The organism is Polaromonas sp., assembly GCF_010365105.1.
Classification (GTDB): domain Bacteria; phylum Pseudomonadota; class Gammaproteobacteria; order Burkholderiales; family Burkholderiaceae_C; genus Polaromonas.
Genome location: NZ_JAAFGZ010000004.1, coordinates 1 through 55,146 on the forward strand (window position 1 = coordinate 1; position 55,146 = coordinate 55,146).

The window sequence follows — 55,146 nt, forward strand, 5'->3', positions numbered from 1 at the left end:
GCCGGCAATGCTGCCCGGGCTGCTGCGGGCACTGGTAAGCACCAAGCCGTTGCCATTGAAGGTGTTGCGAGTCTGAGGTAAGTCGCTAATCAGGCAAATCAGCCTCCGGCGCAATTCTAGCGGGCGCAAGCAGCTATTTATTTCATAGCGCGCAAGACCTGAATCCGCAAAAAACATCATCCCGCTCAGGCAAATAAAAATTGCGGTATTTCGGATATTTCATTCGCGCTCGGGTCGCAAACGAGCCGCCGCGCAACACCTTGTGCGTGCCGAACCAGGGCTCGGAATAGGTTTGGTACGGATCAGTCGCAAAACCCGGGTAAGGCCGGAACGTCGTGCCCATCCACTCCCACACCCCGCCCCAGCGAAACCCCCGCCGCGAGGCGGTGTGCGCGGCCACTTCCCATTCCACCTCGGCGGGCAGGCGGCGGCCGGCCCAGCGGCACCAGGCGTCGGCCTCCCACCAGGTCATGTGCATGGCGGGCTGGGTGCCCTGCATGCGCATGGGCTGGCCAAACCGCGTCTGGATGACCGCGCCGCTGCCGATGCCGATCTGCTCGACATAACGCGGCCCCCGGCGGCCCTCGCCGGCTGCTTGCGCCTGCAGCCATTGCCAGCCGTCCGGATGCCACAGCTCTTGCCGGTCGTAGCCGCCATCGGCGACAAACTCGACGTACTGCGCCCAGGTGACGGGCTGGGCGTCGATTTCAAACTCGGGCACGCTGATGGCATGCACCACTTTTTCGTTGTCAAACGCAAAGCCCGAACCGGCGCTTGAAGCGCTGCCCATCTGCCAGGTGGTGGCCGGAATCAGCATCGGCTCGCGCAACGCCATCGGTGGCGGCGTAAAGGCCAACTGCAAGGGCTTGTCCAAGGACAAGCCAATGGTCTGCGCCATGATGGTCAGCGCTTCGCAGTGCATGTCTTCATGAAACAGGCACAGGCGGTAAAAGTACAAGGCGTCATCGTCGCTGTCGGCTTTTTCAAGCAGTTCCAGCGTGCTTTCCAGCGTGTTCAACATATAAGCCCGGCAATTGGCCATGTCCGGCACATCCAGCGTCCAGCGCGAGTCATGCGGCACCTGGTCCGAATCCCACCAGCGGTCTGCGTTGGGCTCGATGGAGGCTTGGCGGGCCTGCGCCGGGTCGCAACGCGTGCCCCGCGCCCGCTGCAGGTTGCGGCCAATCCAGCGCTCCTGGAACCAGGCCACATGGCCCAGCTCCCACAGCGGCGGATTGAGCGTGGCGAGCAGGGGCACGGCAAATCCGGTGTCCTCCAGCGCGTTCTGGTACTGGCCAAAAAGGTGCAGCGTATGATTGCGCGCGTCCATAAGCGCGAGCGACAGGAGTTCCCGGTCCGCCTTGCGCATGAGGGGTGAATCGATCAACTCGGGTGATGTATTGGGTATGGAATCTAAAGCCAAAACAGTGGTCCTGGTAAGCCCGGCGATGGCCGAATCCAACAACGGCAACTGGCACACCGCGCAGCGCTGGGCAAATTTCTTGTCGAGTTATTGTGACATTGCGCTGTTGCCGCATTGGCCATCGCCTTTGCCTTCACCATCGCCGCAGCGCACACCGCAAGCGATGGTGGCGCTGCACGCCCGTCGCTCGGCAGCCTCGATCCGGGCTTGGGCTGAAGCCTGGCCGGGCAAACCCCTGATCGTGGTGCTCACCGGCACCGACCTGTACCGCGACATCCAGAATGATGCTGAAGCGCAGCAGTCGCTGGCGCTGGCCACGCACCTGGTGGTGCTGCAGGACGCCGGACTGGCGGCGCTGCCCGAGGCATGGTGTGGCAAAACGCAGGTGATTTACCAGTCAGCCCCGGCGTTGAAGCCTGCTGACAAATCCACGCGCCGCTTTGGCGCGCTCATGGTCGGCCACTTGCGTGAAGAAAAAGACCCGCTGACCTTCATGCGGGCTGCAACGCGCGACTTTGACGCAGGCATTCATTTTGAGCAAATCGGTATGGCGCTGGAACCGCGTTTTGCCGAAGCAGCCCGCGCTACGGAACAACACACCGCGCGCTACCACAGGCTCGGCGGCTTGAGCCGCGCGGTCACCCGTCAGCGCATCAAGCGCGCGCACATCCTGGTGAACTGCTCGCTGATGGAGGGCGGCGCGCAGGTCATTCTGGAAGCCGTGCAGTCGGGCACGCCGGTGCTGGCGTCGCGTATCAGCGGCAACATCGGCATGCTCGGCGAAACCTACGCGGGCTACTTTTCGCCCGGCGATGACGTGCAACTGGCGGCGCTGGTGCGGCGCTGCGCAGCGGAGCCGGATTTTCTGGCACTGCTGCAAAGCCAGTGCAACGCGCGGGCGCACCTGTTTTCGCCGCAGGAAGAAAAGCGCCTTGTCATAAACTTGCTGGCTTCTGTGCTGGGCGGCTTTGACAGCCTGCGCGACCGTCCTTCCCTGTCTTTTTCGCCTTTGAAAGCATCCTGATGACCACATCCGACATACCGAAAATTCCCGCTGCACCCCGTCTGACAAGCTTGTCGCACGGTGGCGGCTGCGGCTGCAAGATTGCGCCCGGCGTGCTGAGTGAAATCCTGAAAAACTCCAGCAACATGCCGGGCCTGAACCTGCCGCCCGAACTGCTGGTGGGCATTGAAACCGCCGACGATGCAGCGGTTTACAAGCTCAACGACGAGCAGGCGTTGATTGCCACCACCGACTTTTTCATGCCCATCGTCGATGACCCATACGATTTTGGTCGCATCGCCGCCACCAACGCCATCAGCGACGTGTACGCCATGGGCGGCACGCCCATCATGGCGCTGGGCATCGTCGGCATGCCGATCAACGTGCTGCCGCTGGAAACCATCGGCGCCATTCTGCGCGGCGGCCAGGACGTGTGCCGCGACGCCGGCATTCCGATTGCCGGCGGCCACACGATTGACTCGGTCGAGCCGATTTACGGGCTGGTGGTGATGGGGTTGATCCACCCGTCGCGCGTCAAGAAAAACTCCGGCGCGCAATTGGGCGATGTGCTGATCCTGGGCAAGCCGCTGGGCGTCGGCATCCTGTCGGCGGCGCTGAAGAAGGAAGCATTGAGCGCCGAAGGCTACGCGCAGATGGTTGCCGTCACCACGCAGCTGAACAAGCCTGGCATTGAGTTGTCAAAGATGGACGCGGTGCATGCTCTGACCGACGTGACCGGCTTTGGCCTGCTCGGCCACGGGCTCGAACTCGCGCGCGGCGCCGGGCTCAGGATGCAGATTCAGCTCGACGAGGTTCCGCTGCTGCCCGGCGTCCTCGAATTCGCGGAGCAAGGCATGGTGACAGGCGCATCAGGCCGCAACTGGGACAGCTACGGCGCAGAAGTTTCGTTGCCGGCCGATATCAGCGTGGCCCGAAAAGCCCTGCTGAGCGACCCGCAGACCAGCGGCGGCCTGCTGGTTGCCTGCGCGCCCGAAGCAGCCGATGCGGTGCTGGCCTGCTTTCAACGCCACGGCTTTGAAGGCGCGCGCCGGATGGGCACGATGGTCGAGGGCGCTGGCGTCGAAGTCGTCTGACGCCAGCGCCCTGAACCCGGCCCATGTAACACGGGCCGGCCAGCGCCAGGCCCGCCAAAGCGGAATCACCCTGGCTGACAAAACTTGCCGCCTGGCCGGCCTCCATCACTGCCCTCAATGAACCGGTCACCTATTTTTTTGATACCTGCGCAGCTCGCTTTTCAAATTACCGCGCAATGACATGAACCTCTGTCATCTCCGCATCCTCTGTCATTTCGGCCCCGGATCAAGTCCGGGGTTTCAGCACCCGGGACCCATGCCTTTTTACCAGCGGGGTCATGGATTGCGGATTCCCGGATCGAGTCCGCAGGCTCAGACCGCAATGAAAAAGAGGAAGTGAAAAGTTTCCAACGACCAGAGCAGTTAAATTTTTGTATCAAACAGGTTTCTTGCGCATACTGCATATGCGCTGACAGCTATCAATTAGCTAGCAAATTCAGCAGCCACGAAAAATGCGGCTGCTTTTGCGGGCGATGATGGCCGGTCAAGCGGCATCCCTTCCAAATTTCAGCGTACTCTGCGCGATAAAAACAGCCGCAAGGGATAACTCTCTTCGCCAGCGCTAAAACAGTTCTTTAGAATCCCTCCGTTACACAAAACTGCATCGGCCAGGCTCACACTGCCTGGCCCGATCGTTTGATGTGACGTCGTTCTTTAACCCGGAGACAAAAATTGCGCGCTTTACTCAAAATTTCGAAGGCCGTGGATGGTCTGAACACCGTGGTGGGGAAAATCACGATGTGGCTGATCCTGGCGACCACGCTTATCAGCGCGGGCAATGCCATCGTTCGAAAAATCTTCGACTCCAGCTCAAACTCGCTGCTTGAAATCCAGTGGTATCTGTTTGCCGGGGTCTTTTTGTTGGGCGCCGGCTACGGTTTGCTGAAAAATTCTCACGTTCGCATCGATTTTCTTTCATCGCGCTTTAGCGACCGAACGCGCAACTGGATTGACGTTTTGGGCATCCTGGTGGTCCTGTTCCCGTTTTGCATTGTCATCATCAACCTCAGCTGGCCGCTGTTCACGCAGGCGCTGGCATCAGGCGAGATGTCGCAAAATGCCGGCGGCCTGATCCGCTGGCCGGTGTACAGCCTGGTGCCGCTGGGCTTTGGCCTGCTGATGCTGCAAGGCCTGTCCGAGCTGATCAAGCGTGTGGCTTTTCTGACAGGCAACGGGCCGGACGTGATGTCCGGCGAGGACGCCAAGTCCGACGAACAAAAACACATCGAAGAGCTGGAGGCCGTTGCCGCCCGCAAACTGGCCGGAGAATCCTGAAATGCAGACCACCTTTTTGGCACAACAGTTTGTGCCGCTCATGTTCGGGGGGCTTTTCCTCGTCCTGCTGACCGGTTTTCCGGTGGCTTTTGCGCTGGCCGCCGCCGGCCTGGGGTTTGGCTTTATCGGCATTGAAGCGGGCATTTTTCCGTCCTCGCTGTTCCAGGCGCTGCCGCTGCGTATCTTCGGCATCATGCAAAACGACACGCTGCTGGCGATTCCGTTTTTTACCTTCATGGGCATCATCCTGGAACGCTCCGGCATGGCCGAAGACCTGCTTGAAACCGTCGGGCAGGTGTTTGGCCCGCTGCGCGGCGGGCTGGCGATTGCGGTGATCCTGGTCGGCGCGCTGCTGGCGGCCACCACCGGCGTGGTGGCGGCTGCGGTGATCTCGATGGGCCTGATTTCGCTGCCCATCATGTTGCGCTACGGCTACAGCCGGGTGATTGCCACTGGCGCCATCACCGCGTCGGGCACGCTGGCGCAGGCGATTCCGCCATCGCTGGTGCTGATCGTGCTGGCCGACCAGCTGGGCCGTTCGGTCGGCGACATGTATTCGGGCGCATTGGTGCCCGGCCTGCTGCTGGTGGGCCTGTACATCCTGTTCATCGTCGTGGTGGCACTCTTCAAGCCGGCCATGGTGCCGGCGCTGCCGCCTGAGGCGCGCATCTACCGCGAGCCCAACGGCAGTTCGGGCCATCGTTCGCTGCTGGTGCTGGTGCTGATCTGCACAGCCGTCGGCTTTGGCTGGGCGCAGGTGCACAACCGGCTGCTCACCGTCTGGCTGGACCGCAGCATGCCGGCACCGGGCGATGAAATCGTCATCCTGTCGATGACGCTGGCTTCGCTGACCGGACTGGCGCTGGCCATCATCAACAAAGTGACCCGCATGGGTCTGCTGTCGCGGCTGGCCGAGCAGGTGACGTTTGTGCTGATGCCGCCGCTGATCCTGATCTTTCTGGTGCTGGGCACGATCTTTCTGGGCGTGGCCACGCCTACTGAAGGCGGCGCCATGGGCGCGCTGGGCGCGTTGATTTTGGGCCTGGGCAAGGGGCGCTTGTCGTGGTCGCTGCTCAAGCAGGCGCTTGACAACACGGCCAAGCTGGCGTCGTTCGTGCTGTTCATCCTGATTGGCTCGACGGTGTTCAGCTTCGTGTTCAATGCCGCAGACGGTCACATCTGGGTCGAACACCTGTTTGACAGCATTCCGGGCGGCGGCTGGGGCTTTTTGATCGTCGTGAACATTCTGGTGTTCATTTTGGGCATGTTCATCGACTTCTTTGAAATTGCCTTCATCGTGATTCCGCTGCTGGCGCCGGTGGCTGAAAAAATCCTTCCGGGCCTGGTTCCGGGCATGACGCCCGACGCGGCCATGATCTGGTTTGGCGTCATCATCGCCATGAACCTGCAGACCTCGTTCCTGACGCCTCCGTTCGGCTTTGCGCTGTTTTACCTGCGCAGCGTGGCGGCCAAAAAGGACTACAAGGACCGCGTGACGGGCGAGAACATCAAGGCCGTGACCACCAACGAGATTTACAAGGGCTCCATCGCCTTCATCTTCCTGCAACTGATCATGGTGGCCTCCGTCATGATCTACCCGTCGCTGGTGACTGGCGGCATCGTCAAGGAAAAAGGCCTGAGCAATGCTGAAGTCATGGAACTGCTGCGCATGCCGGAATCCGAGCCCGTGCCTGCCGAGCCCGAGATGCCTGGCAGCGAGGCGGCACCGGCAGAAAACGATGCCGCTGCGCCAGCCGCCGAGGAAACAGACCCGATGAAGGCGATGCAGGAGGCGCTTGAAAAGAGCGCCAAGCCGACCCGGTGATTTCCCTGACGAACCCGGGCGAGCGGCGCTATTGAAACTGCACCGCGTATTCACCCACCCATAAAAAAAGGCCCGAGGGCCTTTTTTTATGGGTGCTGCCCGCAGGCTTGCTGCGGACGGGGGTTTCAGCGTGCTGCGCTTAGAGCTTCTGGCGCTGCATGAAGCTGTCAAAGCTCGATTCGGCAAAGCGGAACCACAGGACCTGGTCACGCTGGAAATTGCGGTAGTCCGCGTAGATTTTCTTCCAGTCGGCGTTGGACGTGTTCAGCCCGTCATAAACCTCCATCGAAGCCTTGAAGGATGCGTCCATGATGGACTGCGGAAACGCGACGACTTTGGTCTTGGCGCTGACCAGCTGCTTCAGGGCACCGGGGTTGCGGGCATCGTAACGGGCCTGCGTCACCACATGCGCTTCGTGCGAAGCGGCGCGAACGATGGCCTGGTTTTCTTTCGACAACCCCTCAAAAGCCTTGTTGTTGATGTAGAACTCCAGGTTCAGGCTGCCCTCCCACCAGCCGGGGTAGTAGTAGAACGGCGCGACCTTGTTGAAGCCGAGCTTCAGGTCGTCGTAGGGTCCGATCCACTCGGCGGCATCAATGGTTCCCTTTTCCAGCGCCTGGTAGATTTCGCCGCCGGGAATGTTCTGCGGAACACCACCCATGCGCTCGATGACCTTGCCGGCAAAGCCGCCGACGCGGAACTTCAGCCCCTTGATGTCGGCTGGCGTCTTGAGCTCCTTGCGGAACCAGCCCCCCATTTGCGCGCCGGTGTTGCCGCCGAGCAGGTTGACGATGTTGTACTTGGCGTAAAACTCGCGCATCAGCTTGCTGCCGTTACCGTCCACCATCCAGGCCGTGAGCTGGCGGGAATTCATGCCAAACGGAATGGCGCCACCGATGGCAAAGGCTTCGTTCTTGCCAAAGAAATAGTAGGGCGCAGTGTGCGCCATCTCGACCGTGCCGTTCTGCACGCCGTCCACCACACCGAATGCCGGCATCAGTTCACCGGCAGGATGCACCGAAATTTCAAACTTGCCGCCGGACATTTCCTTGACGGCTTTGGAAAACACCTCGGCAGATCCGTAAATGGTGTCCAGCGACTTGGGAAAGCTCGAAGCCAGGCGCCAGCGAATCGCCGCCTGGGCGTGAACCGCCGGGGCAATTCCGGCAGCGAGCACGCCAGCGATGCCAGCGTTTTTGATGAGGGAACGACGATCCATGAATGTCTCCTTGAAAACTTGTTGGGTTTAGAACAGGTGTTCGATTCAAGAAACATGATTGGCCGCAAAGATGCGAGTCAATCATGTTGGGGACTGCTGGCTGCGCAGCGCTTAGAGCTTGACCGACGCCATGTAGTTGCTGAAGGCCGATTCCGAGAAACGCGCCCACAGCAACTGGTCGCGCTGGAATGCGCGCATGTCGGCGTGAATCTTCTTGAACTCGGGCGACTTGGCCTCGTGTTCGGCGAACACTTCCATCGACGCCTTGTAACCGGCATCCATGATGGCTTTGGGGAAGGCCTTGAGCTGCGTCTTGGCACCAACCAGCTTTTTCAGGGCAATCGGGTTGACCGCGTCGTACTTGGCCGTCATGTCGCGTGCGGCAACGGACGTGGCTGCATCGACGATGGCCTGGAACTCGGGGCTCAGCGCCGCATACGCCTTGGTGTTGATGAAGAATTCCAGCTCGGCGCCGCCTTCCCACCAGCCGGGGTAGTAATAAAACGGCGCGACCTTGTTGAAGCCGAGCTTTTCATCGTCGTAGGGACCGACAAACTCCACCGCATCGAGCGTGCCTTTTTCAAGTGCCTGGTAAACCTCGCCAGCCGGCATGTTCTGCGGCACGACGCCGAGCTTTTGCATGGCCTCGCCAAACAGTCCGCCACCCAGGCGCATCTTCAGGCCCTTCAGGTCGGCAACGGTCTTGATTTCCTTGCGGTACCAGCCGCCCATCTGGGTGCCGGTGTTGCCGGCGCTGCGGCTCTTGATGTTGTACTGGGCGTAAAACGCATCCATCAGCTTGCGGCCGTTGCCATGCTCCATCCAGGCATCCATCTGGCGGGCCGTCAGGCCGAAAGGCACGGCGCAGCCAAAAGCAAAAATCGCATCCTTGCCCGTGAAATAGTAAGGCGCGGTTTGCGCCATTTCGACAGTCCCGTTCTGCAGGGCATCGACCACGCCAAAGGCGGGCATCAATTCGCCGGCCGCATGCACCGACACTTCGAATTTGCCGCCGGACAGGGCCTTGACGGTTTTAGAAAACATTTCAGCGCTGCCAAAAATGGTATCGAGCGATTTGGGAAAGCTCGAAGCCAGGCGCCAGCGGACATTGGCCTGGGCATGAACCGCAGGCGCAATGCCGGCAGCCAGCACACCGGCAATGCCAGCGTTTTTGATGAGTGATCGACGATCCATGAATACTCTCTTTTTGAAAGGTTGACGATTGCTTGTTTCGTATTTGCCTGTCGGTCAGCACCCAAGATTTCTTGCGGCAATGCCCTTGACAGTCACGATGGTCGCAGGTAGCGGCCTGTCTGACATTTTGTCAGTTTTTGTACGGCTTTCGCCCCGTTGTTACCCGTAGAAAAGCGTAAAAAAGGGGATGCCACAGCAAGCCGGCGTTCGCCAGCCTTCCGCCGCCAATTGCCAGGGCAAAAAAATCTGGTCAGGCAACCGACTTGAGCACCACCTTGGCCAGCTGATCGTGCACCTTGATGCCGTCGAAACGCTTGCGGATGGAGGCCTCGATGCCATCGGCATCCAGGCCCTGCAAGGCCAGCAGATGGGCTGGGTCGCCGTGCTCGATGAACTCGTCGGCCAGGCCCAGTTGCAACAGTGGCCTGAGGACGCCCGCCGCCTGCAATGCCTCACCGACTGCGCTGCCCGCACCGCCCATGATGGCGCCCTCTTCCACCGATACCAGGGCTTCATGGCTGGCGGCGATCTTCAGCAGCAGTTCAGTGTCCAGCGGCTTGGCCCAGCGCATGTTGACCACGGTCGCGTCCAGCTTTTCAGCCGCTTGCAGCGCCGGGTAGAGCAGCGTGCCGAAGGCCAGGATGGCAATGCCCTTGCCTTCGCGGCGAATCTCGCCCTTGCCAAACGGCAGCGATTTCAGACCGGCCTCGGGCTCGACACCGGCGCCGGCGCCGCGCGGATAGCGTACGGCGACCGGATGGTTCTGCTCGAACGCGGTGGTCAGCAGCTTGCGGCATTCGTTTTCATCGGCCGGGCAGGCCATGCTCATGTTGGGTATGCAGCGCACAAAAGGAATATCGTAGGCACCCGCATGGGTCGCGCCGTCGGCACCGACCAGTCCGGCACGGTCCAGCGCGAACACCACCGGCAGGTTTTGCAGCGCCACGTCATGAATCATCTGGTCATAGGCGCGTTGCAGGAAGGTCGAGTAAATCGCCACCACCGGCTTCAGGCCCTCGCACGCCATGCCGGCTGCAAAGGTCACCGCATGCTGCTCGGCAATGCCGACATCGTGGTAGCGCTTGGGAAAGCGGCGGTGAAACTCCACCATGCCCGAACCCTCGCGCATCGCCGGCGTGATGCCGACCAGGCGCGGGTCATGCTCGGCCATGTCGCACAGCCAGCGGCCAAACACCTGCGTGAAGGTCTGCTTGGCGGGCGTGCTGGATTTCTGCAGGCCCATGGACGGATCGAACTTGCCGGGGCCGTGGTAGGCAATAGGGTCGGCTTCGGCCAGTTTGTAGCCCTGGCCTTTTTTCGTCACGACATGCAGGAACTGCGGCCCTGCGCCGGTCGCCAGCAGATGCTTGATATTTTCCAGCGTGGGAATCAGCGACTCCAGGTCATGGCCGTCAATCGGGCCGATGTAGTTGAAGCCAAAGTTCTCGAACAGAGTGCCGGGCACGACCATGCCCTTGGCATGGGTTTCGAGCCGGCGCGCAAGCTCTAACAGCGGCGGCGCCACCTGCAGCACCTTCTTTCCCACGTGCCGGGCCGAGGCGTAAAAGCGCCCGCTCATCAGTTGCGCCAGGTGGCGGTTCAGCGCGCCCACCGGCGGGCTGATGCTCATGTCGTTGTCGTTGAGCACCACGAGCAGCCGGCTGTCGTCATGCACGCCGGCGTTGTTCATGGCCTCAAACGCCATGCCGGCGCTCATCGAGCCGTCGCCGATGATGGCCACGGCATTGCGGTCCTCGCCTTTGAACTGCGAGGCCAGCGCCATGCCGAGCGCCGCCGAGATCGAAGTCGACGAATGCGCGGTGCCGAAGGTGTCGAACTCGCTCTCGCCCCTGCGCGGAAAGCCCGACAGCCCGCCGAACTGGCGCAAGCTGGCCATGCGTTCGCGCCGGCCGGTCAGTATCTTGTGCGGATAAGTCTGGTGGCCCACGTCCCAGACCAGCCGGTCATCGGGCGTGTTGAAGACATAGTGCAGGGCGACCGTCAACTCGACCGTGCCCAGGTTGGAGCTTAGATGCCCACCGGTTTTGGAAACGCTGTCGAGCACATAGGCGCGCAGTTCATCGGCCAGCGTCTTGAGTTGCGCGCGCGGGAGCCTGCGCAGGTCAGCCGGACTGTTGATGGTTTCAAGCAATGAGTACATCGTGGTGTATTTCCGTTATGGCGGGGCCGGGCCGTGACTAGTGCTGCCGGTTGACCAGCATGTCGGCCAGCGCCCGCAAGGCATGGGTATTTTCAAGCTGGCTGGACTGAAGGCTGTCGAGGGCTTTCGCCAGCAATTCTTGCGCATAGCACCGTGAAGCCTCCAGCCCCATCAGCGAGACGAAGGTCGGTTTGTCCTGGGCGGCATCCTTGCCGGCCGTCTTGCCCAGCGTGGCCACGTCGGCTGTCACGTCCAGAATATCGTCAACGACCTGGAACGCCAGGCCGATAGCGGCGCCGTAGTCACGCAAGGCATCCAGTGCCGCCGGGGATGCACTGCCGCAGGCGGCGCCCATCATCACGCTGGCTTGCAGCAGTGCGCCGGTTTTGAGGCGGTGCATCTCGTGCAGTTGCGCGGAGGTCAGCGGCAGACCGACGCTGGCCAGGTCAATGGCCTGCCCGCCCGCCATACCCTGGTAGCCGGCGGCCTGGGCCAGCAGGCGGCACAGACGCGCCTGCGCTCTGGCATCGACTGACGCATCGTCGGGTGTCAGCAACTCGAACGCCAGCGCCTGCAGTGCATCACCGGCCAGCAGCGCCCGCGCCTCGCCAAACTGCACATGCACCGTGGGCTTGCCACGGCGCAGCACGTCGTTGTCCATGCACGGCATGTCGTCATGCACCAGCGAATAGGCATGGATCAACTCGACCGCGCAGGACGGGCGCAAGGCCACCGACGCATCGCCGTTGACCGCGTCGCAGGCGGCCATGACCAGCAGCGGACGCAGCCGCTTGCCGCCGTCAAGAACGGCATAGCGCATGGCATCGCCGAGCCCGGCCGGCGCTGGCGCATCGCTCGGGCTGGCCACCCAGCGGGACAGGGCACGTTCAATGACCGCGAGTTGCACGGCGCTCCAGGCGCCCAGGTCAAACAGGGAAGTGTGTTCAGGAGCGTTCAATTCAGTGGTCTTTTGCGCTGGGGCGGTGACGCCGTTGATGACAGGGAACATGGGAATGTTTTCAGTACAGGCCAGCACTGTCATAAGTCCACCCGCAACGCTGCGGACAAGTGCGAAGCGTGGGCTTGATGCATTGAACCCGAAAAATGATTTAGGCCTGCGTCCAGGGCTTGAGTTCGGTGCCTTCCAGCACCTTGATCTGGGTTTCAACCGCTTCAAGCCGGTCCCGGCAAAACTTGAGCAATTGCGCGCCGCGCTGGTAGCCCGTGAGCAACTGGTCCAGGGGCAGCTGACCGGACTCCAGCCGGGCGACCAATGCTTCAAGTTCCTGCAGTGCGGCCTCGTAGGTGGCAGGCAATGCCGGCAGGGGCGTGGCGCTGGCGTCAGGGTCCGGGACACGCGGTGATGCAGTAGGGGAAACGGAGCTTTTGGCCATGTGAATAGGGTTGTGGAGGCTGATTTTAAAGGTTTGCCGTGATTCTGGATGTAGGCACTGGCAAAGTCGGGCAGTCAGGCATTATCCCGCTGGCTGCCGAGGGACACTTGCAGGCATGGCGCGCGGGTACACTTGATAACCATTCTTGATACCGGAACTGGTCACCCCATGGCAAGTTCGCCCTATTTTTTGTCTGCAGGCTCCTCCCCGCCTGCTGGTTTACCTGGCTTTTACACCGTCGCCTCGCCCGGCTTCGGCGGCCTGTTGAGAGAAACCGATGCCCGATAAAAGCCTCCGGCTGTTGCAAGCCACCAGCCAGCTTCCCATTTCCAGCTATTTCGATGCCGGGCTTTACCAGCGCGAACAGCAAAAACTGTTTGCGCGCGGACCGCGCTACCTGGGTCACGAACTGGCCGTGCCCAACCTTGGAGACTACTACACGCTGCCGCACGAAGGTGATGGCCGTGCGCTGGTGCGCAATGCCTCGGGAATCGAACTGATTTCCAACGTCTGCCGGCATCGCCAGTCCACCATGCTGCAGGGACGCGGCAACACCGGCAGCAACATCGTCTGCCCACTGCACCGCTGGACCTACAACACCTCGGGCGAGTTGATCGGCGCGCCGCATTTCGAGGTCGATCCGTGCCTGAACCTGAACCGCTACAAGACGACGACATGGAACGGCCTGGTGTTTGAAGACAACGGCCGCGACATTGCAGCGGAGATGGCGCCCATGGGCCACATGGCCGACCTTGATTTTTCCGGCTACCAGCTCGACAAGGTGCATATCCACGAATGCAACTACAACTGGAAGACCTTCATAGAGGTCTATCTGGAGGACTACCATGTCGGCCCCTTCCATCCCGGACTGGGCGGCTTCGTCACCACGGACGACCTGCGCTGGGAGCTGGCACCAAGCTATTCGGTGCAGACCGTGGGCGTGTCCGACAAGCTCGGCAAGCCCGGCACCGATGTGTACAAGCTCTGGCACGACGTGGTGCTGCAGTACCGCAACGGCCAGCCGCCCAAGTACGGCGCGATCTGGCTGACCTGCTACCCGCACATCATGGTCGAGTGGTATCCGCATACGCTGGTGGTCAGCACGCTGCACCCGCAGGGGCCGGACAAGACGCTGAACGTGGTGGAATTTTTCTATCCCGAAGAAATATGCGCTTTCGAGCGCGAGTTCATTGAAGCCCAGCAGGCGGCCTACATGGAAACCTGCGTCGAGGACGACGAACTCGCGCTGCGCATGGACGCCGGCCGCAAGGCGCTTATGCTGCGCGGCGACAACGAGTTTGGCCCCTACCAGAGCCCGATGGAAGACGGCATGCAGCACTTTCACGAGTGGTATCGCCGTGAAATGGGCGCCAGCAAAACCACCCAGATGATCTGAGGGCGTGGCGCCCGCCCCCATACTGCTATTTATTAAATAGCAGCTTATGCAAGCCGGGCATGCGCAAAAGCCATTTTTAAACCATAAAACCCGGAAATCAAGCGATGCAAGCCGTCTGGATGGTCCTGTCCGCATTCCTGATCGCCTCCATGGGCGTGTGCGTCAAGTTCGCGTCCGCGCACTTCACCAGCGCCGAACTGGTGTTTTACCGGGGCGTGGTGAGTATTGTCTTCATGGCGCTGTATGCGCGTGTCCACGGCACGTCCCTGCGCACGGCCTACCCGGCCATGCATGCCTGGCGCAGCGTGATCGGCGTGATGTCGCTGTCGGCCTGGTTTTATGCGATTGCCCACTTGCCCCTGGCCACTGCCATGACGCTGAACTACATGAGCAGCGTGTGGATTGCCGCTTTCCTGGTGGGCGGCGCGCTGATGCTGGGCAAGCCGGGCAAGAAGGGACCGAAACAGGGTCCGCTGGTGCTCGCCATCCTGGCCAGCTTTGGCGGCGTGGTCATGCTGCTGCGTCCCGCCATGGACCAGAACCAAAGCTTTGCCGGCCTGATCGGGCTGCTGTCGGGGCTGGGTGCGGCCTTTGCCTACATGCAGGTGATGGCGATTTCACGCATGGGCGAGCCTGAAATACGCACCGTGTTTTATTTCGGTGTCGGCACGGCGGTCGCGGGTGCTCTGGGCATCGCGTTGACCGGCACCTCGGCCTGGAGTTGGCAACAGGCCCTCTGGCTGCCGCCCATCGGCATCCTGGCATCGCTTGGCCAACTGGCCATGACCAAGGCCTATTCGATGTCGAAAAACCATGGCAGCACGCTGATGGTCGCCAACCTGCAATATTCGGGAATTGTGTTCGCCGCACTCTACAGCCTGGTCCTTTTTGGTGACAATATCCCCCTGACGGGCTGGGCCGGCATGGCGCTCATCATCGTCAGCGCTATATCCGCCACCATGCTGCGGGCCCGCGCGGCGCCCAATGCGCCGGCTGAAGAACATTGAGTTTGCTACCCAAGGAACCCTGATGACGAACTACACCACCCTGATCTCGGCCGAACAACTGCAGGCCTTGACAAAAAGCGGCCAGCCACTGCGCATCTTCGACTGCAGTTTTGAATTGATGCAGCCGCACGCGGGCATGCAGAGCTACCTGAAGTTGCATATTCCCGGCGCCATCTACGCGGACCTGGAAACCGCCCTCACGGCCCGCCACGGCGTGCCCGGCGCGCATGGTCTGATCACGGCAACAGGCGCCGATGCGCCAGCCTCGGGCGGCCGTCATCCGCTGCCCAACCGTGAAAAGTTTGCCACCTGGCTATCCAGCGTCGGCATGGGCAATGAGATGCAGGCGGTGGTCTATGACCGCAACCAGGCCAATTACTGCGGTCGCCTGTGGTGGATGCTCAAATGGGCCGGCCATGAAAACGTCGCCGTGCTCGATGGCGGGCTGCAGGCCTGGCAAGCAGCAGGCGGCCCGGTCAACAGCGGCGAAGAACCCGCCCATTTCCAGACCAGCTTTCTGGCCGGACCCGAGCGCGCCCGGCTGGTGGATGCGCAAACGGTTGCCGACCAGTTGGGACGCCCTGCCCAGACCCTGATCGATGCGCGGGCCACGCCGCGCTTCAAAGGCGAGGTCGAGCCGCTCGACCCGGTCGCCGGCCATATCCCGGGCGCGCTCAACCGCCCCTTCGGATTGAACCTGATGCCCGACGGCACCTTCAAGCCTGCCGAGCAGCTGAAAGCTGAATTCACCGCCTTGCTGGGGCAGCGTGACCCCGCCACCGTGGTTCACCATTGCGGCAGCGGCGTCAGCGCCCTGCCCAACCTGATTGCCATGGAAGTGGCTGGCCTGGGACGCAGCGCACTGTATGCCGGCAGCTGGAGCGACTGGTGCAAAGACCCCGACCGGCCCGTCGCGCAGGGCTGAAAGGCCACGGCAGCGCATTCACCGCGAAAAAGCCCCCTGCGCAACATGTGCAGAGGGCTTTTTGGAGTGTGCAAGGCGAGGTTTTTTAATCGCTTCAACCACCGCTGCTGGCGGCGCTGGCTGGCGGCATGGCAGAACCGCTGCCCATCGACCCTGAGCCCGTGCTTCCCGATGTGCCGGATGAACCTATCGAACCGCTAGAGGGGCTGGTGGAAGAAGACCCCGGCGTCGTGGTGGTCGAATTGTCTGCTGCCTTGTTGCAGCCAGCCAGTGCCAGTGCAGCGGCCAAGGCAAGCGCCGCAGCGGTTGCGGTTTTCAGTGTTGATGCGTGCATATCAGTTTTCCTTTGAAAGAGGGAGCGGCTGACCGTCAGCCAAAGGTCAATTTAGCTGCCCGCCTTCTGCATGGCGCATGAGACGCCGACCTCATGAAATGTAGGAATTTTTCGCGTTGCTCCCCTGGTTTGGGACGAGTCATCGAAAAGGATGAAGAAATCCCCAACCTTTTACTTCCTCCTGTCCTACATGAATGGTCGAGTTAATAATGAAAAAATTGCTAAAAATATCGGTAAGAATAAAAATGTGACAAGCCAAGGCGGCGTGTCAATTTCATCCATGAAGCGCTTGCATGGATTGCAGGATTTCAAGGCGTACCCCTTTTAAGGAGATATTGAAATGGCAACGAGCAAACAAGACAGCAAAACCGCTGGCAAGCCGAGTGGAAAACCCGAACGTGGCTTTGCCGCCATGAACCCTGAACGTCAGCGTGAAATTGCCAGGGAAGGCGGCAGGGCTGCGCACCTGAGCGGAAACGCCCATGAGTTCACGTCGGAGGAAGCGCGCGCGGCGGGTCGCAAAGGTGGCCAGGCCAGCAGCAAGAGCCGCTGAGGGCGCTGTCTCATCGGGCACAAAGGGCGTTTGAAGCGCCCTTTTTCTTTATCTTTTGCCAGGTACTTAGTTGATCAGCCAGGCGTGACGCGCCAGGCGTTGCGGTTTGTGCGGATTGTCTTTCCAGGCTCCGGAATTCGGACCCTGCTCTTTCCAGCCCCTGGAGCCGTTATCCGGACGCTCCAAGTGGTTCCTGGAAGGCTTCAGTTCGCGTTCCCTGTCGGGCTTGTGGGCTTTCATGATGGCTTCCTTGCGTGACGGGCAACTCTCTGGCGGTGAAAACAGCGCAGCGACAGCGACCCTGTCTTGAATTGACTCTAAGCAACCCAGCCCATCAGCTTTGTAGGAAGTTCTTGCTATTGCCGTAAGGAAAATCTTAGCCACATCGTCAAGCAAGCATGGCAAGCGCAAAAATTGCAAAGCGTTCAATCAACAGGGGTTCATTCCCGGCTGCAACCAAGGAGGGGTCCATGCTGCCAGGAGACAAATCAAGATGCACCTCCAAGCAAAAACGCCAGGCAGATGATATCGAGGAAGCCCATGAGAAAAAGCGTGTGCCCGAAGGCAAGGCGGTCCGGCGCGCCTGGCGACTGTGAACAAGACCAATGCAGGCGCGAAGAAATCCGGCCCACAGGTATGACCCAGGAAAGTTATTGTTGACCGCCTCCCGGTATGGGCCTGGCGGCAAACTTCGTCAGCCTAAGCAATCATCGGCATCGGCGTTGGCTGGACTTCACCCGGTTCGGGTGGTGTTGACAAGGGCTGGACGGGTTCGGGCGGGGGTACGTTGGGATTGGTTGCCATGTGTGACTTTCATTTCGCCTGGGTGGATGGATGGGGCTGGCTGGGCGGCTCGCTCAGTTCGGGACGTTGCGGCAGGTCACGGATCATGGCTTCGCCGACTGCGTCCCGGCCGTCTGAAGGCAGGTCTGGCTCCAGCACCATGGGAGGCTCCTCGCCGCCCGGCTTGGAACCGGGTGCCGAAGGCGCCGTGCCTGCACTGGCTTGCTGATCAACTCCCATAGCCGCGTGGCTGGCTGCGTCTGGACTGGCAGAGGCAGCAACATCGTCTGTCTTTTTTGCGCCCTGGGAATCTGCAGAAACCGTCATTTCAAAACCCTCCCAACAGCAAAGGAACATCGTGGCTGGCAACGGTGGCCGCTGCCATCAGCGAAACAAATACAGCCGCGCCAAAAGCCATGTAACCGGCAAACCGGGAATGGAGCTTTCCGGACTGGCGCGCCCGGACGCTTGCGGCTCTTTGCAAATCCCGGGGGGTTCTGGCATTCACGGATTTTGTGCATTCTGCTGCCGAGACTGCAGAAGGTCCGACTGGAATTGAAATGGATGGAATCTTGTTCATGGGGGACCTGCCTTCCTGGCGGAGGTTGATTTATTCACTGCCTTGATCTTCCAACAGGCCAGGCTGGCGGTTTATAGGTCGCCAAGCCCTGACGCTGTAAGCGTTCGGCTGACAACCCGGAAATCCCCAACCGGCACAGCCTCACGCGTTCAGCAATGCCCGGCGCGCCACGCAGTTGGCGGTCATTTCTTCTGCGGCGCCAAAGTGTGCTGCGGCGCAAACCGTGCCCAAAAGCACAGCATGCAGCAAGGCCAAGGCTGACATTGCAACCGCCATTGAAATTGTGGATAAAAAATGGCCTTTGCGCATACAGCACAGGGTTTTATTGCTATGAAAATCATAGTCTCAAGAAATCTCTGATTGCTTTTGGGCAGTGCTACCATTCCTGAAACTGGTTTCAAAACCTAGTCAAAACCTGCCTGCTTTTTACCCTTCCCCTGCCCATGCCTTTTTCAAACAAACAGCCTTCCCCGGCGCGCGCCACGATTGCAGATGTTGCCCGGGAAGCCGGCGTTTCCAAAGCCACGGTGTCGCGCTTTCTGAACCACCGTGAAACCCTGCTCACGCCGGACATTGCCGCGCGCGTCGAGGTGGCGGTCGCCGCGCTGGCCTACAGCCCCAGCCCGATGGCGCGGGCGCTCAAACGCGGCCGTTCGCGGCTGATCGGCCTGGTCGTGGCGGACGTGACCAACCCTTTTTCGGTGGCCGTGCTGCGCGGCGCCGAAAAAGCCTGCCAGGAAGCCGGCTACCTGCTGATGCTGTTCAACCTCGGCAATGACAGCCGCTGCGAGGGCAAAGCCATTGAAGCGCTCTCGGCCTATCAGGTCGAAGGTTTCATCCTCAACACCCTGGGCGGCGACGCTGGTGCCGCAGCAGATGCCGCCCGCCACGGCAAGCCCGTGGTGCTGGTGGACCGGCGCCACCACAACATGCAGGCCGACTTTGTCTCCCTCGACAATGCGGGCGCCGTGCAACTGGGCGCGCGCCATCTGGTCGAGGCCGGCTACCGCGAACTGTTGTTCATCTCGGAGCCGGTCAAGAATGTGAGTTCCCGCATGGAGCGCGATGTAGCGTTTCGCAGTTTCATCGGCAACACTGCGCCGGAGGTGCCCGGTCTCCAGGGCCGCACCTTTGAAAGCACGGAGGACGACGGCGATGCGCTGGACAACGCGCTGCGCGACCAGCGCCAGCGTGCCGGCGGGCGTTTGGCGGGCGTCATTTCAAGCAATGCCGTGGTCACGTTGCGGGTGGTGGCCAGCCTGGCGCGTATGGGCTGGCAACTGGGCACCGACCTGGGGCTGGTGGGTTTTGACGACACCGAATGGTCGCCCTACATCGGCCCCGGCCTGACCACCATTGCCCAGCCCACCGACGAACTGGGTCGCCTGGCGGCCCACTGCCTGATGGAACGGCTGCAGGGCCTGGACCTGCCGCCGCGCCAGATCCTGCTGTCTGGCCGCCTTCTGCCGCGCGGCTCGTCGGTTCCGTCGGTATCGGTGGCACCCGTAATTATTTCAGCAAACTAGGGTTTTTACGGAGTTACAGACCCGGTACGCCTGCTTTTATAATTCAATGAAACCGGTTTCAGGATGATCAAAAATTAACACCTTGTCATGTTTTCAGAAAAACTTACCTTTTCCGCCGTACTCAAAGACTTGACGTTCTTTGCGACGCCAGCGCTCCACCCATGAACTACACCTTCCAGTTCGGCGACGTTTTTGCAGCCTGGCCGCTGCTGCTCAAGGGCACCTGGAACACCATCGAGTTGTCGCTGCTGGCGATGCTGCTCGGGCTGGTGGTCGCCATCATCTGCGCCTGGGGCAAGACCGCCGGACCCAAGCCGTTGCGCTTCGTGATCAACGCCTACATCGAGCTGATCCGCAACACGCCCTTTCTGGTGCAGCTGTTCTTTTTCTTTTTCGCCCTGCCCGCGTTGGGCCTGCGCTGGTCGGCCTACACCGCTGCGCTGACGGCGCTGGTCATCAACCTGGGCGCCTACGCGACCGAAATCATCCGTGCCGGCATCGAGTCGATTCCCAAGGGACAGATCGAAGCCGGCCTGGCGCTGAACTTGAAGCGCCACGAGATTTTTCGTTTCGTTATTTTGAAGCCGGCGCTCAAGGCGATCTACCCGGCGCTGACCAGCCAGTTCATTTTGCTGATGCTGAGCTCGGCGGTGGTGTCGGCTATTTCTGCCGACGACCTGACCTCGGTCGCGGCCAACCTGCAGTCGCAAACCTTTCGCAGTTTCGAGATCTACATCGTCGTAGCTAGCATCTACCTGCTGCTGGCGCTGTCGTTCTCGGCGCTGTTCCGCGTGATCTACAAGATCAGCCTCAACTACCCGGATCGTCGGTGATGCGTACTTTCGGATTTCCTGAATTCCTGTTCATCCTCCAGGCGGCGCAGTGGACGGTGGCGCTGTCGCTGATCGCCTTCATCGGCGGCGCCATCGGCGGCCTGCTGGTGGCCCTGGGACGCACGTCTGAAAACCGGCTGGCGCAGTTCCTGTCGGGCGGCTTCATCCAGATATTCCAGGGCACGCCGCTGCTGCTGCAGCTATTCCTGGTGTTTTTTGGCGCGCCGGTGCTGGGCCTTGACATCAACCCCTGGGTTGCGGCCGGCGTGGCGCTGATATTGAACAGCAGCGCCTTCCTGGGTGAAATCTGGCGCGGCTGCATTCAGGCGATTCCTGCCGGCCAGGTAGAGGCGGCGCACGCGCTGAGCCTGTCCTACGTTTCGCGCATGCGCTTTGTCATCCTGCCGCAGGCGGCTCGGATTGCGCTGGCGCCCACGGTCGGTTACCTGGTGCAGATCATCAAGGGCACGTCGCTGGCGGCGATCATCGGCTTCACCGAAATCACCCGCGCCGGCCAGATCATCAACAACGCCACCTTCCAGCCGCTGATCGTGTTCAGCGTGGTGGCGGCGATTTATTTCGGGCTGTGCTGGCCGCTGTCGCTGCTGGCCGCGCACATGGAACGCCGGCAGGCCGCCGCGCTGGCACGCTGATTCCAGCCTCACTTTCGACTTGTTTTTCAACATCAACCGGAGACTCATCATGATCAAGCATCTGCAACGCCGCGTATTTACCAGCACCGCGCTGGCCCTTGGCCTGGCCGCCACCCTGGGCGCCTGGGCACCCGCCGCCAGCGCGCAAAGCGTGGCCGACATCAAGAAAAAAGGCGAGCTGACAGTCGGCATGCTGGTGGACTTTCCGCCCTACGGCACCATGAACAGCAGCAACCAGCCCGACGGCTACGACGCCGACGTGGCGCGCCTGATGGCCAAGGACCTGGGCGTCAAGCTCAACCTGGTGCCGGTGACCGGCCCGAACCGCATCCCGTTTTTGCTCACCAACAAGGTCGATCTGCTGGTCGCCTCGCTGGCCGTGACGCCCGAGCGCGCCAAGCAGGTGCAGTTTTCCAAACCCTATGCGGCCGCCAGCATCGTGCTGTACGGCGATAAGAAGGCCGACCTGAAGGCGCCGGCCGACCTGAAGGGCAAGCGCGTCGGCGTCGCCCGTGCCAGTACGCAGGACGTGGCACTGACCGCCGTGGCGCCCGAGGGCACCGAGATCCGCCGCTTCGACGACGACGCTTCGGCCATGCAGGCGCTGCTGTCCGGACAGGTTGACGCCATTGGCTGCTCGACCACGGTTGCGGCGCAGATTGCCAAACGCGCCCCGGCGAATACCTATGAAAACAAATTCCTGCTGCGCCAGCAGGTCATGGGCGTGGCGATGCGTCCCGGCCAGGACGAGTTGCTGAAAACCGTGGACGACTTTGTCGCCCGCAACACGGCCAACGGCGAACTCAACAAGCTGTATCAAAAATGGCTTCAGACAGACCTGCCCAAGCTGCAGTAATCCTTGAACCGCAACGGACCACGGTGCTTTTATGACAGACACAATGCATTCCCCTTCGCCGACTACCAAGGCTGTTGACGCCGCCGAACCCATCATCCGCATGGAGGCGGTGGACAAGTGGTATGGCAAGTTCCAGGTGCTGACCGGCATCAACCTGAACGTCGCGCCGGGCGAGCGCATTGTGGTCTGCGGGCCTTCCGGGTCGGGAAAATCGACGCTGATCCGTTGCATCAACCGTCTGGAAGTGGTGCAAAAGGGGCGCATCGTGGTCGATGGCATCGACCTGACGGCCGGCGGCAAGAATGTCGATTCGGTGCGCCAGGAAGTCGGCATGGTGTTCCAGCAGTTCAATTTGTTTCCGCACCTGACGATCCTGCAAAATTGCACGCTGGCACCGATGCGCTCGCGCGGCCTGAGCCAGATCGACGCCGAAACCATCGCGATGAAATACCTCACCCGCGTGCGCATTCCCGAGCAGGCGAAAAAATACCCGAGCCAGCTGTCGGGCGGCCAGCAGCAACGCGTGGCGATTGCGCGGGCGCTGTGCATGACCCCGAAGATCATGCTGTTCGACGAGCCGACTTCGGCGCTGGACCCGGAAATGGTCAAGGAAGTGCTGGACACCATGATCAGCCTGGCCGACGACGGCATGACCATGCTGTGCGTCACGCATGAAATGGGCTTTGCCCGCAGTGTGGCCGACCGGGTGATCTTCATGGCCGACGGCAAGATCATCGAGCAGGCGCCGCCGCAGCAGTTCTTCAGCAACCCGCAAAACGAAAAAACCCGAAATTTTCTCGGCCAAATTTTGAATTCGCAACATGCCCACTGAAGTTTCAACAGTCCCGGTCGCGCCGCCCATCCTGGTTTCCCTGACCGCCTTTGGCGCCGCTGAAGTGCGCCGCCATGGGCAACTGTGGTTTGCCCGGCTTTGCCATGAAGCCGGCGCCGACGGCGTCGAAGTGCGCAGCGAACTGCTGATCGATGCCGCCCGCGAACTGCCCGCCCTGGCCGAAGTGGTTCGCGAGACCGGGATGCAAGTGGTCTATTCGAGCGCCGACGGCCTTTGGGCGGCTGACGGCGCGCTGGACATGACCGCTTTGCAGCAGGCGCTGCAGGCCGCCAAAACTTTGGGCGCGCCCCGGCTGAAAATGGCGATCGGCGGCTTTGCCGCCGCGTCGCACGTTAGCCTGACGGCGCTGCGGGACTGCCTGCAGGCCGCCAGGATCGAACTGGTGATCGAGAACGACCAGACGCCGTCTGCCGGCACCCTGCCCGCGCTGCAGGACTTTTTTGACGTGGCCAATGACCAGGGAATCTTCCTGGGCATGACGTTCGACATGGGCAACTGGCACTGGACCGGCGAATGCCCACTGCAGGCTGCTACCGCCCTGGCCCCGCAGGTGCGCTATGTGCATTGCAAGGGCGTGCAGCGCCAGCCGCAGCGCTGGGTGGCCGTGCCGCTGGCTGAATCCAGCGCGCCCTGGCGCGCCGTGTTGCGCACACTGCCAGCTTATATGCCCTGGGCCATCGAATACCCGCTGATCGGTGACGACCTGCTGGCGGTCACGCGGAACGAAATCGATCAATTGCGCAGCGTGGCTGCGGCCATGGCAAGCCGCGTTTCTACTCCGTTATTGCAACAATGAGACACCCATGACACCCGCCCTGGACGTGATCACCTTTGGCGAAGCCATGCTGCTGCTGGTCGCCGACCGGCCCGGCCCGCTGGAGCAGGCCGAAGCCTTTTACAAGCGCACCGCCGGTGCCGAAACCAATGTCGCCATCGGCCTGGCGCGCCTGGGCCTGAAGGTTGGCTGGGGCAGCCGCCTGGGCACCGATTCGATGGGCCGGTATTTGCTAGCCGCCATGCAACAGGAAGGCATCGACTGCTCGCACGTGGTGTGCGACCCGTCGCAAAAGACCGGTTTCCAGTTCAAGTCCAAGGTGCTGGATGGCAGCGATCCGCAGGTCGAATATCACCGACAGGGTTCTGCTGCCAGTCACATATGTGTAGATGACATTGACGAGGATTGGCTGCTGTCGGCGCGCCACCTGCATGCCACCGGCGTATTTCCCGCCATTTCGGCCAGCACCCTGCCCGCTGCGCGCAAGACCATGGACCTGATGCGCGCGGCAGGCCGCAGCGTGTCGTTCGACCCCAACCTGCGCCCCACGCTGTGGTCCAGCCCCGGGCTGATGCGCGAATCGATCAACGATCTGGCCACGCGCGCCGACTGGGTGTTGCCCGGCCTGGAGGAAGGCCGCTTCCTGACCGGCGAAGCCAGCGCCGAAGGCATTGCCCGCTTTTACCGCCAGCGCGGCGCCCGGCTGGTCGCCGTCAAGCTGGGCGCCGATGGCGCCTGGTTCGACAGCGACACCGATGGCAGCGGCCATGTGCCGGGGTTCCCGGTGGCCCAGGTGGTGGACACCGTGGGCGCAGGCGATGGGTTTGCCGTTGGCGTGATCAGCGCATTGCTCGATGGCTTGGGCGTTGTCGAAGCAGTGAAGCGCGGCGCCTGGATCGGTGCCCGCGCGGTGCAGGTGCTGGGCGACAGCGAAGGCCTGCCGACGCGCGCCGAACTCCATGAATTCACTGAACTCCATCCGACAGGATGCTGAAAATGGCTGTTTCCACTCAACGCAAGAAAATTCTGGTCTTCAGGGAGCTGCCCCCGGACCAGCTGGCGCGGCTGCAGGTGCAGCACGACGTGACAGTTGCCAATCCGCGCCTTGCCGGGCAACTGCGAGCCTTTGAGGCCGCGCTGGCGACCGCCGAAGGCCTGATCGGCTCCAGCTACCCGGTGGACGAGGCGCTGCTGGCCAGGGCGCCGCAGCTCAAGGTCATCTCCAGCGTATCGGTCGGCGTGGACAACTACGCGCTTGATGCCCTGGCGGCGCGCGGCATCATGCTATGCCATACGCCCGGCGTGCTGACCGAAACCACTGCTGACACCGTTTTTTCCCTGATCATGGCGACCAGCCGCCGCATCGTCGAGCTGGCGAATCATGTACGCGAAGGCCGCTGGACACGCAACATCTGCGAAGACCTGTTCGGGACGGATGTGCACGGCAAGACGCTGGGCATCCTCGGCTTTGGCCGAATCGGGCAGGCGCTGGCGCGGCGAGCGACGCTGGGCTTTGGCATGCCGGTGCTCTACCACAGCCGCCGGCCAGTGGACCTGGCCCGGCAGGCGCCCGAACTGGCCGGCAAGGCTGCGCACACGCCGCTAGACGAACTGCTGGCGCGCGCCGATATCGTGGCGGCGGTACTGCCGCTGTCGGATGAAACACGCAACCTGATGGGCCGGCGCGAGTTCGGGCTGATGAAGCCGGGCGCCATCTTCATCAACGGCGGGCGCGGCGCCACGGTGCAGGAAAGCGCATTGCTCGAAGCACTGGAACAGGGCCGCCTGCGCGCTGCCGGGCTGGATGTGTTCGCCACCGAACCACTTCCCCTGACCTCCCGGCTGCGCACCCATCCAAAAGTGACCGCACTGCCGCACATCGGCTCGGCGACCGTTGAAACCCGCCACGCGATGGCGGTGCTGGCAACGTCCAATTTGCTGCAGGCGCTGGCGGGCGAGTTGCCTGAAGCGGTGTTTGACCTGCCGGCCTGATGCGCAGCTGACCCCGACAGTGGGCACTGGCGCAGGTTCCTGAAATCCGACTGCCTGAAGCCCTGCGCGGCAACATCTTGAGGATGAAATCGGCATCTTCCGCAGTCTGCGCCTTCACCTTCTGCTATTGAATTTAGAGCAATCTGCTTTGATGGTCTGAGCGTTTCATGCCGTTCCAGTGTGGCCTTAAGCCTTTGCAGGCGGGTCGCTGGGCAAGTTGCTGCTGGATAGTATCTCGGCTGGCGGTCCCAGCGGGGCACTGTCGGCGCCGTGGGCCGCCCAGGTGCCACCGCTGCGGGCGGTGTTTTCGCGCTCGTCCATGGCGTCATCGTCAAAATTGAGTTCCCCGCCGGCATCGGGCGTGTCGCTGACCGTGCCGGTATCGCCCGGGTTCAGCTTGCTCGGCTGCACCAGACCCGGCACTTCATCGCCCAGGTAGCCATGCCGACCCTTTTGCGCGGCCAGGTTTTCTGACATATCACTGCGCGCATGCGGGTCACTGGGGGCGGATTTTTCATGGTTCTGCTGGCTGGTCATGGCTGGCTCCCGGGGTTTTTTGCCCTGATAAGGTTCTAAAACTAATGCGTTGGTGGCTGGTTGCGGAACGCGCCTGATGCGCCGGCCTAATTGCCCAGCGGCGGGCGGGCCAGTGTGGTCTGCTCGTCCATCTCCCGATTGGCGAGCCCATCGGCAGAGTCTTCATCGTGGGTCTCGTCCTGGCCCTTTTCCAAGCTTCCCGGCCGGGCAGTGGGCTCGGTGACTGGCGGCGCTTGGGCCGGATTTTTGGCGTTGTTAAAAGTTGCCTTGCTTGTCATGCTGTGATTTCCTTTCAAGAAGCTGCAAAATTTTCAGCTTGGCCTGCGGTCTACACCTTGTCTATAAGCTGTCGAGCCAGCCCTCTGTCAGTCGTTGGCTGACACACGCAGGCCTGCGGCTTTCAATGCGCATGCGCCGCCCAGCTGACCAGCATGACCAGTCCGATGCCGATACCCAGCCAGGCAATCTGTGCGGCCGTCTCCTTCAGGGACGCGCGTTTTTGCAGTTGCGGAATCAGGTCCGCCAGCGCCACATAGACAAAGCTGCTGGCGGCAATGATCAGGAAGAATGGCAAATAGCTGTAAAGCTGGTCCACCAGCGCATAACCGATCATGCCGCCCAATGCCGTGACGGCGCCGGCCAGCGAGACCTTGACCAGCGCGATACGCCGGTTGTTGTCGGAGCTTTGGCGCAGCACGATCAGGTCGCCCATGTGGTGCGGCACTTCATGCACCAGAACGGCCAGCGTGGCGACAAAACCCAGCCGCAAATCGGCAATGAAGGCAGACGCGATCAGGATACCGTCGCCAAAGGCATGTACGCTGTCACCGGCCAGCACCGCCCAGCCGCCCGGTTTCTTTTCAAGGTGGTGATGAACATGGCTGTGATCCTGAAGACTTTCGTGGTCTCCATGCCCGACGACATGGTGCTCGTGGCCGTGGTGCCAGAGTTCGGCCTTGTCGAGCAGGAAAAAAAACACCAGGCCGACGAGCAGCGTGGCAAACAGGTTGTCGGGGGAGACCTGGCTTTCAAACGCCTCGGGCAGCAGATGCATGAAGGCTGTTCCCAGCAGCGCACCAGCGGCCAGGCTGAGCATATGCTGGGTGTAGCGTGCCAGTGCGCCAAAACTGAGCAGCGCTGCCAGCCAGACACTGCCAATGCCGGCCGTCATGGTGCCCAACAAAATTGCTATTAAAACCATCGCTTTTTACGCCCATTCCGTCTGGGCCAAAGCCCTGAACAATGATTGATTGAATAAAAAAACCCGGCTTCGGCATGAGAGCCGGAAACCGGGGTTCTTTCATATTATCGAGCGTGTCAAGCTCCCAAGCCAAAGGCTTGCCGGAGCGCCAGCGAAGCCGTGCGCAGGGCGACGGCAATGCTGCTGTGCTTGCGGCCAGAAATGCGGAAGCTGCGCCCTTGATCTGGAGCGGATTGGTCTTGTCATCGACTTCAGGCAAAAAAATGGCTTCGATGGCCGGTATGTCGGCATGCACCGGCACAGGGTATTCAGCCAGGTCGTGGTTGACGAAAAAACCGAAGCGCAGGTCGATCACGCCCTCTTCGTGCAGCGCCGAGCCCACGCCCCAGGTCATGTCGCCCAGCGCCTGCGAGGTGGCGATATTCATATTCAAAATGCGCCCCAGGGCAAACACGCCGAGCATGCGGCGCTATCGAATTTCGCCCGAATCCATGTCCACCGCGACTTCGGCAAAGTGCGCGCCGTAGGCCTGCTGCGAGTATTTTCTTGCCATCTCTCCGTGCTTGATCTCGCCGTCGGCCTGCAGGCCCACCGCACCCGCCAGCTTCGCCAGCGACGCCGACTTGACTGCGCCGGAAATCCTGCCGCCGGCAAACACCGCCCAAGGAAAGGCTGCGCCTCAGTGCGCCTGTTCCCAGTTCGGGCCAAAGCCGATCTCGGCCAGCAGCGGCACCTTCAGGTCAGCCACGCCGGCCATGAGGCGCGGAATCTCGGTGCGCACCCATTCGACCTCGGCCTCGGGCACCTCGAACACCAGTTCGTCATGCACCTGCATGATCATTTTGGTCTGGCGCTGTTCGGCGTCCAGTGCCTGCTGCACCCTGACCATGCTGAGCTTGATCAGGTCGGCCGCCGTGCCCTGCATGGGCGCGTTGATGGCGGCCCGCTCGGCGCCGGCGCGGCGCGGGCCGTTGGGCGAATTGATCTCGGCCAGGTACAGGCGCCGGCCGAACACCGTTTCAACATAGCCTTGATCTTTGGCCAGCTGGCGTGTTTCATCCATGTAACGCTTCACGCCAGGGTAGCGCTGGAAATAGCGGTCGATGTAGGCGGCGGCAGCCTTGGTCTCAATGCCCAGGTTCTTGGCCAGGCCGAAGCTGCTCATGCCATAGATCAGGCCGAAGTTGATCACCTTGGCATAGCGGCGCTGCTCGCTGCTGACCTCTTCGAGCGCCACGCCGAACACCTCGCCGGCGGTCGCGCGGTGCACGTCCAGCCCGGCGGTGAAGGCATGCAGCAAGGCCTCGTCGCCGCTGATGTGCGCCATGATGCGCAACTCGATCTGCGAATAGTCAGCGCTGGCGATCACGCTGCCGGCGGGCGCCACAAAGGCTTCTCGCACGCGCCGGCCTTCGGGCGTCTTGACCGGTATGTTCTGCAAATTGGGGTCGTTGCTCGACAGCCGCCCGGTCACGGCCACGGCCTGCGCATAGTGGGTATGGACCCGGCCGGTACGTGGCAACGCCAGCTGCGCCAGCTTGTCGGTGTAGGTGCCCTTGAGCTTGGACAGGCTCCGGTGCTCCAGCAGCTTGGCGGGCAGCGGGTAATCTTCGGCCAGTTTTTCGAGCACTTCCTCGTCGGTGCTGCGCGCGCCGCTGGGCGTTTTCTTGACCACCTTCATGCCCAGCTTGTCAAAGAAAATCTCGGCCAACTGTTTGGGGCTGCCCAGGTTGAAGGGCTGGCCGGCGATTTCATAAGCCTCGGTCTCCAGTTGCAGCAGGCGCTGGCCGAGTTCATGGCTTTGTTTGGCCAGCATCGGCGCGTCGATCAGCACGCCGTTGCGCTCGATGCGGTAGAGCGATTCGCTGCTGTGCATTTCCAGCTCATAGATGAACAGCAGTTTTTCATTGGCCTGCACCTGCGGCCACAGCACGCGGTGCACGTCGAGCGTCTGGTCGGAGTCTTCGCACGAGTATTCGGCCGCCTTGGCAATCTCGACCTGGTTGAACTTGATCTGGTTCACGCCCTTGCCGCACAGGTCTTCGTAGTGGATGCCGCTGCGGCCCACGTGCCGCTCGGCCAGGCTGGACAGCCCGTGCGGCTTGTGCGCTTCGAGCACATAGCTTTGCAGCATGGTGTCGTGCGCATAGCCCTGCACCTCGATGCAGTGGTTGGCGAAGACGTGGCGGTCGTACTTGACGTTCTGGCCAAGCTTGGCCCGGGCCGGGTTTTCAAGCCAGGGCTTGAGGCGGGCCAGCACCTCGTCGATAGGCAATTGCGCGGGCGCGCCGGGGTAGTCGTGCGTCAGCGGAATGTAGCCGGCCTCGCCCGGCGTCACGCTGAAACTGATGCCGACGATCTGTGCCCGCATCTCGTCGAGCGAGGTGGTTTCGGTATCGACCGCCACCAGTTCGGCCGCTTCGATTTTTGCCAGCCAGGCGTCGAAGGCCTCCCAGGTCAGGACGGTGTCGTAAAGCAGGTTGCTGGCGCCCCCGGCCAGGGGCGCATCGGGCCGTGAAGCCTCTTTATCCTTGTCTTCGTCGTCGTCGTCGTCAAACAGTCCGGGCGAATCCGGCGACGCCACGGGCGCGCGCGGCTTGCGGCGCTCGGCACCGCCAATCAGTTCGGGTGGGGTGCTTTCGGCATCGATCTGGCCGACCAGCCCCTTGAAGCCGTATTTAAGATAAAAAACTCTCAATGCGCTTGTCTGCTGTGCGCCTATAGCTATGGATTCCATAGCAGGAAAGCCGTCGATGTAATCAGCCAGGTCACAGTCTTTCTTGATCGTCAGCAACTCGCGGCCCCTGGGCAGCCAGTCCAGCGACTTGCGCAGGTTCTCGCCGACGATGCCCTTGATCTCGCCGGCCCGGGCCACCAGCGCATCGAGCGAGCCGTATTCGAGCAGCCACTTGACGGCGGTCTTGGGCCCAACCTTGGGCACGCCCGGCACGTTGTCCACCGCGTCGCCGACCAGCGTCTGGTAGTCAACCATCAGGCGCGGCGGCACGCCAAACTCGGCCTCGACGCCGGCCAGGTCGCGGCGGCGGTCGTTCATGGTATCGATGACGGTGATGTGTTCATCGACCAGCTGGCTCAGGTCCTTGTCGCCGCTGGAGATGATGACCTCGATGCGCTGGCTCGACGCCATGCAGGCCAGTGTGCCAATCACATCGTCGGCTTCCACGCCGGGCACGGCCAGCACTTTCCAGCCCAGCAGTTGCACCACGTCATGAATCGGCTCGACCTGGCTGCGCAGGTCGTCCGGCATCGGGGAGCGCTGCGCCTTGTACTCCGGATACAGCGCGTCGCGAAAGGTTGGACCCTTGGCGTCAAACACGCACACCGCATAGTCGGCACGAACATCCTTGCGCAGCTTTTGCATCATGTTGACCATGCCGCGAATGGCCCCGGTGGCCGGGCTGTGCGGGTCGCCGGGGGTGACGCGCAAATCGGGCATGGCATGAAAGGCGCGGTACAGGTAGCTGGAGCCATCGACCAGCAGCAAGGTTTTTTTGTCAAGGGTCATAGGGCGAGATTGTCGGGGAAATCGACCAGACGCTGGCGGCCCGCCAACGCAGCCCTGTAGCGGCGTTTCGGCAAGGGACTGGCGCCTGCCTTCAAAGACCATTTGGCAAGCGGTAATGGCCTTTTATTCCTGCGTCGGCCGGGCTTCGCACGCCTACAATGCAGGCATGAAAACCGCTCTTCGCCTCTTTTTTGTCGCTGCCATTGCAGCGCTGCCGCTGGCTGCGGCCGTGGCGCAAACACCGGCACCCGCCGAGGCAGGGGTCCGGGAAAAACCAGCCCGGCCCGACAAGAAGATCGAGCGCATCCGCACCGAAGATGCCGGCACGCGCATCGACGAGTTGCGCGTCGGCGGCGAAACCCAGCAAATCACGGTCCAGCCCAAGACCGGCGGCGCCGCCTACGAGGTCAAGCCTGCCGAAGGCGCCCGGGGCACGGCACCTGCGGCCACCAGCAACGACACCAACGGTTCGCGCGTCTGGAACGTGCTGAAGTTCTGATTCCCACCTCCTTTCTTTTTTTCCAGCACAGGGTTCTTTTTCACGCATGGCCGTATTCACCGAAGTCTCGTTTGACGAGGCTGCAGCGTTCTTGCGCTTTCTTGATTTGGGTCAACTGCAGCACCTCAAGGGCGCATCAGGCGGCATCGAAAACACCAACTACTTCGTCGATACAGACCAAGGCCAGTATGTGCTGACGCTGTTCGAACGCCTGACGTTTGATCAGCTGCCGTTTTACCTGCACCTCATGAAGCACCTGGCGACACGCGGCATTCCCGTGCCCAACCCGGCGCCCGACGCCAGGGGCAAGCTGCTGCACCGCCTCAAGGGCAAGCCCGCCGCCGTGGTGAACAAGCTGCGCGGCCACAGCGAACTCGCGCCCACGCCAGCGCATTGCGCCGGGGTGGGCGACATGCTGGCCCGCCTGCACCTGGCCGGCCTCGACTATGAGCGCCAGCAGCCCAATCTGCGTGGCCTGGCCTGGTGGAACGAAACCGTGCCGGTGGTGCTGCCCCACCTGGACGAAGACCAGCGCCGCCTGATCATGGGCGAACTGGCCTATCAAAACCATGTTGCCGCGTCGTCAGGCTACCGCAGCCTGCCTCGCGGCGTCATCCATGCCGACCTGTTTCGCGACAACGTCATGTTCGAAAACGGCCAGCTCACGGGATTTTTCGACTTCTACTTTGCTGGCTGCGACACCTTTTTGTTCGACATCGGCATCTGCCTGAACGACTGGTGCACTGCGCTGGAAAGCGGCAGGCTCGACACGGCGCGCGCCGATGCCTTCATGGCGGCTTACCAGAAGGTGCGGCCCCTGACGGTGCAGGAACGCACGCTGCTGCCAGCCATGCAGCGCGCCGGCGCGCTGCGTTTCTGGGTGTCGCGGTTGTGGGATTTCCACCTGCCGCGTGACGCCGCCATGCTCAAACCGCATGACCCCGGCCACTTCGAGCGCGTATTGCGCGAACGGCTGGTGCAGCCTTATCTTTTGTAGCCCCCTGCCATGAAATTGAATATTGTTCCCGCACGTACCGGCCTGACCTGGGTCAAGCTGGGTATCACGACCTTCGTCAAGCAGCCGCTGGCCATGGCGGGGCTTTTCTTCATGTTCATGGCGATGCTGTCGGTCGCCACGCTGGTACCCTTCATCGGCGCTGCACTGGCCCTGGCGCTGCTGCCCGCCGCCACGCTGGGCCTGATGGCGGCGACCCAGGAAGCCACCAAGGGCAAGTTCCCGATGCCGTCGATCCTGATCAGCGCCTTTCGCGCCGGGCAGCAGCGCCTGCGGGCCATGATGGTGCTGGGCGCGCTGTATGCCGCAGGCTTTATGGCGCTGATGGGCATTTCGGCGCTGGTCGATGGAGGGCAGTTTGCCAGCCTCTACCTGGTGGGCGGAAAGATCACCGAGGAGCTGGTGCTGCAGGACAGCTTCCAGATGGCGATGTGGGTTGCGATGGCGCTCTACCTGCCGCTGTCGCTGCTGTTCTGGCATGCGCCGGCGCTGGTCCACTGGCATGGCGTGTCACCGGTCAAGAGCCTGTTTTTCAGCGCCATGGCCTGCTACAAGAATTTTGGTGCCTTCACCGTTTTCGGCCTGGCCTGGACCGGCGTGTTCGTGCTGGCGGCCATCGTGGTGTCACTGATTGCCACGCTGCTGGGCAACCCGATGCTGGCCACCGTCGCGATGTTTCCGGTTGCGCTGGTAATCGTCGCGATGTTCTTCACCTCGATCTACTTCACGTTTCGCGACTGTTTCCCGGAGACGGACGAGCCGCTTGCTGGCGAACCCGCCTGATTTTGAAGCGCTCCGGCGCCAGAGCACATTTGTTTTCGCTAAAAATCGAATTTTTCAACATCAAAAAGGCCTTCTACGCAGAATGTGTCTAGGCTGACAGCTATTGATTCAGTAGCAAAGACTGCATGGTTTTTGTCCGTGTTGATTGCCGGCAAGCCAGTCCAACGGATTCCGCGTTAAATCACCGTCAGTTTGGCGACGCCCAGCGCCAGCCATTTAACACCGTGCCGGGTGAAGTTGATTTTTGCCCTGGCGTCATCACCCGTGCCTTCGAGCATTTCCACCCGGCCTTCGCCAAACTTGGCATGGAACACATTCGTTCCGTTTTTCAAACCATGCGAAGGCGTGCTCTTTTGCGCCGGCACGGGCGGGCTGGCCACACGCTCTGCACTGCCGGATTTTGAAGCGAACAGGCTGCTGGCCCAGTCTCCACGGCCATTCCCTGCTCCTGAATTGCCAGCACCAAAACCCGAGGAAAACCCCTGCTTCTTCGGCGTGATCCATTTGAGCGCGCTCTCGGGCAGCTCGTCATAAAACCGGCTCTTGACGTTGTAGCGCGTCTGGCCATGCAGCATGCGGGTCTGCGAATGGCTCAGGTACAGGCGCTTTCTGGCGCGTGTGATGGCAACGTACATCAGCCGGCGTTCTTCCTCGATGCCGCCGGCGTCGCTCAAGGCGTTTTCATGCGGAAAGATGCCGTCCTCCAGTCCGGTGATGAACACGCAGTCAAATTCCAGCCCCTTGGACGAATGCACCGTCATGAGCTGCACCGCATCCTGACCGGCCAGCGCCTGGTTGTCGCCGGCTTCCAGCGCGGCATGGGTCAAAAAGGCAACCAGCGGCGACAGGGTTTCGCCGGTCTCCAGGTCAGGCGCCAGCCCTTCGGGCGAAGGCTGGTCGAGCAGCGGCGCGCTCAGGTTCAGTCCCTGGCTGGCGGGCGACTGGCTCAAGCCGCTGCCCAGTTCATCGACCGGCAGCGCCACCGCATCGCGGCCAAAGCCTTCATGGCTGACGAAAGCCTCGGCCGCATTGACCAGCTCGGCCAGGTTTTCCAGCCGGTCCTGGCCGTCCTTGTCGGTCTTGTAATGCTCTTCCAGGCCGCTGTGCTGCAGCACGAGTTCGATGATTTCGCGCAGCGTGGCGCCTTCGGTCCGTTCGCGCACCACGTCCAGCTTCGCCACAAACGCGCCCAGGTTGGTGCCGGCCTTGCCCGGCACCGCGCTTACGCCGTCATGCAGCGAGCAGCCCGAGGCGCGTGAAATGTCCTGCAGTTGCTCGATGGTGCGGGCGCCGATGCCGCGCGGCGGAAAGTTCACCACGCGCATGAAGCTGGTGTCGTCGTTCGGGTTGTCGAGCAGGCGCAAATAAGCCAGCGCGTGCTTGATTTCAGCGCGCTCGAAAAACCGCAGCCCGCCATAGACGCGGTAAGGAATCCCGGCATTGAACAGCGCGGTTTCCATCACCCGGCTTTGCGCGTTGCTGCGGTACAGCAGCGCGATTTCCTTGCGCTCGGTGCCGTCACGCACGAGTTGCTTCACCTCGTCGACAAACCACTGCGCTTCGGCAAAGTCGCTGGCCGACTCATGCACCCGAACCGGTTCGCCCGGCCCGGCTTCGGTGCTCAGGTTCTTGCCCAGGCGCTTGGTGTTGTGGCTGATCAGCTCATTGGCCGTGTCCAGGATGTTGCCAAAGCTGCGGTAGTTGCGTTCCAGCTTGATCTGGTGCGTCACCTCGAACTCGCGAACGAAGTCGGCCATGTTGCCGACGCGCGCACCGCGAAAGGCATAGATGCTCTGGTCGTCGTCGCCCACCGCCACGACAGACCCGCCCGGCATGCCCAGCACACTGTGCGCAGCGTCTTCGCCCTGCCCGGCCAGCATCTTGATCCAGGCATATTGCAGCTTGTTGGTGTCCTGGAACTCGTCGATCAGGATGTGGCGAAAACGCCGCTGGTAATGCTCACGAACGGGTGGGTTGTCCCGCAACAGCTCATAGCTGCGCAGCATGAGTTCGCCAAAATCGACCACGCCTTCGCGCTGGCACTGCGCCTCATACAGCGCATAAATCTCGGCTTTCTTGCGGCTGTCCTCGTCGCGCACCGGCACATCCTTGGCGCGCTGGCCGTCTTCCTTGCAGGCGGCGATGAACCACTGCAGCTGCTTGGGCGGAAAACGGTCGTCATCGACATTGAACTGTTTGCACAACCGCTTGATGGCTGAGAGCTGGTCCTGCGTGTCCAGGATCTGGAAGGTCGAAGGCAGATTTGCCAGCTTGTAATGCGCCCGCAAAAACCGGTTGCACAGCCCGTGGAAGGTGCCGATCCACATGCCGCGCACATTGATCGGCAGCATGGCGGACAGGCGAGTCAGCATTTCCTTGGCCGCCTTGTTGGTGAAGGTCACTGCCAGGATGCCGCTGGGCGACACCTGGCCGGTCTGCAGCAGCCAGGCGATGCGGGTGGTCAGCACACGGGTTTTGCCCGAGCCGGCGCCCGCCAGGATCAGGGCATGCGTGGCCGGCAGGGTGACTGCGGCGAGTTGCTCTGGATTGAGGTTGTGCAGCAGGGGCGATGGGGAAACGAGGTCAGAGAACATCGCTTATTGTAGAAAGTCCCCTGCGGCCTCCTGGCCTGCTTTTATCAACAAAATGCTACCTGGATGCTACCTGGTTGCTTCCAGGATGACGTCCACATGCCGGTTGGTTGCCCGGCCTTGCGCCGTGTCGTTGGACACGATCGGCCGGGTATCGGCATAGCCCGTTGCCCGCATGCGGGCCGCTTCTATGCCCAGGCCCTGAAAATGACGGACCACGCTGGCCGCCCGGCCTGTGGAGAGTTCCCAGTTGGACGGAAAGCGCTCGGTCTGGATTGGCATGTTGTCGGTATGCCCCTCGACCACGACGCGGTAGCCAGGGATCTTGCCCAGGGTCGGCACAAGCCGGCTCATCACGCTGCGCCCCGTCTCGCTCAGCGTGGCTTCTCCCGAGTTGAACAACACCTCGCTGCTGATGCGAAAGCTGACCGTTCCCTTTTTCACGATCACCTCGATATTCTTGTCGAGAAAGTCCAGCGCCAGACCCGCCAGCACATCAGGTTCGGGCGGCTTTTCGGACTCAAGCGCAGGCTCGGCGCTGGCGGGCAGCATCGGCACCGGAAACGGTATCGGCGCCGCGCTGCAAGGAATGCCGATGACCTGGATCGCGCCCCGTGCCAGCAACTGCCCCGTCCCGGCCGGCCCGTTGGCAGGAACCCCGTGCGGGCCGGAACCGGCAAAGGCCAGCATCACCACCATCATCACCAGCAGCAAGGTAATGACATCGAGGTACGTCAGTAGCCAGCCCTCTTCCTCGGCGACGGGGGCGGGGTCAAGATGCCAGCGCGCAAACCGGCCCTGGCGCAGTCTTACGCTTGCCCCCGAAGGCTTGGCGTGCACAGGTGGAGTCAGCGCCCTGGAACGCGGTGCGTCTCTTCCGTTGTCATTCGTTTGCGTACCGGCCGGCGATGTGCCCAAGCTTTCATGAAGCGACATGTCGACGTATCCGGCGGCCGCCATGCTCAACGGACCCGTCCGGGCACCGCCACCGGTTTTTCACCAATTTTTCCGGGCAGCCGGCCATCAAAGATTTCGTCCTCGTGATGCGCCATGAAGGACTTGAGGGTTTCGCGCATGAGCGACGGACTGCGCCGCTCGCACATCATCGAGATGCCCTGCAGCACCATGTTCATCAACACCACCCGGGTTTCAGTGCGGCGCTCGAGCTTGACGGCCACCGGCTTGAACACCAGGTTGGCCAGCAAAATGCCGTAGAACGTGGTCATCAGCGCGACGCCCAGTTGCTGGCCGATGGCCCGCATGTCGCCGCCGCCCAGCAAGCTCATCAGGTTGATCAGGCCAACCAGCGTTCCGAGCATGCCAAAGGCCGGGGCAAAATTCGCCATGACGCGAAACAGTTGCGCTTCGGCCGCCTCGCGTGCGCGCAGGCGCGATATGCGCCATTGCATCAGGTCCAGGATGTCGTCTTCCGGTGTCTGGTCAATCACCAGTTGCACACCGGTCCGCAGGAAGGGGTTGGTCACGTTTTCCAGCGCCCGCTCCACAGCATGCAGATCACCGTTGATCCACAGCTTTGAAATCTGTACCAGCTCCTCGATGTCGTTCTGGGTGTACATGCGCTCGTTGCGCATCACCGTGGCCATCAGGCTGAACACCCGGAACACCTCCTTGAGCGGATAGCTCAGAAATGTCGCCGCCAGGGTGCCGCCCAGCACAATGCCCAGGCTGGGCCAGTCGACGTACATGCGGGGATCGTCGGCCGAGAAAAACAGCACAATCGCCAGCAGCAGCACGCTGGCCAGCATGCCGATCAGCGTGGAAGGGTTCATGCCCCTGATCATGGGCATGGGCGCTCAGGCCTGAAACCGGCACTTGTGGGTAACCAACGCAGGGCTTTTGGGCGCAGGCCAGCAGGATGTGGCAAAAACAAGAATGATGACGCGACTCCTGAAAACATCGCCCAGTTTAAAAAGCTCCCGAAGAATCCTTTTTGCCCATGACAACCCATTCAACTCCTCTCTTCACGCAATTGCTTGCCGCGGCGTCCCTGGCCGTTTTCCTGTCCCCTGCGCAGGCGCAGTCGTTTTGCGCCAGTGATGGCCAGAGCCGGCCGGTCCAGCTCATGGAGCGCTTCATCAATGCCGACTGCGAAACCTGCTGGGCCGACCCGGCCACGCCGCTGCCAGCAAAAAATGCCGTCGCGCTGGACTGGATCGCGCCGGGCCGCCAAGGCGACGATGCGCCGCTGTCGGCCGTGGCCACGCGCGATGCGCTTTCCCGGCTGGAGGCTCTCGGGCAAGGCGTGCCCGCCAGAAGCCAAACGCTTGTGCATGCAGTCACGGGCATCAAGGGTGCGGCGCTGCGCGTGGCCCACGGCTTGCCGGTCGCCGACTACCTGGGTGCTTCCATCGAACTCAGGCCGGTATCGCCTGCTGCCCGCCAGCCCTTGAGCGCCTGGCTGGCGCTGGTGGAAACCCTGCCGGCAGGCCTTGAAGGCTCGCCAGTAGAAAGAAATCTTGTCCGAAATGTACTTTTCCGCCCGTGGGACGGGCGCAAGCAGCTATTGAAAGATGAGCAAAACAGGTTATTTGAAAGTCGCTCCATGAACATTGCACCGGCAGCCAATCCTGACCGCCTGCGCGTCATTGGCTGGGTCGAGGATGAAAAAGGCCGGGTGCTGCTGGCAGCACAATCGCGTTGCATCGCACCTTGACCGCACCAGCCTGCAAGGATATTGCAGCCAATGCCATTCGGCGGGCCGCCAAGCCTCTAGAATCAGTCACCGGGCCCAAGCAATTGCGCCCGGTTTTTTTTGGGAGTTTCACACGTGCGGTGAAGATTTCATAAAAAAACCGGCCAGTCCAAGCGCCTCCTGTTCATCAACAGTTTTTTCTGGGGCTTGGGGAAAATCATGGAAATATTCGACTACGACAACATCCTGCTGCTGCCGCGCAAATGCCGCGTGGAAAGCCGCTCCGAATGCGACGCCAGCGTGACGCTGGGCAGCCGCAGCTTTCGCATTCCGGTGGTGCCGGCGAACATGAAGACGGTGGTCAACGAAGACATCTGCGTCTGGATGGCGCAAAACGGCTACTTTTACGTGATGCACCGCTTTGACCTGGACAATCTGCAGTTTGTCCGTGACATGAAGGAGCGGGGCGTGTATGCGTCCATCTCTCTGGGTGTGAAGCAGCCTGACTACGACACTGTGGACCAGCTGGTGGCCGAAGGCCTGGCGCCGGAATACATCACCATCGACATTGCCCACGGCCATGCCGACACGGTCCAGAAAATGATCCGTTACCTGAAGGAAAAACTGCCGGCAACGTTTGTGATTGCCGGCAATGTGGCCACGCCCGAGGCGGTGATCGACCTGGAAAACTGGGGCGCCGATGCGACCAAGGTCGGCATTGGCCCGGGCAAGGTCTGCATCACCAAGATGAAGACCGGCTTTGGCACCGGCGGCTGGCAGTTGTCTGCGCTCAAGTGGTGCGCCCGCGTGGCGACCAAGCCCATCATTGCCGACGGTGGTATCCGCGAGCACGGCGACATCGGCAAATCCATCCGGTTTGGCGCGACCATGGTCATGATCGGTTCGATGCTGGCGGGCCTCGAAGAAAGCCCGGGACAAACCGTCGAGGTCGATGGCAAGCTGTTCAAGGAATACTACGGCAGCGCTTCGGACTTCAACAAGGGCGAATACAAGCACGTCGAGGGCAAGCGAATCCTGGAGCCGATCAAGGGCAAGCTGGTCGATACGCTGCGCGAGATGGAAGAAGACGTGCAAAGTGCCATCAGCTATTCGGGTGGCACCCGGCTGATGGACATCCGCAAGGTCAACTATGTGGTGCTGGGCGGCAAGAACTCGAATGAAGACCTGATGATGTGAAACAGGCCGCGCGGCGTTTCAGCGGAGCGGCACCTCAAGGCCGAGCAGTTCGAGCGCCAGTTGATTCAGGCGGTGTGAAGGTTCTGTCAGCGCCTCAAGAATGCTGAAATGGTTCAGACCCGGCAGCGATTCGCAGACGGGTACGGTTTCAAGACCCCAGGCTTGCTGGATCAGCCGGTTCTGACGGAGGAACTCATCGCTTTCGTCGCCCCCTGCCACGCTGAAAAGCGTGCCTTGCGGCGGACGCGGCAGCAACACCGGGCTGGCTTGCCTGACCTGCCCGGGGGTCAGCTGCAAATCCTGGAGGAATGGCGTCTGACGAATCGGCTCCAGGTCGTACAGGCCAGAAATCGACAGCGCATTTTTCACCAGGGCTTGCGGCAGATCGGGCGCGTGGGCTGGCCAGTCGCAGGCCAGCAGCATCGCGGCCAGATGCCCGCCAGCAGAATGGCCGGCCACCGTGATGCGCGCAGGGTCACCCCCCTGCTCGGCAACATGCCGCCATGTCCACGCCAGCGCCTTGACCATTTGCCTGACGATGTCCGGAATCGTCACCGCCGGGCACAAGGCGTAGTTGAGCACCACGACGCAGGCTCCGGCCTGCGTGAACGCGGGCGCAATGAAGGAATGATCGGCCTTGTCCAGCGCACGCCAGTAGCCACCGTGTATGAACACCAGCACAGGCGCGCCTTTACCCTGGCTGACACCGCTGGGCGGAAAAATATCCAGTGTTTCTCCAGGCTGCTCGCCGTAAGCCACATCAAGCTGGCAAGGCAACTGTTGGCGCGCACTTTGCGAGTCCGTCGCCCATCGCGTGAAATGTGCCGCATGACCCGGCACCAGCAGCCGGTTGTTGTACATGCTGTCCAGCCATTGCGGACTCCAGGTTTGTTCTTCGCTGTTCATAAGCTTTTCTTTGAAGGATTTACGAACGCCGTATCTTGGCACAAGCCTTTGATGAAGTGCCCATGAAAAAGGCCGCTGCACACCTTTCGGTGGGCAGCGGCCTTTTGTTGTGGAAGCTGATCAAAAAATAATCAGCGTCTCACGTCAGGCTCAGTCGCGAAAAGGCTTGGTGAACTTGCCACCCGGCTTTTTGGCCGCATCGCGAGGCACGAACACCTTGCCGGCTGGGCGGGCAAATGCAGGCTTGCGGTCTGCAAAATCGCCACGGGGCGCAAAGCCTTCGTTGCCGCCGCCAAAGTTGCGGTCTTCACGTGGTGCAAAACCGGCGTTGTTGTTGCCACCGCCAAAACCGCGGTCATCCGGGCGACGGGCGTTGCGGTCATTGAAGCCCGAACGGTCGGCGTAGTTGTTGCCTTGAGGTGCGGCAGGGCGACCCTGGAAAGCGCCGCCACGGTCATCGCGGTTGCCGCCGAAGCCGCCACCGGAATCACGGTTGCCACCAAAACCGCCACCCTGGTTGCCGCCGAAGCCGCCGCCGGAATCACGATTACCGCCAAAACCGCCGCCTGCTGGCTTGCGCCCGGCAAAGCCGCCACGGTCACCGCCGCCGAAGCTGCGGCCACCGCCACCACGGTCATCACGGCCACCGCCGAAATTGCCGCGTGGGCGCTCGGAAGTCGGCGCGAAACGCTGCTGGGGCTCCAGACCGGGAATCGTGCTGGCCTTCAGGTTTTGCTGGGTGTAGTGCTCGATGTCCTGGATCTTGCGACGATCGCGGAATTCGGCAATCGTGATCGCCTGACCTTCGCGACCGGCGCGGCCGGTACGGCCAATGCGGTGCACGTAATCTTCGGCTTTCATCGGCAGGCCGTAGTTGATGACGTGGGTGATGGTCGGAACGTCCAGACCACGGGCAGCCACATCGGTAGCCACCAGGATTTGCACGCGGCCGTCACGGAACGCCATCAGGCGACGGTTGCGCAGGCCCTGGCCCAGCGCGCCGTGCAGTGCAACGGCGCTGAAGCCTTCTTGCACCAGATCATTGGCCAAACCATCGCACTCAACTTGCGTGCAGGCAAAAACGATGGCCTGGTTGATGGTGGTGTCGCGCAGCCAGTGGTCCAGCAGCTTGCGCTTGTGGGTCATGTTGTCGGCCCACAGCAAAGACTGGGTGATCGACGCATGCTTTTCGTGCGGCGAGTCGATTTCGACACGCTGTGGCTGACGCATCACGCGGGTGGCGAGTTGCATGATGCGCGGCGCAAACGTGGCGCTGAACATCATGGTCTGCTTGCGCTCAATGGTGAGCTGATTCACTTCGGTCAGGTCGTCGGCAAAACCGAGGTCGAGCATGCGGTCGGCTTCGTCAACGACGAGGAATTGCACCTTGTCGAGCTTGATCTGCATGCTGCGCTGCAAGTCCAGCAGACGGCCGGGCGTGGCCACGACGAGGTCGGCGTTTTGCAGCTTGGCAATTTGCAACTGGTAAGGAATACCGCCAACGACGTTGGCAACGCGCAGGCCACGGCAGTGACGAACCAGGTCGATCGCGTCGGCGCAGACCTGTTGGGCCAGTTCGCGCGTTGGGCACAGGATCAGGGCGCCGGGGGTGGCGGCCTTGAAGTTGCGCATGTTGGTCGGGTCCTTGCGCTTTGGCTTCTTCAAAGGCGCTTCGCCGCGAGCGACGGCTTCGGCACTCAGGCGTTCAAATTCGGCGCGCTCAAAAAGCTCGGCTTCTTCCTGCTGCTTCAGCAGGGTGTGCAGCACGGGCAGCAAAAACGCAGCGGTCTTGCCGCTACCGGTCTGGCTGGACACCAGCAAGTCGGTGAATTTTGGTGCTTTCGGGTCGGCGTCCAGGGCTTGCATGGCCTTCGGAATGGTGGCCAGCTGCACGGCGGTGGGCTTGGTGAAACCCATGTCAGCAACGGCTTGCAGCAATTCCTTGGCCAGGCCAAGTTTCACAAAGCCGTTAGGCTCGGCAACAACAGCTTCCAGCGAGGTTGCCACGACAACGGGCTCGTCGGAGGAGAAATCGGGAATCACGTGGATTTCCAGGTCGGAAATGGTTTCGGTATTGTCGGACGCAAAGTCGCCGCGGGTCTCAAAAGAGTCAGTCATGTTTTCTTCTCACTAATCCCCTGTCCGCTTCGTTTGTGGCGAATGAACAGGAAAACTCCACCCCCGCGATGCGGAAGGCTTCGTTCATGGTTAATAAAACATCAACCATCAAACGAATATACGGACCAAGAGCGGAACTGCCTTGGTGCGGCGACTCTGAAAATAGAGTCCAAAAGTGTGAGGTAGATGTACAAATGCGGTTAGCACGGTGTGCAACTGCAAGCCCACTATTATGGCATGGTTTGCGGGTTTCTACCAGTTACCCTTGATAAATCAATGTTACTTCTTCACATCATCAAATTTAAAACTCAGTCAGGTTCAGTGAAGAAACTATCATTTAAATAGCAAGGATCCATTGCCCGATATGTGCTGAAGACCAAAAGAGCTTGAAATTACTTCAGAAAATGTTCACGGTAATGCTGCAGTTCGTCAATCGACTCATGCACATCGGCCAGCGCGGTATGGAGCTGGCGTTTCTTGAACGCGCTGCACACCTCGGGCTGCCAGCGTTTGGCCAGTTCCTTGAAGGTACTCACATCGACATTGCGGTAATGAAAAAAGGTTTCCAGTTTAGGCATGTACTTGGCCAGAAAGCGCCGGTCCTGGCCGATGGTGTTGCCGCACATCGGCACCTTGCCCTTGGGCACGTACTTTGCCAGGAAGGCGAGCAATTGCGCCTGCGCGTCTTCCTCGCTCACCGTGCTGGCCTTGACCTTGTCGATCAGGCCGCTGCGGCCGTGCGTGCCTTTGTTCCACTTGTCCATTTTTTCGAGCAATTCGTCGGACTGGTGGATGGCCAGCACCGGGCCTTCGATGCGCGGCGTAAGCTGCGGGCCGGTCACGACCACGGCAATTTCAATGATGCGTTCCTTTTCAGGGTCGAGCCCGGTCATTTCGCAGTCCAGCCAGACCAGGTTCTGGTCGGATTTCTTCAATAAGGGTTCAATCTCTAGCATCCTGCGATTCTCGCCTATCGCCTAAACTCGTCCCCATGACCGACCCCTCTTTTGTATTCACCCTGCTGTTCGCAGCCGTGCTCATGCTCGGGCTGCTGACGAAGTTCTACCTGGCCACGCGGCAGATTCGCCATGTAGCGCAGCATCGGAACCAGGTGCCGGCCGCCTTCGCATCCACCATCAGCCTGGCTTCGCACCAGAAGGCGGCTGACTACACGATTGCCAAGACCCGCCTGGGCATGCTGGAAATGGCGTTCTCTGCCGCGCTGCTGATGGGCTGGACGCTGCTGGGCGGCATCGACACGCTGAACCAGGCCTTGATGCGCTCGGGCCTTGCCGGCTACGGCGCGCTGGTACCGCAACTTGCGCTGCTCGCGGCATTCGGCGTGATCAGCGGCCTGCTCGACTTGCCGTTCACGCTGTACAAAACATTCCGGCTTGAGGAGCGCTTTGGCTTCAACAAGATGACGCTCAAGCTGTATCTAGCCGACCTGCTCAAATCCACTCTGGTCGGCACGGTCGTCGGCCTGCCCATCGTGGCACTGATCCTGTGGCTGATGGGCAGCGCAGGCACCCTGTGGTGGCTGTGGACCTGGGTCGTCTGGATGGGCTTCAACCTGCTGGTGCTGGTGCTGTTTCCAACGGTGATTGCGCCACTGTTCAACAAGTTCAAGCCGCTCGACGATGAAGCGCTGAAGGCGCGCGTCACGGCGCTGATGCAGCGCTGCGGCTTTGCCGCCAAAGGCCTGTTCGTGATGGACGGCAGCCGGCGCTCGGCGCATGCCAATGCCTACTTCACCGGCTTTGGCGCGGCCAAGCGGGTGGTGTTCTACGACACCTTGCTCAAGCAGCTCAATCCGGCCGAGGTCGATGCCGTGCTGGCGCATGAACTGGGCCATTTCAAGCACAAGCACATCATCAAGCGCATCGGCGTGATGTTTGCCATGAGCCTGGTGGGGTTTGCGCTGCTCGGCTGGCTGTCCACCCAGGTCTGGTTTTACACCGGGCTGGGCGTGCGGCCCAACCTGGCGGGCAGCAACGACGCGCTGGCGCTGCTGCTGTTTCTGATGGTCGTGCCGCTGTTCAGCTTCTTTATTTCCCCGCTCATGGCGATGTCGTCGCGCCGGCACGAGTTCGAGGCCGACGCCTACGCCATCTCGCAGACCGACGGCCGGGACCTGCAAAGCGCGCTGCTCAAGCTTTACAAGGACAATGCCAGCACGCTCACGCCGGACCCGGTATTTGTGAAGTTCTACTATTCCCATCCGCCCGCTTCCGAGCGGCTGGGACGCATGGTTCCCATGACCCCCATGACCCCATCTCCTGAAAGCGCAGCCGCATGAGCAACCCGATCCATCAAAACCGACGCGCCCTGAGCGCCACTGAAATCGTCACCCAGCTGAGCAAGCTGAACGGTGAGCAGGCCCTGGGCTGGCGGCTGATTGAGGGCGCGCTGGAGAAAACCTTCAAATTCAAGAACTTTTACGAAACCATCGGTTTTGTGAATGCGGTGGCGTTCATTGCCAACGCGGAAGACCACCATCCGGACCTCGAAGCCAGCTACGGCCAGTGCAAGGTGCGTTTCAACACGCACGATGTCAAGGGCATTTCAGTCAGCGATTTTTTCTGTGCGTCGAAGGTTGACGCCTTGCTGGCTTGAGCAAGCCCTCACGTCCGGCGCGTGCCGGCGCAGCGGCGCTTGCAGGCACGCAGTCAGGCCTGGTGGTGGCCGGCTTTGGCCGCCATGTGATGGTCGAAACCGAATCCGGCGAGCGGGTGATCTGCCATCCACGCGGCAAGAAAAGCCAGGTGGTCGTTGGCGACCGCATTCGCTGGCTGCCGTCCCAGGACGAAGGCACCATCGAAAAAATCGAGGAGCGCAGCAACCTGTTCTACCGCCAGGACGAGATGCGCACCAAGTCGTTTGCCGCCAATCTGGACCAGGTGCTGATCCTGATCGCGGCAGAACCCGAATTCTCTGAAAGCCAGCTGACGCGCGCCCTGATCGCGGCAGAAGCCGAGCGCATCAAGCCCATCATTGCGCTGAACAAGAGGGACCTGGCCGAGCCCTTCGGCCGGGCCTGGGCCAGGCTGGCACCCTACCGGACCATGGGCTACCAGATGCTGCCACTGGCGATCAAGCCCAAAGCCGCGACGGCGCCTGAAGATGCGGGACAGACGCGCGAACTGATGGAACTGCTGCGCAACAAGAAAACGCTGGTGCTCGGCCCGTCCGGCGCCGGAAAAAGCAGCCTGACCAACCTCCTGGTACCGCAGGCCAAGGTGTTGACCGCCGAGATTTCGCAGGCGCTGAACTCCGGCAAGCACACCACCACCAGCACGACGCTGTACTGGGTCGATGAAGCCAGGACGACGGCGTTGATCGACTCGCCGGGCTTCCAGGAATTCGGCCTGCACCACATCGACCCGATGCAACTGGCGAATTACATGCCCGACTTCAAGGCGCATGCGCAGGACTGCAAGTTCTACAACTGCACGCACCTGCATGAACCGGGCTGCGGCGTGATTTCGGAGGTCAAATCGACCGATCACGCAAGCAGCATCAGCAGTAATCGCTATCGTTTGTATAGCGAACTGTTTGAAGAGTTATCACAGACGAGATACTGAAAACGGCAGCCGGCTGGCCGCCTGTTATCCCAATAGTCGCGCCAGCGTCAGCAGCGCCAGCAACACCATCCACAGCACCACCGAACGCCAGACCAGGCCGACGACGCTGCGCAGGTGGGCCACCTCAGGCTCCCGGCAGGACGTTGGTGCCGTGACGGCGGCATCGCCACTGTCGGCCAGTCCGCCCACCTCGAATTCCTGCGAGTCAGCGGGAACCAGCACGGCATCGAGCGCCACGCCCCCAAGCCGCACATTCACCGCACCCGATGTGGCCGCCAGGATCAGCCCGTCGTTGCGGCTGGCCGTGGCGAGGGCCGCACCTGCGGGAAAGCGTTGCGTGTAGTTTCGCCAGGAGTCGATGGCGTCCTCGAAACTGCCGACCACGGCAAAGCCCAGCGACGTGATGCGCGAAGGCACGAAATCGATAACGCCCCAGGCACGGTTGGCCACCTGCTGCAGGGCCGGGCTGGCGCCCTCCCCCGGCGTTCGGCTCTTGTAGCTCCAGTAGCGCGCCACAAACTCGCTCATGCGGTAAAGGACCGCACCGGCCGGCCCGAAGCCCAAAGCGGCCAGCACTGAAAACCAGCCGAGTACGCCAAACACATGGCGGTGGGCGGCAAGCACTGAATATTCGATCACATGGCGAACGATTTCGCTGCGCGGCAGTTCGCTGGCATCCACCTGACGCCATTCAGCCAGCAGTTCGCGGGCCAGGTCTTCGTTGCCGTCGTCCAGCGCATTGCGAATGTCGGTGAAGTAGTGGCTGAACTGCCGGAAACCCAGCGTGACATACAGGACCGCCACGCTCCAGGCAAAGGCCAGCAGGACATTGACCTGCCACAGCAGCCAGTGCACCAGCAGCGTCAGCAGTGTGGGCACCATGACGACAAAAAGCCAGGTGATCCATCCGTGGTGCGGCTTGCCGGCATCCAGGCTGCGGTGGCCCCAGCGCGCCCAGCCCAGGAAAGCGGCATGAACCCAGTTGCCACGGGCCAATGGGCGGGCCTGCTCCAGGATCAGTGCAAACAAAACGGCAAAAAAACTCATGGCAAATCATAACGGACCCCCACGGTCGCCCACTGCGTGTGGCTCCCTGCCCCCCGAGGGGGCCGCTGCCCTTGCAGGGCGCCATGCCGCCAGAGGCGGCGCATCTGAAGGCTGTCCAAGCCCGCGCAGGCGGACTTGGACAGCCTTCAGCCTGCGGCCCGGCGAAGCCGGTTCCTCGGCCCTGACTGTGCTGAAGCGGGCGCCTCTGCGCTTCCCGCTTCGTATGGTTGGGGCGCTGCGCCTGCGGCCCATGCTGTGCGCAATCGAATGCATCCCCGCTGCTTGTGGCTGGCTATTGCCCCCACGTGCCTGACTGCGAGTTGTTTGATATGCGGATGAGGTGAGCTCAGGCGCTCAGGAAACGGTAGAAGTTGCGCAGCATGCCTGCTGTTGCACCCCAGATGTAGCGCTCCCTGGTTTCACTGCCTGCCATCTGGCTCATCGGATCACTGTAGGGCATGGATAGCCACTGTCGCAGCACGCCGTTGAACTCTTTTTCATGGCGCTGGTGGTGCGCAGGGTTCATCAGGAACCGGAGCGGGACTTCAAACACATCGGCTACTTCTCCCGGGTTGGGATGCAGCTGAAAGCCCGGCTTGATGAGCGCCACGACTGGCGTGATGATGAAGGCCGAGCCGGTGACATAGGTCGGCAAAGTGCCCAGCACCTCGACATGGTGGCGCGGCAAAGCTATTTCTTCATGCGCTTCCCGCAGCGCGGTATCGACCGCATCATGGTCGGTGTCGTCGGTGCGGCCGCCCGGAAAGGCAATCTGGCCTGAATGCGTGGACAGGTTGGTCGAGCGCTCGGTCAGCAGCAGCGTGAGTTCATCGCGCATCACCAGAGGCAGCAGGACGGCAGCCAGCGCCGGCGGCCGGTCCGAGAAACTCATTTCCACGCTGTGCTCGGGCGCCCACATCGGCGGATGACGAAAGCGGTCACGCAGCGCTTGCGGCGTGAGCCGGTCAAGGGCAACACCAGCCAGGTGGCTGTCGCTGCCCAGCACCGGAATGGAGCGTGGATCAAAAAAGGGCAGAGATGAAGGCTTGGCGGGTTTCATGGCAGGGCAGGATAGCAAAGCATAAAAAAAGCCGCTCGGTGGAGCGGCTTTTCAAAAGCAACAGGTGCTTGACAGGTGCTTTTACACAGCCGGTGCGGGCTGCACGACCTTGACAGCCTTGACAGCCTTGACGCCCAGCTTTTCCTTGATACGCGCCGACTTGCCGCTGCGGCTGCGCAGGTAGTACAGCTTGGCGCGGCGCACATCGCCCTTGCGCTTGACTTCGATCTTGGCGATCAGCGGGCTGTACACCTGGAAGGTGCGCTCGACGCCTTCGCCATTGGAGATCTTGCGAACAATGAAGCTGGAATTGAGGCCGCGGTTGCGCTTGGCAATCACGACACCTTCAAAAGCCTGCAAACGCTTGCGCGTGCCTTCAACCACGTTCACGCTCACGATGACGGTGTCGCCAGGCGCGTAAACGGGAATGGTCTTGTTCAAGCGGGCAATTTCTTCCTGCTCTAGGGTCTGGATCAGATTCATGATGGTTCCGTTAACTTTTTTCGCTCATGCACGCGCTACGCTAAAGACCGCAAATCCACAGGAATTGATTCAAAAACGAATCAGGTGGTTGCAGTGGCCGCCAGAGGATCGAAAAGCCCATGATTATAGCAATTCAGGCATCCGGGTCCGGATTTTTGGGTAAATCAGCCAGAAAGGCTTCGTCGCCCTTACTCAGGTGTCCAGCCCTGCGAGCTGCCCTAACGAGTTCCGGACGCTGGCGCTGGGTCAGCGCCAGCCGCTGCTCTCGCCGCCAACGTTCGATATGCGCATGGTTGCCCGACATCAGGACAGGCGGCGCTGGCTGGCCGCGCCAGGATTCCGGGCGGGTGTAGTGCGGGCAGTCCAGCAGGCCATCGAGCGCCGGATTGAAACTGTCCATCTGGTGGCTTCCCTCGTCATTCAGCACGCCAGGCTGCAACCGGGCGACGGCATCCAGCAGGGCCATGGCGGCGATTTCACCGCCCGAGAGCACGAAGTCGCCCAGGCTGATCTGAAGATCGACATGGGTGTCAATGAAGCGCTGGTCCAGCCCTTCGTAGCGGCCGCAGATCAGCACCGCGCCGCTGCTGCCGGTTGACCAGCGCTCGACCCTCGCATGGGTCAGCACGTCGCCGACAGGAGAAAAAAGAACCGTGGGTGCATCGGGCGCAGCACAGGCCAGCCGGTCGGCGCGCAGGCTTTCAAGGCAAAGCGTCAATGGCTCGGCCAGCATGACCATGCCCGGACCGCCGCCAAAAGGCCGGTCATCGACACGCCGGTAGCGGCCCTCGGCAAAGTCGCGCGGATTCCAGAGCCGGACCTCGACCAGGCCGGATTCATAGGCGCGTCGCGTCACGCCACTGGTCAGGAAGGGCGCAAAAAGCTCGGGGAACAGGGTGATGACATCAAAGCGCATGAAGGACTACTTTGAAGGCCGGAACACAAAACGCGGAATATAGCAGGGCATGAGGCCACTCAGCAGCATCAAGCGTCAATAGTCGGGTTGCCAGTCAACGGTGATGCTTTTGCCGGCAATATCAACCTTGTCCACATAAGCTGCGACAAAGGGAATCATGCGCTCGGCGGCGGCACTGCTGCCGTCTTCCTGCATGCTGGTGTATTCGATGCACAAGACCGATTGCGGGCCGGTTGTCATCAGGTCGCGGACGCAGCCCAGGGCAACGCCTTCGCGGTTGACCACGTTCAGGCCGATCAAGTCGACCCAGTAGTATTCATCGGACGAAGCGGCTGGAAAGCTGCTGCGCGAAAGGAATATCCGGGTGCCGCGCAAGGCTTCGGCAGGCGTGCGGTCGTCAAGACCGACGAACTTGACCACCACCGAGCCGGAATGGATTTTGGACTCGTCCACCTTGAGGGAGACGGTACCGGAAAAAAGGCTGAAGCCGGGCCGGAACTTGGCGTCAGGCGCCTGCAAATACCAGGTTTCAGCGGAAAGAAGCGCTTCCGGATCGTTGCTGTGCGGCAGGACCTTGAGCCAGCCCTTCACACCCCACGCATCCAGAATGCGCCCGACCTCGATCGCGTCTTCAGGCAGCTTTGACGGTGTCAAACCCGCAGACGGGTGAAGGCCAGGCATCATCGAAAATGACTAAATCAGGCTGCTGCGACTTCGGCAGGCAGTTCAGCGGCAGAAACTGCAACCGAAGCGCCGCCTTGCTTGATCAGACGCAGAACGGTTGGGGACGCCTGGGCGCCAACACCGATCCAGTGGGTAAGACGGTCCTGCACGATGCGCAGGCCTTCTTCGCCGCCTTTGGCAATAGGGTTGTAAAAACCGATACGCTCGATGAAGCGACCATCGCGGCGAACGCGCTTGTCAGCCACAACGATGTTGAAAAATGGACGGTGTTTAGAACCGCCGCGTGAAAGCCGGATGACGACCATGATTTATCCTTGGGTGGCGGGGTAAAAATAACCCCAGTATTCCTGCAGCGCTTGAGACACACGACATGGCCACCCGGCCAGCGAAATGCTGCAAAGCCTGCGATTATAGCTTGCGCTCCCGGTTACACCGCGTGCCGGGCCGTTTTGAGTGGAAAATCATCCCCGTCATCGACGCCACCGATGACAAGATCGAAAATTCATCACCCTCTTTACTTAGCATTCCGCATGCCCCTCCTACGCCCCAGCCGCGACGAAGACATCGCCGCCATCACCGCCATTTATGCCCACCATGTCCTGCATGGCACCGGCACCTTTGAAACCGAGCCGCCCAGTACCGGCGACATGGCGGCCCGGCGGGCCGATGTGCTGTCCAAAGGACTGCCCTATCTGGTGGCCGAACAGGACGGAAAGATTCTGGGTTTTGCCTACGGCAACTGGTTCAAGCCGCGTCCGGCCTACCGGTATTCAGTCGAGGATTCGGTGTATCTTGCGCCGGGCCTGGATCGCAAGGGCCTGGGCCGCGCCCTGCTGGCCGAACTCCTGGCGCATTGCGAGGCGGCGGGGATACGCAAGGTCATGGCCATCATCGGTGATTCGGCCAATGCCGGATCGGTGGGCGTGCATCGCGCACTGGGCTTCCAGCAAGTTGGCATCGTCGAAGCGTGTGGCTGGAAATTTGGCGCGTGGCGCGACATCGTCATCATGCAAAAGACCTTGGGACCTGGCAGTTCGGAGCCGCCAGCCGAGCCGCCCGCCCCATAATCCAGCGCATGCATTCACCCCGTCAAAAAAACAAAACACTCGCCGCCTGGCTGGCCTTCATCGGTGGCCAGCTGGGGCTGCACCGCTTCTACCTGTATGGCTGGCGAGACCTGTGGGCCTGGGCGCATCCATTGATGGCGGCATTGGGCTGGTGGGGAGTCGAGAGGGTAAGGATGTACGGCCAGGACGACCATCTGGCCTGGGTACTGATTCCCCTGCTGGGTTTCACGCTGGCGGGCACGGCGCTGACAGGAATTTATTACGGCTTGATGGCGTCTGAGAAATGGAACGTGATTCACAATCCTGCCACGCCCGATGCACGCGCCGGCAACACCAACTGGCTGACGATAGGCGCTGTCGTGTTTGCCTTGCTGTTTGGCACCATCTCGCTGATGTCGAGCATTGTTTTCAGCTTCCAGCGCTACTTTGAATACCAGGTCGAAGAAGCCCGAAAAATCAGCCAGTAACGCCACGCAAGAACCCGCCTTTACGCGGGCCTGGCGACAGCCGGCGGGCATTTGGCGAGAATCCAGCGCATGACGTCCTTTCACACCCCCGGAGACCGCTGGCTCAGCGCTGCACTTGGCCGCATCGAGGCTGACTTCCAGCGCAGCGCCGACACCCACCTGATTGCCCTGCCGCTGCCTGAATTTGCGGCACGGGGCATTGACTTTTACCTGAAAGACGAATCGACCCACCCGACCGGCAGCCTCAAGCACCGGCTGGCGCGCTCGCTTTTTTTGTATGCGCTGTGCAATGGCTTGATCCATGAATCCTCGACCATCGTCGAGGCGTCCAGTGGCTCCACGGCGGTCAGCGAAGCCTACTTTGCACGTCTGCTGGGCTTGCCATTTGTGGCGGTGATGCCGCGCAACACCTCGCCTGAAAAAGTGGCGCAAATCACCTTCTATGGCGGGCGCTGCCACTGGGTTGATACCGCCGCGCAGGTGCATGATGTCGCCCGGCAGCTGGCCATCGACACCCAGGGCCATTACATGGACCAGTTCACCTACGCCGAACGCGCCACCGACTGGCGCGGCAACAACAACATCGCCCAGAGCATGTTCAGCCAGATGGCGCATGAACGCCATCCGGTCCCGCGCTGGATCGTGGTGGGCGCCGGCACGGGCGGTACCAGCGCCACGATTGGCCGCTATGTGCGCTACCAGCGCCACGCCAGCCAGCTGTGCGTGGCCGATCCGGCCGGATCGGTCTTTACCGAATACCACCGGACCGGCAACGCGGGCTTGATTGGGGCGGGCTCGCGCATCGAGGGCATTGGACGGCCGCGTGTTGAAGCCAGCTTTATTCGCACCGTCATTGACCGGATGATTGAAGTGCCCGACACCGAGTCGCTGGCCGCCATGCAGGCGCTTGGCCAGTTGCTGGGGCGACGCGTCGGACCGTCCACCGGAACCAATTTTTTTGCCATGCTGACGCTGGCCCGTGAAATGCTGGCGCTTGGCGAACAGGGCTCGCTGTTGTCGCTGCTGTGTGATGCAGGCGAGCGTTATTTGCCGACTTACCACGACGCTCACTGGGTGCTAGACCAAATCGGCGACTGCACACCGGCACGCCACCGCATCGAACGGCTGATGCGGCCCGTGCTGGAGTGCTGACATGGGCGCCGATCTGACTGACTCCCTGCCAATGCCGCCCCGCAGCGCGCTGCGCCGCCGCCTGCTGCTTGCCAGCTTTACCGGACTGGGCGGCGCAGCCTTCAACACACCCGTTCTCGCCCTGCCTGCCAAAACACTGGTGTTCCCGCGCGACCGCGGTGCGCATCCCGACTTTCGCACCGAATGGTGGTACATCACCGGCCAGGCCAGCACCGACGCAGCCAGTCCGCGACGCTTCGGTTTCCAGCTCACCTTCTTTCGCTCGCGAGTCGATGGCACGGAACAGATGAAGTCGAACTTTGCTACCCGTCAACTGATTTTTGCGCACGCCGCCGTGACCGATGTGCAGGGTGGCAAGCTCTGGCATGACCAGCGCATCGCCCGCGAAGGCTTTGGCGTGGCGTCGGCCAGCCCGCAGGACATGGCGCTCAAACTGCGCGACTGGACCTTGACCGCCAACGGCCCGCGCTACGCCGCCGAGCTGCCGGCCACCGACTTCGGCCTGAGCCTGCAATTCGAGGAAACGCAAAGCGTGCTGCTGCAAGGCAAGCAGGGCCTGTCGCGCAAAGGCCCGGAAGAAAAACAGGCCAGCTACTACTACAGCCAGCCCCAGCTGGCCACGCACGGCCGCCTGCAAATCAAGGGCCAGACGTTTGAAGTCACCGGCAAGGCCTGGCTGGACCACGAATGGAGCGAAGAAATCCTCGCCCCCGGCGCGGTGGGCTGGGACTGGATCGGCATGAACCTGGACGACGGCGGCGCCCTCACCGCCTTTCGGCTGCGCGACAAAGATGGCAATGCCATCTGGGCAGGCGGCTCCTGGCGGTCTGCCACCGGCGAACTGCGTATTTTCAGTGCCAGCGATGTCAGCTTCAGCCCCCTGCAGCATTGGACCAGCCCGCTCACGCAGATCAGCTACCCGGTACAGTGGCGCGTAAAAACGCCCGCAGGCATTTACACCGTGAAAACGCTGCTCGACAACCAGGAACTTGACAGCCGCAACTCCACCGGATCGATTTACTGGGAAGGCCTGAGCGAGTTGCTGGACAGCCAGGGCCGGCGCGTGGGGAGCGGGTATCTGGAGATGACGGGGTATGGACAGGCGCTGCGGATGTGATTGCAGGCCATCCTTGTCGGTGCTGTGGCTACTGAAAGTAGCGAACGAAATGCCCAGGCTGATTCAGCAGTCGGGTGGAACGCAAAACAAATGTGCCGCTTATCATGAATTTTTTACACCTGTTTTTTTGTACGGCTTGTCGTGTGCCAAGACCCGCTGCGAGCCATTTTCCGAACAAAGCCATGCCCAGAAAATCCCACCACTCCCAGTTTATCCCGCAGGTTTCGCGGGATACATTTCTTTAGACCGTTATGTCGTTCGTACTATCCGACAACTCAGTCTACGAGCCTTTCCATCGAATACTTCTTGTTCGGCAAAACGCCCTGGATGAAACGATCGAGGTGTGTTGCCATGGAATCGCGAATACTTGTGACTTGCCACATCCGGTAGACGCCCTTGCACTGGTCAGGAAGACTCCACCGGAAGCAGCAAGCAAACAAATCGAAGACGCAAAAGCCCTGGCTTGCACAGCCCAGCGGGAAATGGAAAATGGCTTTGCGAGCATCTTTGAAATGGCCACGGTCTTACTTTGGGGCGCATTAGAAATGGCGGTTAGAGACTTCGTTACGCTTTGGTTGGCCAAGCATCCACAAGCTCGCGAGTCTGATGTACTTGGCCGGATCAAGCTGCGCTTTGCAGATTTCACCTCGCTCAGTCCGGATGAATTCCATGAGTCTGTTGTCGGGCAAATTGAGCGAGAGACAGCTGCCCATCTGAAAAAGGGAATGGATCGATTCGATGCACTTCTTTCTGCTGCCCGAATTTCAGTTCCCGTTGAAGCCGCGCTTCGTCAGCCGCTTCTTGCGCTTTCAGAGGTAAGCAACGCACTTGTTCACAAGGACGGAACCGTTGATCGGCGACTTGCGCAATCATGTCCCTGGCTGGAACT

General features: G+C 61.4%; 57 protein-coding genes (1 of these 57 only partly in view). 31 read left to right on the forward strand and 26 right to left on the reverse strand.

Translation table 11 applies throughout. From position 1 onward, the window contains the following. Positions 1–142 precede the first annotated feature (142 nt). Positions 143–1,369: a selenoneine synthase SenA gene (gene senA / locus GZ092_RS03325; RefSeq protein ID WP_293634628.1), complete on the reverse strand. Its 1,227-nt coding sequence runs from the start codon at positions 1,367–1,369 to the stop codon at positions 143–145. 58 nt (positions 1,370–1,427) lie between these two features. On the opposite strand from senA, the gene senB reads away from it, so the two are divergent. The 4 genes from senB (at position 1,428) to GZ092_RS03345 (ending at position 6,620) form a co-directional block, all read left to right on the forward strand. Continuing rightward, the gene (gene senB, locus GZ092_RS03330) at positions 1,428–2,447 is read left to right on the forward strand and encodes a selenoneine biosynthesis selenosugar synthase SenB (protein ID WP_363254211.1); all 1,020 of its coding nucleotides are present in this window, start codon (positions 1,428–1,430) and stop codon (positions 2,445–2,447) included. Beyond that, entirely contained in the window at positions 2,447–3,520 is a 1,074-nt protein-coding gene (gene selD, locus GZ092_RS03335) for a selenide, water dikinase SelD (protein ID WP_293634362.1), read from the forward strand. The genes senB and selD overlap by 1 nt, the downstream gene beginning before the upstream one ends. A gap of 672 nt (positions 3,521–4,192) precedes the next feature. Further along, positions 4,193–4,795, forward strand: a complete 603-nt coding sequence (locus GZ092_RS03340) for a TRAP transporter small permease subunit (protein ID WP_293634364.1) — start codon at positions 4,193–4,195, stop codon at positions 4,793–4,795. 1 nt (position 4,796) lies between these two features. Beyond that, entirely contained in the window at positions 4,797–6,620 is a 1,824-nt protein-coding gene (locus tag GZ092_RS03345) for a TRAP transporter large permease subunit (RefSeq protein ID WP_293634365.1), read from the forward strand. A 139-nt stretch (positions 6,621–6,759) separates the two neighbouring features. On the opposite strand, the gene dctP is transcribed toward GZ092_RS03345, so the two are convergent. The 5 genes from dctP to xseB all read right to left on the reverse strand — a co-directional run bounded on the left by dctP (position 6,760) and on the right by xseB (position 12,588). Beyond that, positions 6,760–7,839, reverse strand: a complete 1,080-nt coding sequence (dctP, locus tag GZ092_RS03350; protein ID WP_293634366.1) for a TRAP transporter substrate-binding protein DctP — start codon at positions 7,837–7,839, stop codon at positions 6,760–6,762. A gap of 111 nt (positions 7,840–7,950) precedes the next feature. Further along, complete coding sequence (locus GZ092_RS03355; RefSeq protein WP_293634368.1) at positions 7,951–9,033, reverse strand: TRAP transporter substrate-binding protein; 1,083 nt, start codon at positions 9,031–9,033, stop codon at positions 7,951–7,953. 250 nt (positions 9,034–9,283) lie between these two features. Further along, a complete protein-coding gene (gene dxs, locus GZ092_RS03360; RefSeq protein ID WP_293634369.1) occupies positions 9,284–11,194 on the reverse strand; it encodes a 1-deoxy-D-xylulose-5-phosphate synthase in 1,911 nt (636 codons plus the stop codon). Positions 11,195–11,231: 37 nt separating this feature from the next. Next, on the reverse strand, positions 11,232–12,203 hold the full coding sequence (locus GZ092_RS03365; protein WP_293634370.1) for a polyprenyl synthetase family protein: 972 nt from the start codon (positions 12,201–12,203) through the stop codon (positions 11,232–11,234). Between the two features lie 100 nt (positions 12,204–12,303). After that, positions 12,304–12,588, reverse strand: a complete 285-nt coding sequence (gene xseB, locus GZ092_RS03370) for an exodeoxyribonuclease VII small subunit (RefSeq protein WP_293634371.1) — start codon at positions 12,586–12,588, stop codon at positions 12,304–12,306. 277 nt (positions 12,589–12,865) lie between these two features. Between xseB and GZ092_RS03375 the strand changes: the two genes are divergently transcribed. From GZ092_RS03375 to GZ092_RS03395, 5 genes are all read left to right on the forward strand, one after another. Next, a complete protein-coding gene (locus GZ092_RS03375; RefSeq protein ID WP_293634372.1) occupies positions 12,866–13,984 on the forward strand; it encodes an aromatic ring-hydroxylating dioxygenase subunit alpha in 1,119 nt (372 codons plus the stop codon). Between the two features lie 104 nt (positions 13,985–14,088). Next, entirely contained in the window at positions 14,089–14,991 is a 903-nt protein-coding gene (locus GZ092_RS03380; protein ID WP_293634373.1) for a DMT family transporter, read from the forward strand. A gap of 22 nt (positions 14,992–15,013) precedes the next feature. Continuing rightward, on the forward strand, positions 15,014–15,916 hold the full coding sequence (locus GZ092_RS03385; protein WP_293634374.1) for a sulfurtransferase: 903 nt from the start codon (positions 15,014–15,016) through the stop codon (positions 15,914–15,916). Positions 15,917–16,044: 128 nt separating this feature from the next. Beyond that, positions 16,045–16,266: a hypothetical protein gene (locus tag GZ092_RS03390; protein WP_293634375.1), complete on the forward strand. Its 222-nt coding sequence runs from the start codon at positions 16,045–16,047 to the stop codon at positions 16,264–16,266. A gap of 324 nt (positions 16,267–16,590) precedes the next feature. Beyond that, positions 16,591–16,803: a KGG domain-containing protein gene (locus GZ092_RS03395; RefSeq protein ID WP_293634376.1), complete on the forward strand. Its 213-nt coding sequence runs from the start codon at positions 16,591–16,593 to the stop codon at positions 16,801–16,803. A gap of 66 nt (positions 16,804–16,869) precedes the next feature. On the opposite strand, the gene GZ092_RS03400 is transcribed toward GZ092_RS03395, so the two are convergent. Further along, positions 16,870–17,043, reverse strand: a complete 174-nt coding sequence (locus GZ092_RS03400; RefSeq protein ID WP_293634377.1) for a hypothetical protein — start codon at positions 17,041–17,043, stop codon at positions 16,870–16,872. Between the two features lie 230 nt (positions 17,044–17,273). On the opposite strand from GZ092_RS03400, the gene GZ092_RS03405 reads away from it, so the two are divergent. Beyond that, entirely contained in the window at positions 17,274–17,399 is a 126-nt protein-coding gene (locus tag GZ092_RS03405; protein WP_293634378.1) for a hypothetical protein, read from the forward strand. A gap of 217 nt (positions 17,400–17,616) precedes the next feature. Here GZ092_RS03405 and GZ092_RS03410 read toward each other — a convergent pair whose 3' ends face one another. Further along, the gene (locus GZ092_RS03410; RefSeq protein ID WP_293634379.1) at positions 17,617–17,826 is read right to left on the reverse strand and encodes a hypothetical protein; all 210 of its coding nucleotides are present in this window, start codon (positions 17,824–17,826) and stop codon (positions 17,617–17,619) included. Between the two features lie 783 nt (positions 17,827–18,609). On the opposite strand from GZ092_RS03410, the gene GZ092_RS03415 reads away from it, so the two are divergent. From GZ092_RS03415 to GZ092_RS03450, 8 genes are all read left to right on the forward strand, one after another. After that, complete coding sequence (locus tag GZ092_RS03415; protein ID WP_293634380.1) at positions 18,610–19,692, forward strand: substrate-binding domain-containing protein; 1,083 nt, start codon at positions 18,610–18,612, stop codon at positions 19,690–19,692. Positions 19,693–19,853: 161 nt separating this feature from the next. Continuing rightward, positions 19,854–20,525, forward strand: coding sequence for an amino acid ABC transporter permease (locus tag GZ092_RS03420; protein ID WP_293634381.1), 672 nt, complete (start codon positions 19,854–19,856; stop codon positions 20,523–20,525). After that, a complete protein-coding gene (locus tag GZ092_RS03425; protein WP_293634382.1) occupies positions 20,525–21,178 on the forward strand; it encodes an amino acid ABC transporter permease in 654 nt (217 codons plus the stop codon). The genes GZ092_RS03420 and GZ092_RS03425 overlap by 1 nt, the downstream gene beginning before the upstream one ends. 49 nt (positions 21,179–21,227) lie before the next feature. Next, entirely contained in the window at positions 21,228–22,034 is an 807-nt protein-coding gene (locus GZ092_RS03430; protein WP_293634383.1) for a transporter substrate-binding domain-containing protein, read from the forward strand. A 43-nt stretch (positions 22,035–22,077) separates the two neighbouring features. Next, on the forward strand, positions 22,078–22,866 hold the full coding sequence (locus GZ092_RS03435; protein ID WP_293634384.1) for an amino acid ABC transporter ATP-binding protein: 789 nt from the start codon (positions 22,078–22,080) through the stop codon (positions 22,864–22,866). Continuing rightward, on the forward strand, positions 22,856–23,683 hold the full coding sequence (locus tag GZ092_RS03440; protein ID WP_293634385.1) for a TIM barrel protein: 828 nt from the start codon (positions 22,856–22,858) through the stop codon (positions 23,681–23,683). The genes GZ092_RS03435 and GZ092_RS03440 overlap by 11 nt, the downstream gene beginning before the upstream one ends. A 7-nt stretch (positions 23,684–23,690) precedes the next feature. Beyond that, entirely contained in the window at positions 23,691–24,656 is a 966-nt protein-coding gene (locus tag GZ092_RS03445; protein ID WP_293634386.1) for a sugar kinase, read from the forward strand. A 2-nt stretch (positions 24,657–24,658) separates the two neighbouring features. Then, complete coding sequence (locus GZ092_RS03450) at positions 24,659–25,654, forward strand: D-glycerate dehydrogenase (protein WP_293634387.1); 996 nt, start codon at positions 24,659–24,661, stop codon at positions 25,652–25,654. A gap of 186 nt (positions 25,655–25,840) precedes the next feature. Here the strand turns inward: GZ092_RS03450 and GZ092_RS03455 are convergent, their stop codons facing one another. The 6 genes from GZ092_RS03455 to polA all read right to left on the reverse strand — a co-directional run bounded on the left by GZ092_RS03455 (position 25,841) and on the right by polA (position 30,918). Next, positions 25,841–26,191 (reverse strand): serine/threonine protein kinase, encoded by a 351-nt coding sequence (locus GZ092_RS03455; protein ID WP_293634388.1) that lies wholly within the window; start codon positions 26,189–26,191, stop codon positions 25,841–25,843. Positions 26,192–26,277: 86 nt separating this feature from the next. Further along, on the reverse strand, positions 26,278–26,469 hold the full coding sequence (locus tag GZ092_RS03460) for a hypothetical protein (RefSeq protein WP_293634389.1): 192 nt from the start codon (positions 26,467–26,469) through the stop codon (positions 26,278–26,280). A 122-nt stretch (positions 26,470–26,591) separates the two neighbouring features. Then, positions 26,592–27,335, reverse strand: a complete 744-nt coding sequence (locus tag GZ092_RS03465; RefSeq protein ID WP_293634630.1) for a ZIP family metal transporter — start codon at positions 27,333–27,335, stop codon at positions 26,592–26,594. Beyond that, positions 27,220–27,855, reverse strand: coding sequence for a molybdopterin cofactor-binding domain-containing protein (locus tag GZ092_RS03470; RefSeq protein ID WP_293634390.1), 636 nt, complete (start codon positions 27,853–27,855; stop codon positions 27,220–27,222). The genes GZ092_RS03465 and GZ092_RS03470 overlap by 116 nt, the downstream gene beginning before the upstream one ends. Positions 27,856–27,861: 6 nt before the next feature. Then, complete coding sequence (locus GZ092_RS03475) at positions 27,862–28,050, reverse strand: hypothetical protein (RefSeq protein WP_293634391.1); 189 nt, start codon at positions 28,048–28,050, stop codon at positions 27,862–27,864. Positions 28,051–28,071: 21 nt separating this feature from the next. Then, entirely contained in the window at positions 28,072–30,918 is a 2,847-nt protein-coding gene (polA, locus tag GZ092_RS03480) for a DNA polymerase I (RefSeq protein WP_293634392.1), read from the reverse strand. A gap of 166 nt (positions 30,919–31,084) precedes the next feature. Between polA and GZ092_RS03485 the strand changes: the two genes are divergently transcribed. The 3 genes from GZ092_RS03485 to GZ092_RS03495 are packed head-to-tail and all read left to right on the forward strand — an operon-like array spanning position 31,085 to position 33,215. Beyond that, positions 31,085–31,417, forward strand: coding sequence for a hypothetical protein (locus GZ092_RS03485; protein ID WP_293634393.1), 333 nt, complete (start codon positions 31,085–31,087; stop codon positions 31,415–31,417). Between the two features lie 46 nt (positions 31,418–31,463). Then, the gene (locus tag GZ092_RS03490; protein ID WP_293634394.1) at positions 31,464–32,414 is read left to right on the forward strand and encodes a homoserine kinase; all 951 of its coding nucleotides are present in this window, start codon (positions 31,464–31,466) and stop codon (positions 32,412–32,414) included. A 9-nt stretch (positions 32,415–32,423) separates the two neighbouring features. Next, the gene (locus tag GZ092_RS03495; RefSeq protein ID WP_293634396.1) at positions 32,424–33,215 is read left to right on the forward strand and encodes a BPSS1780 family membrane protein; all 792 of its coding nucleotides are present in this window, start codon (positions 32,424–32,426) and stop codon (positions 33,213–33,215) included. A gap of 176 nt (positions 33,216–33,391) precedes the next feature. Here GZ092_RS03495 and GZ092_RS03500 read toward each other — a convergent pair whose 3' ends face one another. The 3 genes from GZ092_RS03500 to GZ092_RS03510 form a co-directional block, all read right to left on the reverse strand. Then, entirely contained in the window at positions 33,392–35,809 is a 2,418-nt protein-coding gene (locus GZ092_RS03500; protein ID WP_293634398.1) for a UvrD-helicase domain-containing protein, read from the reverse strand. Positions 35,810–35,875: 66 nt separating this feature from the next. Continuing rightward, positions 35,876–36,742 carry an OmpA family protein gene (locus tag GZ092_RS03505; RefSeq protein WP_293634401.1) on the reverse strand — a complete coding sequence of 289 codons (867 nt, stop codon included), beginning with the start codon at positions 36,740–36,742 and terminating at the stop codon, positions 35,876–35,878. Positions 36,743–36,768: 26 nt separating this feature from the next. Further along, positions 36,769–37,596, reverse strand: coding sequence for a MotA/TolQ/ExbB proton channel family protein (locus GZ092_RS03510; RefSeq protein WP_293634403.1), 828 nt, complete (start codon positions 37,594–37,596; stop codon positions 36,769–36,771). Positions 37,597–37,763: 167 nt separating this feature from the next. On the opposite strand from GZ092_RS03510, the gene GZ092_RS03515 reads away from it, so the two are divergent. Then, the gene (locus GZ092_RS03515) at positions 37,764–38,480 is read left to right on the forward strand and encodes a hypothetical protein (RefSeq protein WP_293634405.1); all 717 of its coding nucleotides are present in this window, start codon (positions 37,764–37,766) and stop codon (positions 38,478–38,480) included. Positions 38,481–38,678: 198 nt separating this feature from the next. Beyond that, positions 38,679–39,656 carry a GMP reductase gene (locus GZ092_RS03520; protein WP_293634407.1) on the forward strand — a complete coding sequence of 326 codons (978 nt, stop codon included), beginning with the start codon at positions 38,679–38,681 and terminating at the stop codon, positions 39,654–39,656. Between the two features lie 18 nt (positions 39,657–39,674). On the opposite strand, the gene GZ092_RS03525 is transcribed toward GZ092_RS03520, so the two are convergent. From GZ092_RS03525 to orn, 3 genes are all read right to left on the reverse strand, one after another. Continuing rightward, positions 39,675–40,562: an alpha/beta hydrolase gene (locus GZ092_RS03525; RefSeq protein WP_293634409.1), complete on the reverse strand. Its 888-nt coding sequence runs from the start codon at positions 40,560–40,562 to the stop codon at positions 39,675–39,677. A 150-nt stretch (positions 40,563–40,712) separates the two neighbouring features. Further along, positions 40,713–42,680 carry a DEAD/DEAH box helicase gene (locus GZ092_RS03530; RefSeq protein WP_293634411.1) on the reverse strand — a complete coding sequence of 656 codons (1,968 nt, stop codon included), beginning with the start codon at positions 42,678–42,680 and terminating at the stop codon, positions 40,713–40,715. A 392-nt stretch (positions 42,681–43,072) separates the two neighbouring features. Beyond that, positions 43,073–43,636 carry an oligoribonuclease gene (orn, locus tag GZ092_RS03535; protein ID WP_293634412.1) on the reverse strand — a complete coding sequence of 188 codons (564 nt, stop codon included), beginning with the start codon at positions 43,634–43,636 and terminating at the stop codon, positions 43,073–43,075. Between the two features lie 35 nt (positions 43,637–43,671). Here orn and GZ092_RS03540 point away from each other — a divergent pair, with 35 nt between their 5' ends. The 3 genes from GZ092_RS03540 to rsgA all read left to right on the forward strand — a co-directional run bounded on the left by GZ092_RS03540 (position 43,672) and on the right by rsgA (position 46,264). After that, on the forward strand, positions 43,672–44,979 hold the full coding sequence (locus GZ092_RS03540; RefSeq protein WP_293634413.1) for a M48 family metallopeptidase: 1,308 nt from the start codon (positions 43,672–43,674) through the stop codon (positions 44,977–44,979). After that, on the forward strand, positions 44,976–45,296 hold the full coding sequence (locus tag GZ092_RS03545) for a 4a-hydroxytetrahydrobiopterin dehydratase (protein ID WP_293634414.1): 321 nt from the start codon (positions 44,976–44,978) through the stop codon (positions 45,294–45,296). Before GZ092_RS03540 ends, GZ092_RS03545 begins: the two co-directional genes overlap by 4 nt. Before the next feature lie 89 nt (positions 45,297–45,385). Next, positions 45,386–46,264 (forward strand): ribosome small subunit-dependent GTPase A, encoded by an 879-nt coding sequence (gene rsgA / locus GZ092_RS03550; RefSeq protein ID WP_293634632.1) that lies wholly within the window; start codon positions 45,386–45,388, stop codon positions 46,262–46,264. Positions 46,265–46,288: 24 nt separating this feature from the next. Here rsgA and GZ092_RS03555 read toward each other — a convergent pair whose 3' ends face one another. From GZ092_RS03555 to rpsP, 6 genes are all read right to left on the reverse strand, one after another. Then, positions 46,289–47,311, reverse strand: a complete 1,023-nt coding sequence (locus GZ092_RS03555) for a CobD/CbiB family protein (RefSeq protein WP_293634415.1) — start codon at positions 47,309–47,311, stop codon at positions 46,289–46,291. Positions 47,312–47,657: 346 nt separating this feature from the next. Then, positions 47,658–48,371: a CoA pyrophosphatase gene (locus tag GZ092_RS03560; RefSeq protein WP_293634417.1), complete on the reverse strand. Its 714-nt coding sequence runs from the start codon at positions 48,369–48,371 to the stop codon at positions 47,658–47,660. Positions 48,372–48,452: 81 nt separating this feature from the next. Further along, a complete protein-coding gene (gene rplS / locus GZ092_RS03565) occupies positions 48,453–48,854 on the reverse strand; it encodes a 50S ribosomal protein L19 (protein WP_293634419.1) in 402 nt (133 codons plus the stop codon). Positions 48,855–48,987: 133 nt separating this feature from the next. Beyond that, complete coding sequence (gene trmD, locus GZ092_RS03570) at positions 48,988–49,770, reverse strand: tRNA (guanosine(37)-N1)-methyltransferase TrmD (RefSeq protein ID WP_293634421.1); 783 nt, start codon at positions 49,768–49,770, stop codon at positions 48,988–48,990. A 75-nt stretch (positions 49,771–49,845) separates the two neighbouring features. Next, positions 49,846–50,454 carry a ribosome maturation factor RimM gene (gene rimM, locus GZ092_RS03575; protein WP_293634422.1) on the reverse strand — a complete coding sequence of 203 codons (609 nt, stop codon included), beginning with the start codon at positions 50,452–50,454 and terminating at the stop codon, positions 49,846–49,848. Between the two features lie 14 nt (positions 50,455–50,468). Continuing rightward, the gene (gene rpsP / locus GZ092_RS03580) at positions 50,469–50,759 is read right to left on the reverse strand and encodes a 30S ribosomal protein S16 (RefSeq protein ID WP_029524409.1); all 291 of its coding nucleotides are present in this window, start codon (positions 50,757–50,759) and stop codon (positions 50,469–50,471) included. Between the two features lie 225 nt (positions 50,760–50,984). On the opposite strand from rpsP, the gene GZ092_RS03585 reads away from it, so the two are divergent. The 5 genes from GZ092_RS03585 to GZ092_RS03605 all read left to right on the forward strand — a co-directional run. Next, positions 50,985–51,521 carry a GNAT family N-acetyltransferase gene (locus GZ092_RS03585; RefSeq protein WP_293634428.1) on the forward strand — a complete coding sequence of 179 codons (537 nt, stop codon included), beginning with the start codon at positions 50,985–50,987 and terminating at the stop codon, positions 51,519–51,521. Positions 51,522–51,529: 8 nt separating this feature from the next. Continuing rightward, positions 51,530–51,988: a hypothetical protein gene (locus GZ092_RS03590; RefSeq protein WP_293634430.1), complete on the forward strand. Its 459-nt coding sequence runs from the start codon at positions 51,530–51,532 to the stop codon at positions 51,986–51,988. Positions 51,989–52,057: 69 nt separating this feature from the next. After that, positions 52,058–53,140 (forward strand): PLP-dependent cysteine synthase family protein, encoded by a 1,083-nt coding sequence (locus GZ092_RS03595; protein WP_293634432.1) that lies wholly within the window; start codon positions 52,058–52,060, stop codon positions 53,138–53,140. 1 nt (position 53,141) lies between these two features. Continuing rightward, positions 53,142–54,257 (forward strand): lipocalin-like domain-containing protein, encoded by a 1,116-nt coding sequence (locus tag GZ092_RS03600; protein ID WP_293634434.1) that lies wholly within the window; start codon positions 53,142–53,144, stop codon positions 54,255–54,257. A 374-nt stretch (positions 54,258–54,631) separates the two neighbouring features. Continuing rightward, positions 54,632–55,146 carry the 5' portion of a hypothetical protein gene (locus GZ092_RS03605; RefSeq protein ID WP_293634436.1) on the forward strand. The gene runs 190 nt beyond the window's last position, so 515 of the gene's 705 nt are visible here — the first part of the coding sequence; its start codon is at positions 54,632–54,634; its stop codon lies beyond the right edge, outside the window.

What these genes read in the sequence shown, in the direction of transcription:
- senA (WP_293634628.1), bottom strand. Translation starts at nt 1,369, where the DNA reads ATGCGCAAGGCGGACCGGGAACTCCTGTCGCTCGCGCTTATGGACGCG.
- selD (WP_293634362.1), top strand. Translation starts at nt 2,447, where the DNA reads ATGACCACATCCGACATACCGAAAATTCCCGCTGCACCCCGTCTGACA.
- GZ092_RS03345 (WP_293634365.1), top strand. Translation starts at nt 4,797, where the DNA reads ATGCAGACCACCTTTTTGGCACAACAGTTTGTGCCGCTCATGTTCGGG.
- dctP (WP_293634366.1), bottom strand. Translation starts at nt 7,839, where the DNA reads ATGGATCGTCGTTCCCTCATCAAAAACGCTGGCATCGCTGGCGTGCTC.
- GZ092_RS03355 (WP_293634368.1), bottom strand. Translation starts at nt 9,033, where the DNA reads ATGGATCGTCGATCACTCATCAAAAACGCTGGCATTGCCGGTGTGCTG.
- dxs (WP_293634369.1), bottom strand. Translation starts at nt 11,194, where the DNA reads ATGTACTCATTGCTTGAAACCATCAACAGTCCGGCTGACCTGCGCAGG.
- GZ092_RS03365 (WP_293634370.1), bottom strand. Translation starts at nt 12,203, where the DNA reads ATGTTCCCTGTCATCAACGGCGTCACCGCCCCAGCGCAAAAGACCACT.
- xseB (WP_293634371.1), bottom strand. Translation starts at nt 12,588, where the DNA reads ATGGCCAAAAGCTCCGTTTCCCCTACTGCATCACCGCGTGTCCCGGAC.
- GZ092_RS03375 (WP_293634372.1), top strand. Translation starts at nt 12,866, where the DNA reads ATGCCCGATAAAAGCCTCCGGCTGTTGCAAGCCACCAGCCAGCTTCCC.
- GZ092_RS03380 (WP_293634373.1), top strand. Translation starts at nt 14,089, where the DNA reads ATGCAAGCCGTCTGGATGGTCCTGTCCGCATTCCTGATCGCCTCCATG.
- GZ092_RS03385 (WP_293634374.1), top strand. Translation starts at nt 15,014, where the DNA reads ATGACGAACTACACCACCCTGATCTCGGCCGAACAACTGCAGGCCTTG.
- GZ092_RS03390 (WP_293634375.1), top strand. Translation starts at nt 16,045, where the DNA reads ATGGCAGAACCGCTGCCCATCGACCCTGAGCCCGTGCTTCCCGATGTG.
- GZ092_RS03395 (WP_293634376.1), top strand. Translation starts at nt 16,591, where the DNA reads ATGGCAACGAGCAAACAAGACAGCAAAACCGCTGGCAAGCCGAGTGGA.
- GZ092_RS03400 (WP_293634377.1), bottom strand. Translation starts at nt 17,043, where the DNA reads ATGAAAGCCCACAAGCCCGACAGGGAACGCGAACTGAAGCCTTCCAGG.
- GZ092_RS03405 (WP_293634378.1), top strand. Translation starts at nt 17,274, where the DNA reads ATGCTGCCAGGAGACAAATCAAGATGCACCTCCAAGCAAAAACGCCAG.
- GZ092_RS03410 (WP_293634379.1), bottom strand. Translation starts at nt 17,826, where the DNA reads ATGGGAGTTGATCAGCAAGCCAGTGCAGGCACGGCGCCTTCGGCACCC.
- GZ092_RS03415 (WP_293634380.1), top strand. Translation starts at nt 18,610, where the DNA reads ATGCCTTTTTCAAACAAACAGCCTTCCCCGGCGCGCGCCACGATTGCA.
- GZ092_RS03420 (WP_293634381.1), top strand. Translation starts at nt 19,854, where the DNA reads ATGAACTACACCTTCCAGTTCGGCGACGTTTTTGCAGCCTGGCCGCTG.
- GZ092_RS03425 (WP_293634382.1), top strand. Translation starts at nt 20,525, where the DNA reads ATGCGTACTTTCGGATTTCCTGAATTCCTGTTCATCCTCCAGGCGGCG.
- GZ092_RS03430 (WP_293634383.1), top strand. Translation starts at nt 21,228, where the DNA reads ATGATCAAGCATCTGCAACGCCGCGTATTTACCAGCACCGCGCTGGCC.
- GZ092_RS03435 (WP_293634384.1), top strand. Translation starts at nt 22,078, where the DNA reads ATGCATTCCCCTTCGCCGACTACCAAGGCTGTTGACGCCGCCGAACCC.
- GZ092_RS03440 (WP_293634385.1), top strand. Translation starts at nt 22,856, where the DNA reads ATGCCCACTGAAGTTTCAACAGTCCCGGTCGCGCCGCCCATCCTGGTT.
- GZ092_RS03445 (WP_293634386.1), top strand. Translation starts at nt 23,691, where the DNA reads ATGACACCCGCCCTGGACGTGATCACCTTTGGCGAAGCCATGCTGCTG.
- GZ092_RS03450 (WP_293634387.1), top strand. Translation starts at nt 24,659, where the DNA reads ATGGCTGTTTCCACTCAACGCAAGAAAATTCTGGTCTTCAGGGAGCTG.
- GZ092_RS03455 (WP_293634388.1), bottom strand. Translation starts at nt 26,191, where the DNA reads ATGACCAGCCAGCAGAACCATGAAAAATCCGCCCCCAGTGACCCGCAT.
- GZ092_RS03460 (WP_293634389.1), bottom strand. Translation starts at nt 26,469, where the DNA reads ATGACAAGCAAGGCAACTTTTAACAACGCCAAAAATCCGGCCCAAGCG.
- GZ092_RS03470 (WP_293634390.1), bottom strand. Translation starts at nt 27,855, where the DNA reads ATGCTCGGCGTGTTTGCCCTGGGGCGCATTTTGAATATGAATATCGCC.
- polA (WP_293634392.1), bottom strand. Translation starts at nt 30,918, where the DNA reads ATGACCCTTGACAAAAAAACCTTGCTGCTGGTCGATGGCTCCAGCTAC.
- GZ092_RS03485 (WP_293634393.1), top strand. Translation starts at nt 31,085, where the DNA reads ATGAAAACCGCTCTTCGCCTCTTTTTTGTCGCTGCCATTGCAGCGCTG.
- GZ092_RS03490 (WP_293634394.1), top strand. Translation starts at nt 31,464, where the DNA reads ATGGCCGTATTCACCGAAGTCTCGTTTGACGAGGCTGCAGCGTTCTTG.
- GZ092_RS03495 (WP_293634396.1), top strand. Translation starts at nt 32,424, where the DNA reads ATGAAATTGAATATTGTTCCCGCACGTACCGGCCTGACCTGGGTCAAG.
- GZ092_RS03500 (WP_293634398.1), bottom strand. Translation starts at nt 35,809, where the DNA reads ATGTTCTCTGACCTCGTTTCCCCATCGCCCCTGCTGCACAACCTCAAT.
- GZ092_RS03505 (WP_293634401.1), bottom strand. Translation starts at nt 36,742, where the DNA reads ATGTCGCTTCATGAAAGCTTGGGCACATCGCCGGCCGGTACGCAAACG.
- GZ092_RS03510 (WP_293634403.1), bottom strand. Translation starts at nt 37,596, where the DNA reads ATGAACCCTTCCACGCTGATCGGCATGCTGGCCAGCGTGCTGCTGCTG.
- GZ092_RS03515 (WP_293634405.1), top strand. Translation starts at nt 37,764, where the DNA reads ATGACAACCCATTCAACTCCTCTCTTCACGCAATTGCTTGCCGCGGCG.
- GZ092_RS03520 (WP_293634407.1), top strand. Translation starts at nt 38,679, where the DNA reads ATGGAAATATTCGACTACGACAACATCCTGCTGCTGCCGCGCAAATGC.
- GZ092_RS03525 (WP_293634409.1), bottom strand. Translation starts at nt 40,562, where the DNA reads ATGAACAGCGAAGAACAAACCTGGAGTCCGCAATGGCTGGACAGCATG.
- GZ092_RS03530 (WP_293634411.1), bottom strand. Translation starts at nt 42,680, where the DNA reads ATGACTGACTCTTTTGAGACCCGCGGCGACTTTGCGTCCGACAATACC.
- orn (WP_293634412.1), bottom strand. Translation starts at nt 43,636, where the DNA reads ATGCTAGAGATTGAACCCTTATTGAAGAAATCCGACCAGAACCTGGTC.
- GZ092_RS03540 (WP_293634413.1), top strand. Translation starts at nt 43,672, where the DNA reads ATGACCGACCCCTCTTTTGTATTCACCCTGCTGTTCGCAGCCGTGCTC.
- GZ092_RS03545 (WP_293634414.1), top strand. Translation starts at nt 44,976, where the DNA reads ATGAGCAACCCGATCCATCAAAACCGACGCGCCCTGAGCGCCACTGAA.
- rsgA (WP_293634632.1), top strand. Translation starts at nt 45,386, where the DNA reads ATGGTCGAAACCGAATCCGGCGAGCGGGTGATCTGCCATCCACGCGGC.
- GZ092_RS03555 (WP_293634415.1), bottom strand. Translation starts at nt 47,311, where the DNA reads ATGAGTTTTTTTGCCGTTTTGTTTGCACTGATCCTGGAGCAGGCCCGC.
- GZ092_RS03560 (WP_293634417.1), bottom strand. Translation starts at nt 48,371, where the DNA reads ATGAAACCCGCCAAGCCTTCATCTCTGCCCTTTTTTGATCCACGCTCC.
- rplS (WP_293634419.1), bottom strand. Translation starts at nt 48,854, where the DNA reads ATGAATCTGATCCAGACCCTAGAGCAGGAAGAAATTGCCCGCTTGAAC.
- trmD (WP_293634421.1), bottom strand. Translation starts at nt 49,770, where the DNA reads ATGCGCTTTGATGTCATCACCCTGTTCCCCGAGCTTTTTGCGCCCTTC.
- rimM (WP_293634422.1), bottom strand. Translation starts at nt 50,454, where the DNA reads ATGATGCCTGGCCTTCACCCGTCTGCGGGTTTGACACCGTCAAAGCTG.
- rpsP (WP_029524409.1), bottom strand. Translation starts at nt 50,759, where the DNA reads ATGGTCGTCATCCGGCTTTCACGCGGCGGTTCTAAACACCGTCCATTT.
- GZ092_RS03585 (WP_293634428.1), top strand. Translation starts at nt 50,985, where the DNA reads ATGCCCCTCCTACGCCCCAGCCGCGACGAAGACATCGCCGCCATCACC.
- GZ092_RS03590 (WP_293634430.1), top strand. Translation starts at nt 51,530, where the DNA reads ATGCATTCACCCCGTCAAAAAAACAAAACACTCGCCGCCTGGCTGGCC.
- GZ092_RS03595 (WP_293634432.1), top strand. Translation starts at nt 52,058, where the DNA reads ATGACGTCCTTTCACACCCCCGGAGACCGCTGGCTCAGCGCTGCACTT.
- GZ092_RS03600 (WP_293634434.1), top strand. Translation starts at nt 53,142, where the DNA reads ATGGGCGCCGATCTGACTGACTCCCTGCCAATGCCGCCCCGCAGCGCG.